This window comes from uncultured Pseudoteredinibacter sp. (assembly GCF_947500695.1).
Lineage (GTDB): Bacteria > Pseudomonadota > Gammaproteobacteria > Pseudomonadales > Cellvibrionaceae > Pseudoteredinibacter.
Genome location: NZ_CANMSS010000007.1, coordinates 173,014 through 230,684, shown reverse-complemented (window position 1 = coordinate 230,684; position 57,671 = coordinate 173,014). Strand labels below are relative to the sequence as shown.

Here is a 57,671-nt window from a genome sequence, read left to right as displayed (position 1 = left end):
TTGGGCACATAGTGATTATCCATCACATCAAAATGAACAATATCGGCACCGCTGTCCAATACGGTTTGAACCTCTTCACCAAGACGGGCGAAGTCCGCTGCGAGTATAGATGGGGCTATTTTGAAGTCTTTCATGGCTATTTTAAGAATCCAGGCTAAATCAAAGGCGCTATTGTAGCTTGCAGCCGCAGAACTGTCACAAGCCGCTATAATAAAGCCACGGCTTTTCGCCGATACAAGGTTGAATACCAACAATGATTAAATAATGGGCTCTTTTAGCATTATGACTCTTACCACAGACCTTTTTCGTAAGGCTTTACTCTGCCTGCTACTCAGCAGCCCTTTTCCGACTTGGGCCCAAGAGGACACACAAACAGAACCAGAGCCACAAGCCGAACAAAACGGTGGTGAGCAGTCCTCTCCTGCACCAGCACCACCCTCTTCCGCAATAGAACGCCCTAAACTGGATAAACAGCATATCGCCATGCAGTCCATGGCAGCCCTAGCCCAAGAAAGTGACCCAGACACTGTTTTGTGGCTAGGTGAGGGGATGGATAGCTTTTTGGCGATATACCAAGCGGCTTGGCAGCCCGTACCCAATGGCGCGGTCATCATACTGCATGCCGACGGACAACACGCCCTGTGGCCAGAAACAACTAAGGTACTGAGCGAAAACTTAGCCAAGCACGGCTGGACAAGCCTATCTATCAGCTTACCTGAAGCTCTAACAGCAAGCGTTCCGCAAAGGCAATACACAGCGATTAATAGCGCAGAGGAAGCCGATAAAACACCAACAGAGATGGCTGATACAGCAGCCTCCAATGTGGCACAAGCAACACCAGAAAACACCACAGCTAATGCTGAGGCCACAATGGCAGAAGAGAGCACGCTGACTGAAGCGGAATCCGTAAACATGAGTGTCGACCCGGAAGCCCAGGCTTTCGAGCGCATTATGCAAAGCTATGACTACCTACGTCAGCAAGGTCTGCTAAATATAGCCATCATTTGCGAAGGCAGTGCTGCGGTGCGGGCTATTAAAATGATATCCGCAATTCCGCTACCACCACCCAGTAACCCACAAGCCCGAGTCGCAAATCCAGTCGCCGCACTGGTTAGCATTAATGCAAAACACAGCCTACCGCGCGAAACTGATTTCAAACTGCCCACTGCTCTGGCTGAGTTGAATATTTCTGTACTGGATATTTATTTCGATGATAGCGAGCACAGCAAGCGAAATGCCGAAAAACGCAAAGCCGAGGCCACACGAGCCGGCCTAGCGGTTTATCGCCAGCAGCGCTTACCTTTAAATTCCAACAAATTGGCGCAGGGGGAAAACCCACTAAGCAAAAGAGTACGAGGCTTTTTAAACCGCTATGCCAGAGGACGAGCTAAAACCCTGCCTTAACATAAAACCTTGCTTCAAGAAGTTTTAAATAAACGAGATTTTTAATTTAGCTTAAATCGCGGCGCAGCTCTTCTAGGCGATCTACCGTGCCAATATCTCGCCAATCGCCATGATGCAGTTGAGCACTGAGCTTGTTTTGCGCTATCGCCAAATTAAAAACTTCACGCAATGGGAAGATCTTACGTCGCTCAGGATAATCAGCTACCAAAGTTGGCGACAGTAGCGCAATGCCTGCATAGGTATAACCCTCATCTCCAGCCTTACATTGGCGCACCTTGCCCTGCTCAAGACTAAAATCACCATGATTTTTAAAGGCCGGATTCGCAACAAAAAGTAAGCGCCCCAAATCTTCATCCAAAGGCCGGTTTAGCAACTCAATTAATGGAAAGTCACACCAAACATCGCCATTCACAAGTAGAAATGGCTCCTCACCCAATAAAGGTAAAGCGTGCGAGATGGCGCCCGCTGTTTCTAGGGGCTCGGGTTCTTCACTGTATTGAATACTGACGCCCAATTGAGATCCATCGCCAAGGGCCTGGATTATTTTATCTCCAAGGTAGGCAACATTGATAATGATCTCAGTGATTCCCGCCAGTTTTAGGCGATCGATTTGATGCTCAATTAAACTCTTACCGGCGGCTATTAATAAAGGCTTGGGGGTGTGCAGTGTCAAAGGCTGCATGCGTGTCCCCTTGCCCGCCGCTAAGATCATCGCTTTCATAGATATTCCCTGGCAGCCTATCGTTTTACTTTCTTATCTTCTCAATAAAATTTAGGCGGTTATTTAGCGAGCCGCCCGGCTCAAATGTGCGCTTTGTTCACCGGCATGACGGAAATCCACATACCAATCCTGCAACTCACACAGTGGAATAATTTTGGTCTTAAACCAATCAGTAAAAACGGCAAACTGCGGATACTTCTCGGCCACTTCAATGGTATATCTAATCACTAAAGGCAAATCATTCAAGTAAGCGTGCTTTTGGTCGCGTAGAGCAAGGCGAGCGAAAATACCCAGAACTTTGATGTGACGCTGCAAGCCCATCAAATCAAAGTCACGCTCAAACTCGGCAAAACTCAAGTTTGCGCGCAAAGATTCCGGCATTTCATCCCAATGCTGCTGCAGAGCTTGCTGCACAATCTCCTTGGGCCAATACACATAACAATCTCTCAGCAGTGAAACCAAATCGTAAGTAATGGGTCCCCACACAGCATCTTGAAAATCGATGAGCGCCAACTCTTTATTGGCGAGCATAATATTGCGACTATGAAAATCACGATGCACTAGGCGCTGAGTTTGTCCTGTCGCACTTTCCAGCAATAATTGATAACAGTTTGCCAGCATGGTGGATTCTTCAGTACTCAGTTGATAGCCAAGTAATTCAGGTAAAAACCACTGTTGTAGCAGATCCATCTCGCGCTGAAGTACAGCCTCATCATATTGGGGCAAGGCTATGGAGTTATCCGTCATCTGCATATTGATCAACAGCTGAGATGAGCGTCCATAAAGAGCTAATACATTGTCTTTGGCTAAAATGTCGAATAAATGCTCGTTACCGAAGTCTTCCAGCAAGAAAAAGCCTAAATCGAGGTTTTTAGCGTAAATAGTCGGCGTATTTACCGATATTTCCTTAAGTTTCTCTGCCACCGCGATAAATTCATGATTCTTTTCAACTTCAGGCGGCGCATAGACAGCGATTAGATCACGGCCATCCATTTTAGGCTGGCCCGCCAAGCGAAAATAGCAACGAAAGCCAGCATCACCACCTAATGGCATCAGTTCGGGCTTTTCCTCGAATTGCAACTGCTGCTGCAGCCAATCGGCTAGCTGTGGGCGGATATCGAGGTTGGAATTTGGGGTGTTATCGGATGCTGACATACTGATCAAACTGCTGGAATTTGGCTGGGACTGTACCTGCCACATAGACAAATGCCAAGCTTGATATCAATCGCTCGAAATTTTTCTTCATCTTTTCCTCTCCAGAGGGCAATAATGCCGCTCTAGCAGTAGCCAGCATACGATAAGCCAAGTAGAATCGACGGTTTGCCAAAGCTGCTGATAAGCACATTCAGCGGCACTAAAAACAACAATATAATGCCGGCGAATATCTTATTTCCGGCCGCTTGTAGACAAGATAAATTGGGTTTCGAACTGCATGGCTAAAACTCGCCAATCATTTAGCGCAAGCGATAAGCGCTTTGCCACCCCTGTCCTTGGTCATAAATCAGCCCTAGCTGTCGCCATTGCCCTAATCAGCAGCGGAGCCTCCCACTGGGCAAGTGCTCAAGAAAACAGCCCGCTATGGGATTGCCAGGCAATCGATGGGAACTGGGCCTGTGAAGCAAAGCCTAACCCAGAGGCCTACCAACGCCCCCAACGCAGCAATGTATTTTTAGGTGGCAAGAAAGGCCCCGCAGGCAGCGCCGATGCCACCTCAGTGCACAGCTACCACCCATTGGATTGGGTGAATCAAGAACAGCTATCTGAAGAGCAGCGCCAAAAGCTAAGCCCCGGCTGTTGCGGGGCTTTTGTAGAGCCGATGCGCGAAGATGAAGAAGCCCAGCTTGACCCAGATAACGCGCCATTACGCCTCTCCGCCGATTCAACCGAAGCCATGCAGGAAACCAGCGCCACCTTGGAAGGTGACGTAAAGATGATTCAAGGCTATCGCCAACTTGAAGCCGATCGGGCAATGGTTGATCGCGGTACCAGCACAGCCGAGCTAGACGGCAATATCCGTCTACGCGAACCGGGCGTCCTTATTAAAGGCGATGCCATGGATATGGATATGGACACCGGCGAAGCTACAGTCCATAACGCGCAATACGTACTTCACCAGCAGGGAATTCATGGTAGCGCGGGCCAAATCAGCCGTCTGCAAGATAAAACCCTAGAGATGACCGAGGCCAGCTATTCTCAGTGTGAGCCTGAAGACCCATCTTGGATATTGGAAGGCGCAAGGGTTCATATCGACCCTAAGACCGAAGTCGGTACTGCTAGAGATATCGTTCTGCGAGTTAAAGGCGTACCAGTTTTTTACACGCCTTATCTGCAATTTCCTGTAGGTGATAAGCGTAAGTCCGGTTTATTGTTCCCTTCGATTAGCTCTGGCGATAGTGGTGGTATTGATTTAGCCGTACCTTATTACCTCAACCTTGCGCCAAATTACGATATGACGCTAACTCCGCGCTATATCAACGATCGCGGCTTTATGCTGGAAACCGAGCTACGTCATCTCAACCAGTATTTCGAAACAGAAGCGAATTTTGCCTACCTAGCCAAAGACGAAGGCGGCAATGACAAAGACAATCAGCGCCTAGTTAACGAAGGCATTATCAGCGAAGGGCAAGCTAGCCCCTATCTGGATGAAGATCGCTGGCTGGTCGGCATTGAGCAAAAAGGTCGCGGCCAGTCTTGGTACTCTCGCATCGACTACACCCAGGTAAGCGACCGCGATTACTTACGCGATCTTGATACCGCCAGCCTTTCGCTAAACAGCGTGAGTGATCTTCGCCAGCTGGCAATGGCAGGGTATCGCCTAAAGAATTGGGACATATCCGTAAAAGCCGAAAAATTCCAAACGATTGTCAATGGTCTAGAGTCACCTTATAAGCAATTGCCGACTATCCGAGCAATTGGTAATTATCAATGGGGCGATTTCAATGCGGAATTGTTAAATGAGTACAGCCGTTTTGACCACGGAGATAAAGACCGCAATAGCAATCGAATTATCGGTGATCGCGCTCGCTTAGATTACCGCTTGAGTTGGGACCAGCAATGGGCCTGGGGCTATATTCGCCCAATGATTGGAGCACGCGCACTTTCCTATCAACTCGACGATATCAACTTGAAAGACGGTGTTAACGAAAGTCCTAATGCAGCTGCTGCAATGGCCGGTTTTGATAGCACCATCTATTTCGAGCGCCAAGGCAATCTATTCGGTAAAAATTACAAGCAGACCTTTGAGCCACGCCTGTTCTATTTTTACAGCGACCACGCCGATCAAGATGAGTTTTATAACTTGACCTTAGGCGGCGCCGATATTGATTTTGACACCTCTGACGCTACTGTTGGCTACAGTCAACTCTTTAGAACCAGTCGCTTTGTAGGTGCTGACCGCATTGATGATGCTAATCAGCTTTCACTCGGCTTAACATCACGCTTCATCAATCAACGCAGCGGTGAAGAGTGGCTGCGCGTTAGCCTAGGGCAAATCTTCTACTTTGAAGATCGCCTAGTCTCCCTAAACGGTGAATTTGGTGATCTAAATAATGCCGAAGAGCTACGTCAGCAACTAACAGCCCAGCTTTCCTCTAGTAATATTGCAGAACGCATTAACGCGAGAAGACAGCTCGACAGGCTTGAGAGGCAAATCGGCAATCAGTCTGAATATGCATTTTTACTCAGCGGCAGCCTATCGCAAACCCTACGCTACGGCCTGGATTTAACCTGGCGACAGTACGATGACCGTTTAGAGCGAGGCAATGCCTACATCCGCTATATGGATGATGAAGCTAGAGTATTTAACTTAAGCTATCGCTATGATCGCAATTTTGGTCAATTAGATAGCAACGACTTTAATAACAACGGCATCAACAATGAGCTACTCGATAATGATATTGAGCAAGCCGATATCTCTTTTATTTGGCCGGTATCCGATAGCTGGAGCCTAATTGGCCGAGGCAACTACGATGTCACCAACAGCCGGGAACTTGAGACCTTGGCAGGGTTCGAATATAACAGCTGCTGCTACCGCATCCGCCTTGTAGGGCGCCGCTGGATTGATAACTTCTTGGCCACCCAAGGTACGCTTGTGGACCAGCAGGTGCAGGAAGACAGCGGTATCTTTTTTGAGATCCAACTTAAAGGCCTAGGTGGTACAGGTAAACGCTTAAGCAGCATTTTGAAAGATGCAATCTACGGCTATCAGCAACGCGAAGAAATGTTTGGGAACTAAGAACTATGATCAGCAATAAAACCGTAAAATCATTGATAGCTGGCCTAGGCTTGAGCCTTAGCGCAGGTGCCTTTGCCCAAACTATTGCACTCGACAAAGTAGTAGCCATTGTCGACAACGATGTGGTTATGGCCTCAGAGCTACAGCAGCAAATGGCGATGATCAGCAAACGCTTAGAAGCGCAGAATACTGAATTACCACCACAAGACGTACTGCGCGACCAAGTCTTAGAACACTTGATTCGAGAGCGCTTACAACTTCAAATGGGGCAGCGCGCTGGAGTTGAAATTAGCGAACAAGAGATCAATCAAGCAACTGGCCGTATGGCGGCAAGTGGCGGCCTAAATATGGAACAGTTCCAACAGCAGCTTTGGAGCGACGGCATGAGTATGGCGCAATTTAAAGAGCGCCTGCGCCGCGAAATGTTGATCAACCGCGTACAAAAAGGCAGCGTTAATCGCCGCATTCACGTCAGCGACCAAGAAATTGATAACTTCCTGGAATCCCAGGAAGGTAAGTTCTGGGTTTCGCCCGATTATCAGCTAGGCCATATTCTTATCAGCCTAAGCGCTGGCGCTGATGAAGAAACCGTTGATGACGCTAAAGCGAAAGCCGAAAGGCTTTATCAGCAATTAAATGACGGCGCCAACTTTAAGGAACTCGCGATCGCCAATTCGAACGGACAAATGGCACTGCAAGGTGGTGACCTAGGCTGGAGAAAAACTTCACAGCTACCCAGCTTGCTGGCTGAAGCCGTACCCAATATGAAAAAAGGCGATGTGAGCGAGCCTATTCGCAGTGATGCTGGGTTTCATATCCTAAAACTCTACAACCAACGTGGCGGCGAAGAGACTATCGTTGAACAATCTAAAGTTCGTCACATTTTAGTAAAGCCTTCCACGATCTTGAGTGATAAAGAAGCTTTCGAGAAAATCACCCATATTCGTGAAGAACTCGAAGCTGGCGCAGACTTCAATGAGTTAGCAAAAAACCACTCTGAAGATATTGGTTCAATGTTAAGTGGTGGTGATCTTGGCTGGTCTACCCCTGGTCAGTTTGTCCCCGAATTTGAAGCTACAATGAACGATATTGAAGTGGGTAAGGTTTCCGAGCCGTTTCGCAGTCAGTTCGGCTGGCACATCCTTAAAGTGGACGAACGTCGCCAGCAAGACTTTACCGATACTGTGATCCGTAATCAGGCGGCCAATATTATTCGCAAACGCCGCTTTGAAGAAGAGCTGCCAAATTGGCTGCAAGAGATTCGCGATGAGGCCTATGTAGAAGTTAAACTCAGCAAAATAGCTGCTAACTAAAGTTTAAAATGACAAAGCGCATTGCCATTACTCCGGGCGAGCCTGCAGGCATCGGCCCGGATTTACTTCTACAGCTGATTCAGCAAGCGCAGCAGCAACAATTAATTGCCCTAGCCTGCCCTAAGCTTCTACAAGCTAGGGCCGCTGAGCTAAACCTTAAACTCAAACTTGAGCCCTTTGATCCCAATACCAAAGCCTCCGCTAATCAAGCAACCCAGCTATTCTATCTGCCTCACGACTGCCCAAACTCTAAGGCCGGTAAGCTAGACCCATCAAACGCCGATTACGTCCTACAATGTTTAGATAGTGCTATCGAAGGCTGTCGCAATAATGTCTTTGATGCCATGGTTACTGGGCCTGTACACAAAGGCAACATTAACGACGCAGGTATTAGCTTTAGTGGCCACACCGAGTACCTTCAAGAGAAATGTAAGGTCGACAAAGTGGTCATGATGCTGGCCACTGAAGGGCTCAAGGTCGCCCTCGCGACGACCCACCTACCACTGAAAGACGTGGCAGCATCCATCACCAAAGAAAGCCTGAGTCGAGTTATCGAGATTTTAGTGAAGGATTTGCAAACTGACTTTGGCCTAGCCAAGCCTCGCATCCTAATTTGTGGGCTTAACCCCCACGCCGGCGAGGGCGGTCATATGGGGCGAGAGGAAATAGAGCTAATAGAGCCTGTTTTAAAATCATTAGATTTGCAGGCCGAGCTAATTGGACCACTACCTGCCGACACCTTGTTCACTCCCAAATACTTAGATAATGCCGACGCTGTTCTGGCCATGTATCACGATCAGGGCCTGCCTGTGTTAAAATTTAAGGGTTTTGGACAAGCAGCTAATATCACCTTGGGCCTACCTATCATCCGCACATCAGTGGATCATGGCACCGCCATTGACTTAGCTGCCAGTGGCAAAGCGGATACCGGCAGCCTAGCTACCGCCATCCAATACGCCTGCCATATGAGCCAAGCTAGAATTTAACGCGCCAGAATATAGGCGCAAAGAGATAAGGCATAACACTGTGGACCCTTTTTCCCATAAAGCCAGAAAGCGCTTTGGTCAAAATTTTCTAAGCGACCCAGGTATTATTCAGAGAATTGTTAGCTCAATCGCGCCGCGCGAAGATGACAATATTGTCGAAATCGGTCCAGGCAAAGGGGCTATCACAGCTCTTTTATTAGAGTCGTGCCCAAAACTCAATGTAGTTGAGCTTGACCGAGATTTGATTCCCATTTTATTGGCTCAATTTGCGGTATTTAAGGATTTTAAAATCCATCAAGCTGACGCCCTAAAGTTTGATTTTGCAAGTTTAGCTGAAAATAAAGCTCTCAGAATCGTTGGCAATCTACCTTACAATATCTCAACACCACTAATCTTCCACCTACTAAGCTATCACGGCAAAGTGCAAGATATGCACTTTATGCTGCAAAAAGAAGTGGTAGAAAGAATGGCCGCTGTGCCTGGACAGAAATCCTATGGCCGCCTTGGCATTATGGTGCAGTACTACTGCCAGGTTGAAAATCTATTCTTGGTTCCGCCCGAGTGCTTTCAACCTCAACCCAAAGTAGATTCCGCGATTGTCCGCCTAAAGCCTTACCAAGAGCTGCCCCACCCTGCGAAAGACGTCAAACTACTAGAACGTGTTGTTAATGTAGCCTTTCAGCAACGCCGTAAAACCTTGCGCAACGGCTTAAAACAATTAGCCAACAGCGAGCAGCTGGACGCCTTAAAGACCGACATTTCGGTACGCGCTGAAAATCTAAGCGTCGAACAATTTGTCGCGCTTAGCGACGAGCTATTAGACCTTGGTGTTAAAATTTAAATATCGAAACCAAACATGTCAGAAATTGAAATCCAAACCAAGCCTATTTATATCGCCGAGCAATCCAAGCCGGAAGAGCCACGTTACGTATTCTCTTACACGATTCGTATTACCAACAATGGCCAGCAGGCAGCGCAACTGTTAAGCCGTCACTGGCGCATACTTGATGAAAACGAACAACTACAAGAGGTTCGTGGCATAGGCGTCGTTGGCGAACAGCCTCGGCTTGAACCCGGTGAGTCGTTTAGCTACAGCAGTGGCGTTATTATTGAAACCCCCACTGGAACTATGGAAGGCAGTTACACCATGAAGCGCGATGATGGCTCTCAGTTCGAAGCCAATATCGCCACCTTTGCCCTCCTTCCTCCAAACGCACTGCACTGAGTGAGGCAAGTATGGCCACTTATGCTGTCGGTGATATTCAAGGTTGTTTGACGCCGCTATTGAGCTTATTAGAGCAAATAGACTTTGACCCCAAGGCCGACAAGCTGTGGGTAGCTGGAGACTTAATTAATCGGGGCCCGCAATCGCTAGAAACTTTACGGTTTATTCGCAAGTTAGGCGACAGCGCTGTAGTGGTGTTAGGCAATCATGATCTAAGCTTTCTTGCTATCGTCGAAGGCTTTCAAGCTATGCGAGACGGCGATACTGTCGAAGAGATTTTAAGAGCCCCCGATTGTGACGAGCTTTGCTATTGGTTACGCCAACAAAAACTCGTTCATCACGACCCAGAGCTCGCTTACACCATGGTGCATGCCGGCATCCCCCCACAATGGTCAATAAAAAAAGCTCTACGCCGATCGGCTGAAGTTGAAGAAGTATTGCAAGACGATGATCGCTATCAAGATTTCTTGCTGCATATGTTCGGCAGCGAACCCAGACAGTGGGACAAATCCTTAAGGGGCAATGATCGCTTACGCATAATCACCAATTACTTCACTCGCATGCGCTTCTGTGATGCTGAAGGGCAGCTTGAGTTTCAAGCGAAGTCTGGCCCTGATTCTGCACCAAAGGGCTTTAAGCCTTGGTATAAAATAAAAAATCGCAAAGCCAACGCAGACCGAATTGTATTTGGGCACTGGGCTGCCTTACAAGGTTACACTGATGCCGAACAAGTGTTTGCGCTTGATACCGGCTGTGTCTGGGGCGGCAGCCTGACAGTGATGTGTCTAGAAGATCAAACACGCTATAGCTGCGCCTGCGATTAACTGGCTACAGACAGCTCTACCACTTCCCTACGCGGCTGAAAGCTCGGCCGCCCTACTGAATAGTAGCGAAAGCCTTCATCGGCCATCTCATTAGGATCAAAAAGATTACGCCCATCAATGATTAAAGCTTCTTTGAGCAAATGTTTTATTTGTTCAAAATTAGGCGACCAAAAATTTTTCCATTCAGTGCAGATAACCAAAGCATCGGCGTTTTTAAGTGCCATCTCTTTAGTGCCCGCCAATAGCAAATCATCGCGCTCACCTAGAATGCGCTGGCACTCATCCATGGCCTGGGGGTCATAGGCCTGTACACTCGCACCAACCTTAAACAAAGCATCCATTAATTCCAATGCTGGCGCCTCGCGCATATCATCGGTACGAGGCTTAAAGGCCAAGCCCCAAAGGGCAACAGTCTTGCCTTGCAGCTCACCCTTAAAATGATCGCTTAAACGCTTAAATAACCATTGCTTTTGCTCTAGATTGATAGTTTCAACTGCCGACAACAAGCTAGAACTCTGCCCATATTGTCGAGCAGTCGCTTCGAGCGCTTTTACATCTTTAGGGAAGCAAGAACCACCATAACCACAACCAGGGTAGATAAAGTGGTAACCAATACGAGGGTCCGATCCAATTCCCTGACGCACCTGCTCGATATCCGCACCAGCGCGTTCCGCTATCCCAGCCATTTCGTTCATAAAACTAATTTTAGTAGCCAGCATGGCATTGGCGGCATACTTAGTTAACTCGGCCGATCGCGTCCCCATCACCATGACTCGATCGTGATTTCGATTAAAGGCACTATATAAGCGTCGCATAGTGTCTGCGCTGGATTCTTTATGGGTACCGATGACGATGCGGTCCGGTTTCATAAAGTCCTCGATTGCCGCACCTTCTTTTAAGAACTCGGGATTGGAGACTACATCAAATTCTAAACAAATATCGCGAAAGGCTAGCTCTTCTGAAATTGCAGCATGCACCTGCTCGGCAGTACCAACAGGAACTGTGGATTTGTTAACGATGATGCTATTTTTCTGCAAATGACGACCGATATCACGCGCTACATTGATAACATGTCTAACGTCAGCGGAACCATCCTCATCAGGAGGCGTTCCCACGGCAATAAAGAGAACCTCAGCATGCTCAACCGCTGTTTTAACATCACTGCTAAAACTTAAGCTGGCATCCGCTAGACCGTTTTTAAGCAGCTCGTCTAAACCAGGCTCATAAATCGGATTGACCCCTTTAGAAAGCTCATCAATGCGCTGTCGATTGATATCCATACACAACACTTGGTGGCCCGCCTGAGACAGACAAGCACTGCTTACCAAACCCACATAGCCACTACCAAATACTGTAATTTTCATTCCACCACCCCTGGCACAAGCACACTGTTTAGCCTTAGATAGCGCCAGTGTGCGCCCGGGGTATGTCAGATTAGTTGCGCTTTATTGACAAGCAGATGGCAAAAATGCGACGGATTTTTTACAAGCGCAAGCTATTCATAGCCACTGGGGTTTTGGGACTGCCAACGCCAAGCATCGCTGACCATCCTTTCGATAGAGTATTCGGCCTGCCAATCCAGCTCGTTCTTGGCAAGGCTTGCATCGGCAAAACATGCAGCAATATCGCCTGCACGTCTTGGGGCGATATCATAAGGAATGGTTTTACTCGACGCCTGCTCAAAAGCTTTAACAATCTCTAGCACGGAGTAACCAATACCGGTGCCTAAATTAAAGGTGTAACAGTCAGCTGGTTTTTCCAAAACATATTGCAAGGCACGGACATGCCCCTTTGCTAGATCGACAACATGAATATAATCCCTGACGCCTGTACCATCGACAGTATCGTAATCATCCCCAAAAACTTGCAGGCGCTTAAGCTTACCTACAGCAACCTGTGAGACATACGGCAATAGATTGTTGGGAATGCCATTTGGATCTTCACCAATTCTACCGGAGTGGTGTGCACCAATTGGATTAAAGTACCGCAGCAAACACACCTTAAACGGGTTATTTGGCGCTTGACATAAATCTCGACTGATATCCTCAACCATTAGTTTGCTTGCACCATAGGGGTTTGTGGTGCGTGTCGCTGCGGCCTCATTAATAGGCACACTATCCGGATCGCCATAAACGGTTGCTGAAGAACTAAAAATGAAATTATGCACCGCGTGCTGAGCCATTAGCTCCAATAAGACCATAGTGCCAGCAACATTATTTTGATAATAATTGAGGGGCTGCTCGCATGACTCGCCGACAGCTTTTAAACCAGCAAAGTGAATGACGGCGGAAAATTTATGTTTAGCAAAAACATCCGACAACGCCACTGCATCTCGCACATCAACACGATAAAAAGTGAACTCCTTTGAACACAGCTCACTCACTCGTTGCAGAGCTTCTTCTTTACTATTGCTAAAGTTATCCACAATGACAGGATTAAAGCCCGCCTCATGCAGCTCAATAACAGCATGACTGCCTATATAACCCGCACCACCGGTAACCAGAATATCCATTTCCTTCCCCCAGACTTAAAAGGGGCACATTATGTCACAGATAAGATGAAGGCCAACACCCGGCCTACCATTAGAATGGGCTCAACTTGATAAAATAAAAAGGGGATTTGGGCTCAGAGTAGAGCCCAGAAAAGACAAGCACTAGTACGCCAGATACTCACTACACAACAACCATATTGGCTGCCACAGGCAAACCCATCAGCGCAGCGACTTTATCTAGCAATTCGTTATTATCAAAAGGCTTGGATAAAATATCATTGGCACCAAACTCTAGTGCTTTTTGCATTCCCGCAGCGGTTTCTGCAGATACCACCAGCACCTTGGTTTCTTTATATACCGCCTGCTCGCGCATGGTTTTCAAAACTTCATAACCATCCATACCAGGCATCTTAATATCTAGAGTCACCACGGCAGGCTGGTGCTGTGCCAACATCAGGCCAGCCGCAAAGCCATCTGCTGCCACCTCGACGTCATAACCTGCGCGTCGCAATACCCGACGCATTGCTGAAGCCATCTCAAGCTGATCTTCAACCACTAAAACTTTGTTTGACGCAGGTAACGGACGCAACTCCTCAGGAACCGGCATAGCGTTGCTTTCCAAAAAATCAACAAAGTCATCGACTTGAATGCGGTGATCACCCCTACCGGGAAGTTTATAGGCCTTTAAGCGGCCCCGCTCAATCCAGCGAATGACGGTCCTAAAATTCACCCCGCAATACTTTGCCGCTTCCCCTGTGGTGAGTACTCGGGTTTTATCCATAAAGTGCCACTCTTGTATCTTAAATCCATAAATGTTGACTTACACGCCATTATCCTAGGGAATTCTTTAAATCGCCCTGTAGGATTACCCCAATTTCAGCCTAGTCCATATTGCTAACTGTCTGAAATGACTTTTTATACTATTTTTTGTGAAATCGATACCAAAATGTACTAAATGTCAGGTTTGACAGGTAAGACATCTTAGACCGATAATAGAGTTGTTGCGAAGAGGTGCACATTGATTCCCTATCTAGCCATATCAGCCTCGCTGATAAAAGCTAAACAGGGCCCCGCACCAGACTCCTAAAGAACACCCTAAGACCCTTAGCCCCCTAGATGTAATTGGGGGCGCTTTTTTCCCCTCTCCTATACTGCATTCACAGCTTTCTCGATTTTGCCCATACTATTCTTGAGTAGTCCTCATCCTTACTCAGGCATGCTACTCTATCTAGCGAAGAAGTAAGCAATAGGACGCTGCGCCCAAAATATGAGTAATTCAATTCTCTTTGTGGACGATAACCCCGTCAATCGTCAGCTATTGCGCAGCATTTTGAGTCAAGAATACTCACGCTTATACGAAGCCAGTGAGGGCAGCCAGTGTTTGGATATTCTTCAAAGCCACACAATTGACCTTTTGTTATTAGATCTCAATATGCCAGGAATCTCCGGTTTTGAGCTGCTGACTGAAATTCCCAACTTAGATTTAGATAGCCCGCCAACCATTATTGTCGTTTCTGCCGATAAAGACCCCGCAATCATCAGCAAAGCCTTAAAGGGGGGAGCAGCCGACTATGTGACCACCCCCTATCATCGCGACGAACTTATCGCCCGGGTTAAAACGCACCTCGCCCTGCGCAGCCGCGAAATTCATCTTGAACAACTTGTCATCAGGCGAACTAAAGAGCTAACCAATGCCAGCTATCGCTTAGAGCAAGCCCAAAAGCAACTCATTCATGCCGACAAGATGGCATCGCTAGGGCAATTGGCTGCAGGTGTTGCACATGAAATTAATAATCCAGTGGGATACATACATTCCAATTTGATGACCCTAAGCGATTACCTGCAAGACTTCCAAGAGTACCTAAAGGCCAGTAAAGAGACTGGCAAAGCATGTAATGATGAAAATTTCAAAAAGCGGGCGCAAGAGGTCTATGAGAAATTTGATATCGATTACCTACGAGATGATGTAGGTCAGATTATTAACGACTCCTTAAATGGGACTAATCAAATCAAGCAAATTGTCACCGATCTCAAGGGGTATTCACATCCTGAGCAACAAGAGTGGCTGCACCATAATATTCATGATCTATTGGAAAGTAGCCTCAATATTGTCGCCAATCAGCTGAAGTATAAAGTGGAAGTTCAAAAGCGCTATCAACGTGATCTACCTAGGGTATATTGCATAGGGTCACAAATCAGCCAAATCTTAATTAACTTACTGGTCAATGCTGAACAAGCCATTGATGACCATGGGCAAATCACCATAACCACCAGCCTAAGTCGCCAGTCGCTTAACAATAATCAAGCCAGTGTCGACATTTGCATTACCGACGATGGCAGCGGCATCGAAGAGACGATTGCCAATCGCATCTTCGATCCATTTTTCACCACTAAACCCGTTGGCACCGGCACCGGCCTCGGGCTTTCAATCTGCTATAACATTGCATCGGGACACGGAGGGCTAATCACTATGCAAAGCCAGCCAGGCCGAGGCAGCCAATTTACCGTTAGCCTTCCCGTTGAACATGAGCAGAGCCAAGAGAGTAATGATTTAGGTTTCCACGACTAATTTCTATCGCTAAATACCCGCTACCAATTTCAGCCCCGACTCTGGCGTAGAGACATTAGTGAGCGCAGCACTCTCCCCAACAAGCCCTGGTAAAACGCCAAACTCAGCAAAATTACCGCCGCCCCAATCAACAAACTAGGCTGCAAGTTTTCATCAAGAATTAATGCCCCTAAAAACAAAGCTACAGCTGGTGTAATCAGGGTATTCAATGAAATGGTTGCTGCACTCATATGCTTTAACAAATAAAAGTATGCTGGGAAACCTAGCAGTGAGCCACAAACAGCCAAATACACCACCGCCCCGCCAGAACGCCAGCTAAAATCCGTAGACATACTTCCGTCAGTAATTAGCCACATCAGCAGCAAGGCTGGAAATGACAACAACAAGGCTCCCGCGGTTTGCCTCATTGGTTCAATGTTCGATGCAAAACGCTGCAAGCAAACACTACTTAGAGCAAAAATAAGTGACGACAACAATACAGCTAGAATGCCTTTGATTGCAGATGGCCCAAACATCAATTGCCCTTGAAAGATAATAAGCAGTCCCATTAGCGCCAAAAGCAAGCCCAAAATCTTTTGCCAGTCAAAAGGGTTTACTCTCAAAATCAATAAAGTCATCAAACCCGTGAGAAACGGCGTCAAGCCAAATAGAACCGAAATCAAACCACTGGAAATATACTGGGCTGCCCAATACACCAAAGGCAACGCTGGGAAAATACCCATCGCCGCCGCAGCGTATACTTTGAAATCAGAGCGATCTTGAATCAAAGATTTGCCTTGCCACCATAGAAAGCCTAGCGCCAATGGTAGAGCAATACCCATGCGCAGCATGACTGCCTCGGTAAAGCTAAAACTCTCATTACTTAATCTAATTCCCAATGGCGTGCTCCCCCATAAAAGCACAACCATCACGAACAACAATGGTATTTTCACAAAACTCTCCCCTTGCGGGCCTAAATCTGAGAGGCACAAAAAAGGCCGCTCTATTGGCGGCCCTTTTAATTCAATATAATCAAATATGGATTAAATGGATCGCCTTAATTTGCCACGCGCGGCACATGGCTTGGCCCACTGATAGACAGCAGAGCAAGGCAGCTTTCGCGAAATATGCATGGCAAGAACAGTGTTCATTTAAGTATCCATAAAACAAAAGCGGCTCCGTACATTTAGGAGCCCGCCAATAAACATTGTCACCCAGATTCTAAGCCCTCTCAGGAACATTCGAGCTAAGTCTGGCCGACAATTACTAAATCCTATACAGTGTCGAACAAGATTCGATCAAGGTCAAGCACGAAGTTTATGGAATGTTATTTAGTTGGCGGCGCAGTACGCGATGAGCTTATGGGTTACCCCTTTGTAGAAAGGGACTGGGTTCTTGTTGGCGCCAATCAAAACGACCTAGATAGAATGCTCAAAGATGGCTATCAGCAAGTCGGAAAAGATTTCCCGGTTTTTTTGCACCCTCAAAGTAAAGAAGAATATGCTCTTGCCCGAACCGAGCGCAAAACTGGCCATGGTTACGCTGGCTTTAGCGTCAATACCGAAAATGTCACGCTCGAAGAAGACCTCAGCCGGCGGGACCTTACGATCAATGCCATCGCCAAATCCCTTGAGGGTGACATTGTCGACCCTTATGGTGGCCAAGAAGATATCCGCAATAAAAGACTACGACATGTTTCAGATGCTTTTGCAGAAGATCCCCTGCGCATACTAAGACTAGCGCGCTTTTTGGCTCGCTATCAGCATTTAGGGTTTCGCGTAGCGCCAGAAACCATGAGCCTCATGCAGTCAATGGTCGACGCTGGCGAAGTTGAACATTTAGTGGCCGAGCGGGTATGGAAGGAAACCGAAAAAGCACTCGCAGAAAAAACTCCCGCCAGTTATTTCCAATGTTTACGAGAGTGCGGCGCATTAAAGGTCATTATGCCTGAGCTGGATGCACTCTTTGGCGTCCCCCAGCGAGCAGAGTTTCACCCTGAAATAGATACAGGGATTCACAGCCTCATGGTGTTGGAGCAAGCATGTCTGCTAAGTTCTGAGTCTAGAGTGCGCCTGGCCGCTTTGCTACACGATCTTGGTAAAGCAAAAACACCTAGTGATATATTACCTCGCCACCATGGTCACGAGCAGCGAAGCTTGCCCATAATCCGACAATTCTGCGGGCGCTTACGTATCCCTAAAGCTCATTTACGATGCGCACTTCACCTAGCGGAGTTTCACACTCATGCACATCGTGCTTACGAACTTCGCGGCAAAACGATCGCCAAACTATTTAAACAGTTGGACGCTTACCGTAACCCGCAAGCATTGGAAGATTTTCTATTAGGCAGCGAAGCAGATAGTAGAGGCAGAACCGGATTCGAAATGAAACCCTACCCCCAAAAAGCGCATTTGGAGCAGGCCTACCAGGTCGCTTGCCGAATTAATGCCAAAGATATTATTGCCCAAGGCTACAGCGGTAGCGAAATAGGCCTACAATTGGAGCAGCAACGCATTAAGGCGTTAGATCAACTCCAGAAATCGACAGGACAAAAACCTTGAGAGCTCCAGTAGTATTAATCAGCGGCGGCGCCAAACGCATCGGGGCCGCACTATGCCGGCACTTTCATCAAGGCGGCTATCGAATCGTATTGCACTACCGCCATTCCCAGCAAGCTGCGCAAGAATTAGCACAAGAGTTAAATCAAAAACGCGCCGACTCCTGCCATTGCATTCAAGCGAATCTCAACGAGCTGTCAGAATTAAAGCAGCTAGCCCAACAAGCCATCGAGAAATGGCAAGGCATTGATCTATTGATCAATAACGCCAGTAGCTTTTACTCCACCCCTATTGAAGATTGCAACGAAGAGAGCTGGAATGATCTAGTGGGCAGTAATATGAAAGCTCCATTGTTTTTGAGCCAAGCTCTCGCTGAGTCACTCGCACAAAACAAAGGTGCCATTATCAACTTCGCTGATATTCACGCCGACAAGCCGATGCGAGGGCACATCATCTATAACATGGCAAAAGCCGCTAACGTGATGCTAACTAAAACTCTAGCACTAGAGCTAGCTCCCGATATTCGTGTTAACGGTATCGCACCAGGCGCGATTCTTTGGCCAGATGGAGAAGCGGAAAACAACGAGATTTTGACAAAAGTACCCATGCAAAAGCTAGGAAATGAGCAGGCAATCTGCCAAAGCGTATGGTATCTAGCAGAACAAGCCCCTTATACCACCGGGCAAATACTGGCCATTGATGGTGGCCGCAGCCTAAATATGTAAAGTAGTTGCGAAATAAGTACCCATAATCAGCCTAAGAGCTAGAGCTAAAGCAGTATTCAGGTTATTATTTGCGCGCCTAAATGGCGCTACAGCGAGACCTTCAAGAACAAGAAGCTGGATACCAATATGCGCACACTGCTCTACTTTTTTCTGGGCCTACTTGCCCTTGCCATCGCCTCTTACTCGGCAATTTATTTTCTCAGCCCTGCAACCTTAGTTGAAGCGGGCATCAGCCATGAACGAAAACAAGCTGGGCTAGAACTCAAACAAATAGATATCGCCAAGCATGATATTCATTACTTAAGCGGCGGCCCTAACAACGCTCCGGTCTTGTTAATGCTACATGGTTATGCGGCCAACAAAGACAACTGGGTTCGCTTTGCTGCTCAATTCAGTGATCGTTACCGTATCGTAGCGCCTGACTTACCTGGCTTTGGTGACAGCAGCCGAATGCAAGATCAAAGCTATGATATTGCTAGCCAAGTCGAGCGCTTGCAAGCCTTTGTCGAAGCTTTAAAATTGCCCCGCTTTCATATCCTCGGCAATTCCATGGGCGGCATGTTAGCGGCAAGCTACAGCCTAGAGCATCCTGACAAGGTCTTGAGTTTAGGCTTACTCAACAGCGCGGGTGTTAAAGAGCCAAAGCCAAGCCCACGCAGTCTAGCTTGGGCAGAGGGTCGCAACATTCTGCTGCTTGAAAACACAGAAGATTTGGATCGACTATTTGAGCTGGCTTTCAATCACCCACCCGCCATGCCACAAATCGCCAAAGACTACCTCACAGAAAAAGCCCTGCAGCAACGAGCATTCAATGAAAAAATCGCCAAGGATTTAATGACAAATCCAACTGAATTGGACGATAAGCTGGAACAGATTTCCATTCCTAGCCTAATTATTTGGGGGGACAGCGATCGCATTATTGATATGTCTTCAGCAAGTATTTTCAGCCAGGGATTAAAACAGTCAACCACCATCATTATGGAAGACACCGGCCATTTACCCATGCTAGAGCGCCCCAAGCAGACGGCTAAACATTACCAGCAGTTTTTACAAACGATTGCCGGAAAGTAACAACTAAGATCGAATAGGAAGCTCAAGAAGCCTTGGAGATTGACTTTCCTCGCCACTGGAAATCGATAGTCCAGAGCTTTTGAGCTTTGTCATAAGCGCGCCACAACTCGGCATAAGTCAACTTTAATACTGGGTGAACATCATCAGCTGCTATTTCGGCTAGCGGCAAAAGCACAAAGGCGTTCTGAGTGATCTCATCGCGTGGTAGCTCGATCCCCTCACAAACCCCCGCCAACTGATCGTAGAGTAATATATCGACATCCAGAGTTCGGCCACTAAACTTGGGGACATCACGGCGGCGACCATGCTCATCTTCAATTTTTTTCAAACTGTTGTTCAGCGGACCGAGCGCCAAATCAGTATCGATTTCTACCACCATATTGTAAAAAGGCTCACCAGTGAAGCCTATAGCCTCGCTCTCATAGACCGAGGAAACATTAAGCACTTGAAAGTGATTATCCAACGCATCCAAGCAGGAACGAATATGAAACTCCCTATCTTCATTACTCCCCAAACTCAAAAATACTTGCGCCATTAGACATCTCCGCGCTGGCCGCGCTCTATCAACAAACCGACATTTTTAGCCGCAACAACTGCACCTGGCTTACTTAAACGCAAGCGCAACCAAGCGATAGAAAACTCTTTGCGTAGCACTGCCGCTATTTCCTCAGCAAGCGATTCAATCAATTCATATTGGCTGTTCGCAACAAGTTCAGCCACGCGATCAGAAACGGCCTTATAATCCAAAGTATGCTCTAGCCGATCTGACTTAGCGGCTGCTTTTATATCCCAGGCCATTTCCAAATCGATCAGTAGGCGCTGCTTAATTCGGCGCTCCCAATCGAAAACACCAATAGTGGCATCAACAGCTAGACCTTCAATAAATACTGTATCCATGCCCGTCACACCGCCTCACTGATATCTTCTAAGCTCTCCAAGTCCCAACGTGGCTGCACTTTTACAGCAAGCTCCTGCTCTTGCCCGGCCATTAGTCGCTGGCAACCCGCGTAAGCGATCATAGCCCCGTTATCAGTACAAAACTCGTGTCGAGCGTAAAAGACACCCGCATTTATTTTCGCAAGTTTTGTTTCTAACTCGCTTCGCAAGCGCTTATTCGCAGAAACACCACCTGCAATGACCAAGGTCTTCAAACCCTCTTGCTCTAACGCACGGCGGCACTTAATGACTAAGGTCGCAACCACGGCATCTTCAAAAGCATGGGCGATATCGGCGCAGGTCTGATCATCGGGCAGGCCGTTTTCCAACTTGTGCTCAGCGACAGTATTTAAGGTGAAGGTTTTTAATCCGCTAAAACTAAAATCCAAACCTGGCCTATCAGTCATGGGGCGAGGAAATTTGAAACGCCTAGGCTCGCCTTGTTCGGCTAACTTAGCGATTTGAGGGCCACCGGGGTAATCCAAATCTAACATTTTAGCGGCCTTATCGAAGGCCTCACCAGCGGCATCGTCCAGCGACTCCCCCAGCATACGATATTGACCAATACCATCCACCCTAACCAACTGGGTATGGCCACCAGACACCAGTAAGGCCACAAATGGAAATTCCGGAGGCTTATCTTCCAGCATCGGAGCCAGCAAATGCCCTTCCATATGATGCACACCAAGCGCCTTACACCCCCAGGCATACGCCAGCGCTCGCCCAGCACAAGCACCAACCATTAATGCCCCAATCAGACCTGGACCAGATGTATAGGCAATGGCATCAATATCAGCGCTTTGGGTATTAGCGGCTTCAAAAACTTCGTCAATTAAAGGCAAAAGCTTTCTAACGTGATCGCGAGAGGCTAGTTCTGGCACTACACCACCGTATTCTGAGTGCACCGCCACCTGAGAATAGAGGCAATGAGCCAATAGCCCTTGCTCACTGTCGTAGACAGCGACGCCGGTCTCATCACAGGAGGTTTCGATACCTAAAACTCGCATGTTTAAAGCCTTTCGAGGGGTCAGATAAAAGCTCGGCATAATAACAGCTTACACCATGCTTACCAGCAAATTAGGGGGTTCTGGCCCGCGGCAGCCCTATATATTGATCAAAATCCATAGCATCAGGCCAACATATCCCACAAAAGCTTGCGTGCACTGCCAAGACTGTATAGAATTTGCGCCCCTTGGAACGGTGTGATTCCTATGTATGGGTCGCTCAAGCGTTGTATAGCTCGCTAAGGCGTATATCCAACTCGAGAACACACCACATTAAACAGATACACGAATAAAGGTACAATCAACAATGCCTGCTGTTAAGCTGAAAGAAAACGAACCATTTGATATCGCTCTGCGTCGCTTCAAGCGCTCTTGTGAAAAAGCCGGTGTACTAGCCGAAGTACGTCGTCGTGAATTTTACGAGAAGCCAACCAGCGTTCGTAAGCGTAAGGCTGCTGCCGCTGTTAAGCGCCACGCCAAAAAGGTTCAGCGCGAATCTCGCAAGTTTCAGCGTTTGTACTAATTTTTAGCCTCCCAACCCTAAACTCCAAGTTTTAGGGCTAAGGTTAAAAATAGTACCACTAACCTGCTCCCAGGTTAGCGCAGACCAGCTCAAGTCCGCTTGAGCGAGTGTATCTAAGCCCAGCCTCGAGCTGGGCTTGCGCGTTTGGCCCTATGCAAACTGAAAAGTTTACTAAGGTCCTTATATTCAAGACCACACACCAAAACCAGCTAAGGAACTGCCATGTCTGAGTTGAAAAAAACTATCGCGTCCGCCGTAAAGGACGCCATGCGAGCCAAAAACAAACCTCGCCTAGGCGTGCTTCGCATGGTTCAAGCCGAGTTTAAACGCATCGAAGTTGATGAGCGCATCGAGATTGACGATGCTCGCGTTTTAGTTGTACTAGACAAGATGCTCAAGCAACGCAAAGACTCGGCCCAACAGTTTCGCGATGCTGATCGCATTGACCTAGCCGAGCAGGAAGAATCCGAAAGCACCATTATTCAGGAGTTTCTGCCAGCAGCTTTGAGCGAAGAAGAAGTGGCCGCCATTATTGACGAAGCGATCGCCAGCAGCGGCGCCGAGTCCGCCCGCGACATGGGCAAAGTCATGGCTTTAGTGAAACCACAGGTTCAGGGCCGCGGCGACATGGGTATCGTTAGCCAGTTAGTGAAAGCCAAACTTGCCTAATTGTGCCCAACACGGCCGCTCGCTAAACTAAGCCTATGAGCGGCCGCATACCCCAGAGTTTTCTCGATGATCTTCTCGACCGTATCGACATTGTCGATGTGGTGGATCACCGTGTAAAACTAAAAAAGACCGGCAAGAATTACAGCGCCTGCTGCCCCTTTCATGAAGAAAAGACTCCTAGCTTTACCGTAAGCCCGGACAAACAGTTTTACTACTGCTTTGGCTGCGGCGCCTCTGGTAATGCCATGGGCTTTATCATGGAGTATGAGCATCTAGATTTTCCGGCAGCGGTAGAAGAGCTGGCCAAACTGGCCGGTGTAGAAGTACCAAGAGAAAAGCAAAATATCTCACCGGCGCAGCAAGAGAAAGAGAAGCAGCGCCAAGAAATCCTCAAACTGCTTGAGCAAGCTGACGAGTTTTATCAGCTACAGCTGCGCCAACACAGCCATAAAACCCAAGCCGTTAACTACTTAAAATCTCGCGGATTAAGTGGGGCCATCTGTAAAAGTTTTGGCATTGGCTTTGCGCCACCCGGCTGGGACAATCTTAAACAGCAGCTTGCCGACAACAATCACAACAGCAAGCGTCTTGAAGAAGGCGGCATGCTTATCCACAATAAGGGTAAGAACAGCCACTATGACCGCTTTCGCGACCGCATTATGTTTCCAATACGTGATCGCCGCGGCCGTGTTATTGGCTTTGGCGGCCGCGTACTGGGGGATGAAAAACCCAAATATTTAAATTCCCCTGAAACTCCTGTATTCCACAAAGGTGAGGAGCTCTACGGTCTTTGGGAAGCCCGCCAAGCCAACTCACAAATTCAAAAGCTGCTAGTCGTCGAAGGCTATATGGACGTGGTAGCTCTGGCGCAATTTGATATTAATTATGCTGTCGCTACCCTTGGCACCGCCTGCGGTGAAGCCCACCTAAACCTGGCTTTCAAACACACGCAAGAAATTATCTTTTGCTTTGATGGCGACGATGCCGGTCGCAATGCAGCCAAACGTGCGCTCAGCAATTCACTGCCAGTCATGAATGATGGCCGGCAGATTAAATTTCTATTTTTGGAAGATGGCCAAGATCCAGACACTTATGTTCGCCAGTTTGGCAAAGATAAATTTTTGCAGCGCATTGAGGAAACCGCCAGCCCTTTAGAAGATTTTCTATTTGATAGCCTATGTGAAGATATCGATGCAAATACTATGGGTGGCAAGGCCCTGCTCAGCAAGCGCGCCGCCCCCATGCTCAACCTGCTACCAAAAGGCGTCTACCGCGAGCTCATGTTTAAGCATCTTGCTCGCCGTACCGAGCTGAGTCTAGACACTCTTCTTGAGCTGATCGACCAACCTCTGCCCGAGTTTAAAACAGAGTCGAAACCGGCAGAACATCAAGCCGCCCCCTCCAGAGAGAGCACAAGCGCTGATGAACAAACCCCCGCAGCAGCAAGTAGCAGCGAAGCTGACCCCTGGCAAGGCTATGAGTCAATGGCTATTCAGCACAATGAAGAGCCAAACGGAGACCACCTACCAGCTGAATATCAAGGCAGCACGGAATACCAAAGGGGTGCGGACAGCCCTAGCGAAAGCAGCTACAGGCCCACATCAAGCGAGCAGCACGACAATAAATTAAGCCCCCAGCGCCTGCTTATAGGCCTACTAATGAACCGCCCAGAGTTAGCTAAGGAGCTGACCGACATTGAGCTATTCGGCCAATTTAAGGACAGTGACAGCCAGCTTCTGCTGAGGCTAGCTCGCTGCCTGCACAGCCGACCTCACTTCAATGTCAACCAGCTCTCGGGGCACTGGCTGGCAAGCTACGGCCAACAGGAATGGCAAAAACTCAAAAGCATCGCCGAACAAAGCACTTCAGTACTGGCCGCCGCCATGCGAGAAGGAAACTTTGACGACAACGCCGAACTCAAAGCCTGCGAAGAGAAACTACAACGCCAACAGCAAAAAAAGTCCCACCGCAGCAAGCTACAGGAGCTGAAAAGCAAGGCGTTTAATGAGCTGAACGATGAGGAAAAAGCCCTTTTTAGGCAACTCATTCAGCAAAGCCATTAGCGGCTCTCAGGCACAACCTTACAGAGGCTATAGCATCTAAGTAAATAAAAGCAGTGCGCAGGCTTGATTTTCTAGAATAAGCCCTTATTTATGCGCTATAATCTCTTGTTTATCTCGCCAGCATAACTTATAGGTCACGAATGAGCGATAACGCCCAACAGCAACAGTCCCGCATTAAGGAACTCATTGCCCGCGGTAAGGAGCAAGGCTACCTTACTTACGCCGAGGTCAATGATCACCTTCCTCAGGACATTTCTGACCCAGATCAGGTTGAAGATATCATCCAGATGATCAATGACATGGGCATCAAGGTGTACGAAACTGCACCTGATGCCGATGAAATCTTGATGACAGATGGTGACTCTTCTGCCGATGAAATCGCCGCCGCTGAAGCTGCGGCCGCCTTGGCTGCGGTTGAAACCGAAGCCGGTCGTACCACCGACCCAGTGCGCATGTATATGCGCGAAATGGGTACCGTAGAGCTACTAACCCGTGAAGGCGAGATTTCTATCGCCAAGCGCATTGAAGAAGGTGTTCGTGAGCTCATGCAAGCCATGTCTTACTGGCCCGGCTCTGTTGAAAACCTTATCAATGAATACAAGTTGATCGACAAAGAAGAGCGTCGCCTTCCTGATGTTATTTCTGGCTGGTTAGACCCTGCTGACGACGTCCCTTCTGCTCTTGCTCAAGCTCAAGCGGCCGAAGCCATGGCTGAAAGCTCTGACGACGATGACGACGACGAAGACGACAACAACAACGGTATCGACCCAGAAGAAGCCAAAGAACGCTTTGGCAAGCTGGAAGCACAGCTAAAGAAAACCGTTAAGGCTCTTGAGAAGCACGGCGCAGGCAGTAAGCAGGCCGCAAAAGAGCAGGCTGCATTGGGGGAAATCTTCAAGTTCTTCAAGTTGCCACCACGTCAATTCGACCCTCTGTACAACGACATTCGTGACACTTTGAATCAGGTGCGTCAGCAAGAGCGCCTAATCATGGATCGCGTGGTTCGCAAGGCGAGAATGCCACGCAAAACCTTCATCAAAGAATTTCCAGGTAATGAAATTAATGATGACTGGATTACCGAGGTTATCAAGAAGAAACGCGATTATTCAGAAGCTCTAAAGCGCTATCTCCCTGATATTCAGCGTGCGCAACGCAAATTGGCCCAAATTGAAGAAAACAGCAATTTGGCACTGGCTGACATTAAAGAGATTAACCGTCGCATGTCGATCGGCGAAGCTCGTGCCCGTCGCGCCAAGAAAGAGATGGTTGAGGCTAACTTACGTTTGGTTATCTCTATTGCCAAAAAGTATACCAACCGCGGCCTGCAATTCTTGGATCTTATCCAAGAAGGTAATATTGGCCTAATGAAGGCGGTTGATAAGTTTGAATACCGTCGTGGTTACAAGTTCTCTACCTATGCAACTTGGTGGATCCGTCAGGCCATTACCCGCTCTATTGCGGATCAGGCTCGTACTATTCGTATCCCAGTGCACATGATTGAGACGATCAACAAGCTAAACCGTGTATCTCGTCAAATGCTTCAGGAAATGGGGCGCGAGCCTACTCCAGAAGAGCTGGGCGAACGTATGGACATGCCAGAGGACAAGATCCGCAAGGTATTGAAGATCGCTAAAGAACCTATCTCCATGGAAACCCCAATCGGTGACGATGAAGATTCACATCTTGGTGACTTTATTGAAGACCACACCATTACCTCTCCGGTGGAGTCGGCTACAGGCGAAGGCCTAACCGAAGCAACTCGCGATGTATTGGGCGGCCTTACTGCACGTGAATCAAAAGTACTGCGCATGCGCTTTGGTATCGACATGAACACCGACCACACCCTTGAGGAAGTGGGCAAGCAGTTCGACGTAACCCGTGAGCGTATCCGTCAGATCGAAGCTAAGGCATTGCGCAAGCTGCGTCACCCTTCACGCTCAGATCATTTACGTAGCTTTTTGGATGAGTAACTTCATCTAGAAACACTTATAAAGGCGGCTTTTTAGTCGCCTTTTTTAATTCTGCCCTCTGCTACAGTCATTCCCTGCACGCCATTCAGTCAACATTGCGAACAAAGTCCGAATTCCGATCCGCATTTCCCATGAGTGGTTTTCCAGCCTTACGCTTAATGCCATAATCCCTCGGTCGCAACGCAATTCGAATCATCGAAACCTATGCGTATAACAATTATCCTAAGCACAGGACCAACAACATGAGCGAGACCTCATCACCCGCTGCCGGCGAATCTACCCGCCTGAGCCGGATGCTCGACAAAGTCGAAATCATTGGTAATAAACTGCCAGACCCCGCTGTTATCTTTTTAATCAGCTTACTTATCGTGTGGGGGCTTTCAGCCATTATGTCGAATTTTCAATTCGACGCCCTCGATCCACGTACCGGCGAAGCCATCGTGGTTAATAATCTGCTCACCGGAGACTCCCTTGCCGACTTCCTATCGCGCATGGTAAAAATCTTCACCGGCTTCGCCCCCTTAGGCGTAGTATTGGTAGCAATGTTAGGCGTTGCGGTTGCTGAGCACTCTGGCTTTATCAATGCCGGCATTAAGCGCATGCTCGATGCCACCCCTAAGAGCCTACTCACCCCTTCCGTCATTCTGGTCGCCATTGTTAGCCACACAGCAACCGATGCGGGCTATGTATTGGTAATCCCATTAGCTGGGGTAATCTATACCGCCATGGGCAGACATCCGCTTGCCGGTATCGCTGCAGCCTTTGCCGGCGTCAGCGGCGGCTTCAGCGCCAACTTCGTGCCTTCAGCCATTGACCCTCTACTCCAGAGTTTCACCCAGACTGCCGCTCAGATTGCGGACCCAGAAATTCTAATTAACCCACTGAACAACTACTTTTTCACCTCAGCTTCCAGCATATTGGTGGTTCTAGTGGGCTGGTATTTAACCGACAAGGTTATCGAGCCACGCTTAGCGAATACAGCAGTTGATGGCGATACCGAAGACCTGCCGAAGTTCGGCGAGCTGAGTGAGAAAGAAAGCTCGGCATTACGCTGGGCTACCATCACCATGATTATTGGCCTTGGTATCTTGATCGCCGTCGCACTACCGTCGACATCGCCTTTGCGCGCAGCAAACGGCGAACTAGCCTCATTCAGCGCTCCAATTATGCGCTCGATTGTGCCACTGATTTTTCTTTTGTTTGTGATCCCAGGTGTAGTTTACGGTTATATAGCCGGCACATTTAGAAGCAGCAAAGATGTGATTGGCGCCATGAGCAAAGGCATGGAAGGCATGTCTTACTATATTGTGATGGCTTTTTTCTGCTCGCTATTTATTGATGCCTTTGGCAAATCAAACCTAGGCGCACTACTGGCCGTAAACGGCGCCGAAGTGTTAAAAACCTTGGCTCTGCCTAGCATGGTCACCATGGCGGGCATTGTTTTCCTGACAGCCTTTGTTAACCTGTTTGTGGGCTCAGCATCGGCCAAGTGGGCTCTTATAGGCCCAATCCTAGTCCCAATGCTAATGCAAATTGGTATATCCCCAGATCTAACTCAGGCAGCCTACCGAGTGGGCGACTCGTCAAGTAATATCATCACCCCGCTAATGCCCTACTTCCCATTAGTTGTTGTGTACTGCCAACGCTATGTGAAGAGCACCGGCATCGGCACCCTGCTATCACTGATGCTGCCATACTCAATTGCGCTACTGCTTACCTGGACCGCTTTCCTACTAATCTACTGGGGCCTTGGCATCCCACTAGGCTTGCAGGCTAGCTATATTTACCCGGCAGGCTAAGCTATTGAAAGCATGAGAAAAAAACCGCTAGAGATCTAGCGTAATTGAGGCGAGGCGATTATAATCCCTCGCCTAATTTGATGACTTTCATCTCTTAGGGCCCTTAGCTCAGCTGGTTAGAGCACTCGACTCATAATCAATAGGGCTGGATCGAAAAAGTTGTAAAAAGTGAAAATGGGCCTTTAGCTCAGTTGGTTAGAGCACCCGACTCATAATCGGTAGGTCCCCAGTTCAAGTCTGGGAAGGCCCACCATTTTCACCATATAAATCAACATCTTACAAAAATCCAAACCTCCAAGACAGTTCTCCCAGGGTTCACAATTGCGTAACCCCACCCTCCAAACTATTCGCCTCCTATCTCAAGCTCACAACTGGTCAGAAAACTAGGTTTTGTCGGGGTTACACTAGGGTTACATCTCGCTCCAACCACACTGCCAGACCCAGGCTGTAGAAATCTAGGCTTTATCGGACAAAGGTCAATCTCAAGGAGATATCCAACCTGACGGTTCTTAAGTAGCCCCCTCTACCTGTTATATACTCATTCAGTTAATAACAGATAATTGATAACGCCCAAAGCAGCACGCTATAAGCACTATCTAGATTTGCTTATTCAGGGTATTACGTGGCACAGAATTCTTTCATAGTCTTTAAGAAGTTGAGCTCTACATTCTTCCTGAAACCGGTCGAAGCTTGGATCAGGCTTCTCTACTTCATAGATGCAGTATCGCTTGTGCCACTCACTAAAAGCCTCAAAGAATACGGTTTTATCTGTGGATGAAAATTGATTGGCAGCAATATCAATATCCTTGTCTCCTGACCTGAGCCATATATGCCTTTGCTTGTGCTTAAACCGATTTTTTCCCCTTAGCATTTCTACATTTAACAGACCATGTTCTTCGATTAGATACTTGGCCAACAAATATGAGGAGAACTCACAACATTCATTTGGAAACTGATCAAGATATGAGAAGCTATATCCCTCTTCTTTAATCTTGAGCATTCCTCTTCTAAAAGCTTTTATCCCTTGATTTATATCCATGATTGTAGCAATTGATCTTTAACACCTTACTTTGCTGCGATCGAAACAGAGGAAGGCGGCGTGCGGTGATAATAGAAACTTGTTAAGTGTCACCACAACCTGAATAATCAACCAAACCTTTACATTTACGATAACCACACTGACACACCAAACCAAAAAATCAGACCACCAACGAATCAATAGAGAATATACTAGAAGATGTATTTGAACTCTTAGCTAGCTATTTCTAATCCTAGGAATGCCCCCATATGACCCGTAAAGATAATCTTTTCGTATATCCTTGTCATATCTAGGATTAAAGTCTCTTTGAAGCGACTTAAGCTTAGAAGAACCGTCCCCTTTATCTATAAACCATATTTCATCTCTTCTTAGTAAATCTACATCTAGTAATACAGAGTTGTGTGTAGAGATGACTATTTGCGCCATGTGACCTTTTCTATGGCGTAAGAAGATATCTAGCAATCTTCTAGTCAGCAAGGGATGCAAGCTTCTATCAAGCTCATCTATAAATGCAATTACGACCTCTTCTGATCTCAATAGCTCGAAAAACAATGGAGCAAGCTCAATCAGCCTTCTCGTGCCATCCGATTCTTCTTCTAGATCGAATGTAACCTTCTCTCCGTTATCTATACTTTCGTGCTGCGTAAAAATCTTAAGCAGCTTTAATTCACCATCTTTTTTCAAAACAACAGATCGGTTACCTTTGACAACATCTGCAACAAACACTGCCACACCGTTGTCTAGCTCATCGTTTAGATCTTCAAACAATCTAGGTGGAAAATCTAAAGCGGCCTCAGCACCTACCAATTGAGATTCGATTCCTACAACTGATGGGTCAAACTCAGATAATACTTCGGTCAAAAACTCCTTAAATTCCTCATCATTACCTAGTCTAAACTCAACTCCATGACCAATACTTTGTGGTGTAAAGACCCTAATACACTTGCTAAACCAGTCGTAAACAGGTTTAAAGAAGTCTAAATTCCTTTCTATACTTTCAGTTACAAATAGCTGATTCTTCCTAGTTCCTTCACTAACGAAAACCAGTTTTTGCTTATCTTCTTTACTCAGCTTCCCCAAAAACCCACCAAACTCAAACCTGTTCTCATCGCTATCAAATGACCTTGTGAAAAGCAGTTTAGTCTTTGTCTTAGTAAGCTCACTAAGTGATTCGGATATTACGGCTTCATTGGTAATTGAGAATTCATAAGAAAACATCTTGTTCTCCATTTGAATTTCAAAATAGAAGCTAGAAGGGCGGTCTTTACAATCTTGATCTAATTTAAATGCATTAGCCCCAATCGCCCTTTGGGGCCTGACTCCCTTAGTTATGAATCTCTCAGCGAAAGAAAACGCCTTAATAAAGTTACTCTTACCAGAAGCATTGGCTCCATATATTACAGCCGCCCTAAGAAGATCGCGCTCTTTCACTGAATGCGATTTGTACAGATGTAGGTCACGGTGGGCTTTTTCCCGTGTTGGAACCATCGAAAATTCAACCGGTTCACGAAAAGAGCTGAAATTGCCTACACGAAATCTAATTAGCATGTTTTTTAACCAATTAAGGAGAATCTCCCTCCAAGCACACATCCTTTCAGCCTATTTTGGCATATTTTAAGTGATTAATGAGAAAAAATCTCTTGAAGAGGTTGTCTAAGACATAATTGGTGGTATTATAAACACCGGATTAAGGAGAAAAAATCTCTTAAAGGAATCCCTAACGGCATAAATAAGATAAAAAGCCTCCAGGTATAGAGAAATTAAGGTGATAAGTACCACGTAGAGGCTTGGAAAATGAGTAGTCTAGTTAAAATATCGTTCTTTCATGGGATCCGCGGAAATATTCCTCGATGTAAAGTAGTATTGATCGATCATCTCTCCCCTTTCGCGTTCAGTAAACACAGCTTGCTTAGGAATCACTCAGTCATTTTTGAGTGGTTACATACCCAGCCTAATTGTTCATTCAGGTTGATTACTTAAGGCACCTAACTTTATGAACCCATTCGCAATTGTGGCCCTAGGAGCACTAGGGATTGCAGCAGTGCACAAACTCTTGAGTAGAAGCGAGCAAAACAATATGGCTGATTTACAGAAACAATTCGACGCCTTTCATGATGACATCAAGCTTTCAAACGAAAATGAGCTATTGAGACAAAAGCGGGAGATCCTAAAGCAGAACCTTGAAGCAGCTCTAAAAAATAACGATGACGCTCCAAGTGTTGATAAATACTTCCTTCAAGGCTCGTATGCCACTTATACGGGCATTAACCCAGCAAATGGTGACTACGATATTGATGTAGGTGTTTTGTTTGACTGCACTAAGGATGACATTGGTGCAATGAAGCTTAAGAAGCTTGTGAAAGAAGCTCTTGAGCATTCCAGCAGGTCTCCGGTGATCAAAAACCCCTGTATCACTACTCAGTATATAAAAAATGGGGACCCTGATTACCATGTTGATATGCCTATCTATGTAAAGCGTGATGATTCAGTTGGATATGATCTGGCATGGGGTAAGAGCTCTTCCTCAGAGGATTGGGTTCAGTCTGATCCCGAGGGATTAAACGATGAGATCAACGGGAAATACTCAAATGATAGTGAGCGTTATCAATTTCGGCGTATTGTGAAATATCTTAAAGCCTGGAAGAGTAAAAAATTTAGTAGTTATACCGTACCTAGCATCGGACTATGCTTGGCGGCAATGGATCATTTTTCATCTGAAATAGACACTTATGAAGATACACCCAATGATCTGATAGCTCTACGTAAGACGATCTCGAATATCATTACGTCATTTAAACCAGTTGGTATCAATGACAATGGAGAATCGCAATATAGATTAAAAGTTATCTTACCAGTGATGCCAGCTAACGATGTATTTGAAAAGCTTACCGACCGTCAAATGACAGAGCTGAAGGAAAAACTTGAATCTTTAAAAGAAGCGTTAGTCTACGCAGAAAAAGAGGAAAGAGTTGACAAAGGGTGCAAAGAGATCAAGAAACACCTTCCCGACTTTCCAGTACCACTAGCTTCAGAGACAGCAAAGGCTACCGCAATTAGCATTAATAATACCGGGTCTTCTTCTTAATGGGTTTGAGTGTTGCCGATGTAGAGGCGGCTTTGCGCGCGCTTCCCTTCATCAATAGTTTTGAAGAATTCAAACCGAATAAATTACTAGCCTTACCAAGGAGCTCTCTCCCAACCTACAAGATCTCTGCGTCCTACGAGGAGAATACTTGGGATTTAGCTATTAGTGTTCCTGATGGGTTTCCCTATGATCTCCCTAGAATCTCCTTACTAGTGAATCCACCATTTGCTCCTTTTGGGCATCTGAATTGGAGGGGCAGTATTTGCTATAAAGACACTCAAGGATTAGCCGCAGACATAAGGGATCCAGTAAATGTCTTGAAAGGATGTATTGTAGAAGCACTTGAAACATTAAAAGAGCACTCAGAAGACTCCTCTAAAAAAGACCTACACCAGGATTTTGAAGACTATTGGGAAAGCCTTCCTTCAGACTACGCGCCAACTCTATGCTTCTTTGAATTGGGTAGTGAGTTTAAAACTCTTACCGCATTTGAAGATACTAAAAATTCTAGAAAAACACGCACCCCAAACATCTTGGCTATTGTAGATGAAAAGCTAAATGAGGAGACTTTATACGCTCCGATAAATAGGATCAAGGGATCAAAGCAGAGGAAAATACCATATATACCTCTAGCAGATAAAGTAGAGCCACCACCATTGCTGTCTTTATGGACTGCGGAAGATATCCTCGAGATCATAAAAAAGCATGCTGAAGCTAGCGTACTTGAGAGGTACCTTGATTGGATAGAAAGTGAAAAATGGTCAAACTTTTTTAGCATTATCTTTTCACACCCTAAGCCGAGTGGTGAATTCGCCTTATGGGGAGTGCGTTTTCACCGCAAAGAGAAAGCTCAGCATCCAGCTAAGTCTTCAAGTGCAGACTGGTGTGTTGTGCCGCTACATCTACGAAATCAATCGCCTACGTATTTGAAAGCACGAGGCGGAGCAAACACCGATTTATCAGACAAAAAAGTTCTTCTATTTGGATGCGGGTCAGTGGGTTCGTACATTGCTATGAACTTGGCTAAATCGGGTGTAGGTGAGATACATCTCGTAGATACTGACATATTGACACCTGAAAATATCCATCGCCATGCACTAGGTGCAAGCTTTATTGACCCTGCTCAACATGCCCTTAAGGTGGATGCATTGAAATGGGAAATCGAGTTAAACATACCAGGGGTCAAGGTTGTACCTGTAAAGGCGAATATCCGCCAGTTCATTGAGGAAATCGATCTAGACAATTACGACACTGTTATATCCTCAACAGGTGACTTTAGTTCAGAGTTGGCACTGAATATCCATCATCATGAATCCGATATTCGCACTCCGGTAATTTACGCATGGCAGGACGGATTTGGTATCGGCGGGCATGTTATGCAAGTTGCCCGCCCAGAAAAAAAAGGTTGCTTAGAATGTCTTTACACAAGGTCATCGGGGTTTAAGCCCCATCCGCGAACTAGTTTTATAGCGCAAGGGCAAACAATAAGTAAGCATGTCGGTGGATGCGGCGGTGTATTTACTCCCTATTCAAATGTAGACGCTTTACAAACATCAATTTTAGCAACACGTGCTGTACTAGGAGTTCTCAATGGGCAGCGATCAAACACTATATACAGCTGGAGAGGGACGTCTGAAGAGCTGGAAGCGAATGGCCACCAAGCATCAAATTGGTATAAGAAAGCAGAAGATAAACAATTACAAGATGAGCATCGTTATATTGCCAACAACTGCAAAGCCTGTGGATCAGACCATTCGGTTCAGTAAGTCTGATGGGGGCCGGTTAATAATAGATGACCAAGTAGTTAAATTGCTTTTAGGATATAGGCAGCTAAAGCGCACATCACTTGAGGGAGGCGGGCTACTCCTCGGTAGACACCTGCTTGCTTCCACACATATTGCTGTTGATGATATTTCGAGGCCAATGCGAGGAGACAGGAGAAAGCGCACAGCGTTCTATCGGGGCAACGGACATGAAAAGTATGCTCATAGAAAGTGGCGTGAATCAAGCTCCACCTGCGCTTATGTTGGAAATTGGCACTCTCATCCAGAGCCCTACCCGACACCCTCAAAAACGGACATAAAGGACTGGCTTAATGTACTAGAAAATGACACCTATGAAGGTAACAAACTCTATTTCATAATTCTAGGAACTAAAGAGATAGCCTGCTGGGAAGGTGATGCAAGTAGCGGCAAACTAATCAAGCTGGAAAAGTACAATCAGAAATGAAAGACACCATTAAATTTTTAAAATCATTCTCCTGGAAGATATTAACTTGGCTTACAAGACCAGTTAATTTAGTCATGAAAGCAGGTATTTTTTTATGCTTGACAGGTTTTGGCGGTGCTAACCTGGCCTCTTTTGACGTAATACATAGAGCTGCGGATGGCTCGACAACCTCAGTATCTATAGAAGCCAACAATAACAGTTTTTTCATCGAATGGATTTTAACAGGTGTAGGTATTATTGGTCTGCTGATGGTTGTTGGGGAATCCATTTACATAATTAAAAAGAGAAGAAAGGTACTGAATCTAGTTATTGAGCATACTGCGTTAAGAGAAAAGCTCGGAAGCCCTTTGATAAATGCTGTATCCCGGATACCTGGTGGTAGTGATACTTTACCAATTGATTTGTATCCATATTATTCGAATAATGTTGTGAACAATCCCGATGGAGCTACATCGCTTACAATGCATTCGCTTATAGACACGCTAAAGTCAAAAATACAGCAAGCGGGTAGCAGAGAAATTACAATTCATTATGGAGGTACCCCTCCCGTCCCCCTTGGTTTCTTAGCGGGCTATCTTCTCGGAAGTACTTATAAATTAGTTACATGGGACTATGATAGAGACGGGAGCTCTTGGTATCAACTGGGTGGATATGGCGATAGCAATAAACCGATTATTGACCTTAAGGATTATCAAACCAATTCTGAGGTAGCTTTAATCATGGAAATAAGTCATCCAGTTAGTATTGAGGACGTTCGAAAAGTTGCCCCTACATTTCCTTGTATTCGCGTAACAATGCCTAGTATTAGATACGATAACATGAGGTCGCTGGAAAAATTACAAGCTTTCCAATCAGAGTTTCGTGAATTACTAAAGCGTCTAAACAGTGATGGAGTAGAAAAAGTACACATCTTTTGTGCTGCTCAAGCTTCATTTAACTTCTCTATGGGACGACAAGTAAGTCGCAATCACCCTAAGTGTATCATCTACGAGTACAACAGAAATGAAATAATAAAGTATCCATGGGGAGTCATGATCAATAGTCTAGGATCAGATGGAAAAATAGTGCATGTGAATGGTACTTCTAAAGCGATATATTCCTGAATTGAAACAATTGGTGGGTAGTACAGATAATAGAAAAGGCCAAATTGATCAACTATCTTCCAGCTTGGTATTATCTCACTTGGTTAGTGTTACTACCAGTCGGATTTTGGGCCTAAAACACTAGCTCACGCAAACATACACAATGTAATTATATTATTGACTTGTAACTTTTTTTGGAAAATCGACATATCAGTGAGTAATTATGCAAACCTCCCCTAGCCTAAATTGTAGCTCTCCGCTTCATGTTTGGCTAGATATTCCCAAGGTTGATTTACAAATTAGATGAAACCAAACTGCGGGCTTGGCTGTGTCTTCAATTCAGAAACGGGAGAGTGTGATTAATGTTTATACATGGAGAGCCTTCGCTGTTTTGGGACCATTACATCAATTGGGCTTGGATACTCGCCTGAGCTGCAAGAATAGGATTGAGCGCCCGATCGAAGCCTTTGCATCGCCAGGGCATCTTCACTATAGAAATCTAAGCTTTATCGAACACTCACCAATCGCGCAGTAATATATGTGATCTAACTGCTCTTTAGCAGTCTCCGCCATCTGCTATATCGTTTTTCGGCCAGTAGCAGGCATACCGAAGTACATACTAAAAGGTTGAGCATACCCAACTGCTGTCATTCGACAAAATTAAAGTTCGTGATTTCTACCCCCTTCCTTCGTAGCCGGTACATACAATGTAACATTTCAACTCTTTAAGTACATATCCTTAATATAATCAGCTATACCTGGTGATTGAAGATAAACGCCAATTTCACCCAGCCAATTAGGGTCATTAGCATCTTTAGAAAGCCAGTTTAAGCTAGTGATTACGACGTTATCAGAATCCCAACATAGTACTTTCGCGTGCGCCCCCTTTTTTCTAATAATATTTACGGTATTTTTATATTTCTCCTCTAGAGCAGGAAGGGTTTCTTTTTCCTTGGCGACTCCAGAACGACGATTGTAACTTACTGTAATATTAACTGGTTTGCGTTGGGCCACGCTATCAGTGGGAACCAATATCTGTGTTTCTGCTGCTCCACCGAGTCGATCACTTGCAACAAATATATAGTCTTTTGCGGTATCACGAGCTTGCATTACATATTCCTCGTGTCCAGATGAAGAAACAAGTTCAGCAAAAGAATCTCCCTCGCGGATATCAGGTGTGGAGCGTAGTCGATGTTCCAATGCAACAATTTGTTCGCGCAGCAATTCCTCTCTATTTTTAGGGCGTCGAATTAGCCTTTCAATCACACTTAGACAATCTGCCACTATATGTGGATTACAAATTTTTACCGATATTTCAAGCGGCTCGAATCCAGAGTACAACCAGTTACATGATCCTATGATGGCAAAATACCCCTCACTACCATCATCAGCCATGATCAATTTTGCGTGTGAATTTGTAGGTGCAGAGTGCAGTTTTACGCTTTGACTAAGCCCATTTTCATTGAGTATTTCACGGCATTTCCTAAGCTTTTTACCTGCACCATTATCATCTTTAGGCATAGCCCATAGTAAACTTACTTGTACTCCTCGATTAGCAGCCACCTTGAAAAGCTCTACTTTCTCCCCAAATTTTTCGATATCAACAAAGGTCGAATGAATAATTATCCTTCTTCTGGATTCTTCAAATACTCTTTCAAGGAGTGATTTATGAGAGGGGCCTCCTATAACGACATCCTCTTGGTTAATCGTCAATCTCCTTGATTTCCATTCTTGCCTTCTTGGTTTCCGTAATTCAATATCCTTTTTTTCTGACGATTTTAGCTTCGCGCGTTGTTTAACGTTATCGACTATTAATTGCTCAAGGGAGGTTGCTATGCTGCTCGGTAACCCTTCTATCTGGCTGTCTGTTACGATTAGCTTTACAAAGGAATTACGATTTATCCACGACTTCTGTGAATTGTGCCTTAAAAACTTCTCATCTGGATTTGTTAAAATCGTTTCGGTAACTTCGAAGATTCCTGGTAATTCTTGATCAGTGTAGTTAGGAGTCAGGATATGAGGGGGATTTTCGCCCATACTAGCGACTAAACGGTTAGCCCTGGATTCTGATAGCAGAGTAATCTTTCCAATTGGAAATACAGAGAAGCTCAATTTGTCTATTATATAGTGTATATTTCTCTGAACTTCATTTACCATTGAGGGCAAACTTTCTCTATCAACTACAGCCAGCCCTCTCTGAGAAGCACGAAAGGAAATTCTTTCTGTAGTTTCTTGAATCTCAACCCACCCTGCGTGCATGAGTCTTGAAATCGTCTCGGAGATGAGAGTTTTTGGCAAGCCAGAATAACTTTGATACTCCGTTATTGTAAAATCTCCAGTTGTGAGACCATAGAGAATTAAGTGCTCTATATCGCTCCATTGAATTCCTTTTTCAATGATTGAATGTAGTAATCCACGATAAACGGGCAGAAGAACTATATGAGAACTCGTCATTTCCTACCCCTCCCCAACCCCAGCCGAGCATATGGAATTATCGAAACAGCGGTCGAATCTAATTGACAAGAGTTGCTTTTGGCTTCTAAAAATTCAAGCCAATGTTTTAGAAAAAATAGATCGTCGCCTTTTTCAATATGCTTTCCTGGAGTAAAGCGTAGTTGAAGAAATTTGAGGCTTGTTACAACGATTATTTTTGATTTTGCTCTACTAAGAAGAACATTCATTCGCCGTGGATCTCCGAGTATTCCTAAGCCTCTTTTCCAGGAACGAGTATTGTTTCTAACAAGTGAAACTATAACGATATCAGACTCTTTGCCTTGGAATGAATCTATCGTATGAACGCATTCATTGCAGTTCTCAAAATACTTTAAGTGAGAAAGTTCGTTACTCATCCGTCCATATATATCTTGACGCAACCTAAACACCTGCTCATTATAGGGCGAAAGAATGGCTATGCTAGGCGGTTTTTTTGCGCTTTTAGATGCTCGCAAATTTTTGAGTATCTCAATAACTGCGTTTACTTCATAGGGATTATGGTGTGCGGGAGCTCTCTCTCCAGCCCATTGCATTTTGTGCTCATTCATGTACGGCAGGTCAACGATGACAATTGGGGCTTTAAACAATCCTGAACGCATCTTAAAAAAGAATGTACTGGGAAGGCTCTCCCTGTCATAACATTTTTTTGCTGTTCCAATGGAGGAGTCATAAAATATTTTGGAAACCATATCGGCAATGTCAGGGTGCATTCTATGTTGCTCCTCCAACCTTCCAGCAACTGGAAGAGATCCGCGTTTAGCGAAGGTTTCTTGATATAGCGAAGAAAAAAGAGTCAACATTCGGCTAACAACATTAACAAAAGTATCCGAAGAAGCCTGATCGTTAAGCATGTCTAGAAGGACATCAGTGTTTACATCATTGAATGAATTGCTTAGAAGCTTTTGTGCTGATTCAAGCGCATTTTGTAGGTTCAAAGGGCTTTCTAATAGTCTTTGTACTCTATCTTCCCCAAAAGAAGGCAGTTGATTAGGATCACCTATAAGCAATCTTCTATGAGACAACATCATGGGGGCAAGAAGCTCTGAACCTGTTGCCCTTCCAGCTTCTTCGACAATACTCCAGTCAAAAAATGAAGAAGAATTAACGAGCTCAGACATATCCCTAGAATTTGCTGTTGAAAAAACAATATTTGCTGATCTAAATATAAGTGATTCAAGAGCTTTGTCTGGAATTGAGGAGCCCATATTTTTATTATTAAATTTTTCCTCTAGGGCGTGTACTTTTTCTTTCAAAGCGTCAGGGGCGCCAATGAATAGTTTACTGTTTATGAGATTATCAACAATGGTCTTCGCCTGAGAGCGTATTTGTATTCTTTCGTCTGCATTTGTATCGCGATCACTTTTAGACCGAACCATCAGGGGACGCATGCTTTCGTCAACAGACTCAAATTCAGAGATTATTCTTCCCATTAAGTTATTAACGGCATCGTGACCTTGAGCGCTTACAATAATTCGACTAGATGGATGTCTCTGAAAACATAGTTTGATAAGCTCAGTCACTAGAAATGTTTTACCGACACCAGGTGGCCCCTGTAAAAAATAAATAGGTAGTACTCTAAGAATCTCAGATACGGCTCGTTCTTTCGATTCATCCAGAGAGGTTAAGCTCGATATTGGTAGCTCATCATAGCTATTTTTAGCGGCAATCAACGGAGATGATAACGCTTTCACTAGCCCTTGATATTTATCTAGCTTTTGTATTAGATCACGGCGGCGCTTCATCAAATCAGTTCCACGCAAGCTATTCGTAGTTCTTAGGTATATTTTTTCGTCTAACGTAAATTGAGCTCCGCAAGCAAACCTAAATCCTGGGTTCTCACTATCAGGACTGATTGTCTCAATATATATCAGCTCGTGAGGCTCATTTTTGACAGACAATCGCCCATCTCGCGTAGCCGCCCAACCTTCATTTTTTTCCAAAGGGATTTCCACAACCTCCAAAAGACGCTCAACCGGCGGTTTGATCCCCAGCGCATCAGATAGTTTCTCTCGACTCGATTCTTCGGTGTGTCTTAGGGTGTACTCATATTTTCCGTCGTTACGATCCCGGGACTCACTTACTGTTACAGACCAAATTTCAGTGGCCTGCTGTAAACCTTCAATTATGTGAAGTAACGAAAAGGCATCTCGATAAAGCTTGGTCACATCTTGAGCTTCAAATGAATCATCACCATCAATCATTAGTTCCCAATTGTCAGCCTGAGATTTTAGTCCAAGAGTATTTTTATTTAGGTCTCGAGGAGTAATAATTCGCAGGCTTCTCTGAGGGACTGTCTTTCTTTTCAAGATGGATTTGTCTGAAAGACTCTTATTTAAAACTCCTGCTAGAACTGGAAACTTCCACCCATGCTCAGAATGCTCCTCTAAAAAGTATGTATTTGTGTTACCAGCTAATGCAAATCTATAGGGTTTTTGTTGTATTGGTTTTAGCTCCAACAGCTCTGCGTCTAATAAATCCTCGTTGAGGAAATCCAATAAAGAATCTCTGTTAGTTATATCGAAATATGTAAGACCTTCGTTAACTATCGATTCTGATAGCTGCGATGCTATCTTATTGTGAATATATGTCAGATTAAGAGATAGCACTTCACGTTCAGACAATGAGGAATATTCACTAATAATCTGATCGATATTTTTGATTATAAAATCACCGTCTAATGGCTCCGTTATTGATGGAAATAGGAGACCTCTTAGCAGTTGCTTCTCAGATTCATTTAGCTTTTTTCCGATGGATCCGTTATCCATGTTTGGAGTCTGAGAAAATTTTGAAGGATCTATCCCGATACTTCTTAATGCTAATTTTCCGAATGAAATCCAATCTTGTTCAAAAGAGTGGTATTTGGTTTCATCATTTTTATTCCCTTTGGATTGTAGAGTAGGGTCATATGAGTTCAAACGTATATTCCACTCAAACCCACCAAGTTGGTAGTCTGGGGAATTTCCATGCTCCGTATAAATAGACCCTTCGTCTAGATTACGATGAATGAGTCCTCTTGAATGTAGAATATCAAGCCCTTTGGCTACTCGGGACAAGTTGCACCATGCAAGCTTTCGGACTTTATGACCGAGGGTAAGTGTTTTTCGTTTAAGTTGATTGCTCTTATGCCAAGCTAACGGTAGTTTTCCATCAGATTCAAGTACAAGATAAAAGCCCTCAGCATCAGATCCAGCCTCGTGCATAGTTAGGAGGTAATCTGAAGCACCTGGATACTCAGAGAGTTGCTGGATTTGCCTTATTTCGTTTTGCCAAAGGGATAGTAAGTCTTCATCATTGACCCGATCATTGCGCGGCCAAATTTTCAAAAGTACGCAGTCGCCGGTTTCCCTGTTGTATCCTTCATGAATGTCAGGCTCGCCATTGTTTCCATTGACCACTGACCGCTCAATATCATACCTACCTAAGAATGAATCCATTTCTGTTGGCTTCTCCATTGCTGAACCCCGAAGGCAGTATACATTGGTTAGTATCCGCTTGGGTCGTTAACTGTCAGGTTACATAGTGCTCCAACTTGCTTCGGGAGTAATTCAAGTTTAAGCCTGTACATCTAAGTAACTTATATCTATGATTCATTGGCTCCTAGCGAACAAACCTTACAATCTCGTAGGTCATAATGGTAGTATTTTCCCGATAAGAAAGCCTTGCTCTACAAATACGGAACGTGAAACCAATCTAACTTTCCCTCGCCCCGTTATCGACTCCCTATCATTGTCTCGAAATTTATCCATAGGCAACAAATAAGTGTGGAATAATCCGTCACTCCTTTCAAAGGCTCCAATGACATAGTCTAAAGTATTGACCATACTTACGGTAACTACGACGCTACTGGTGTTCTCTTTTGCACTTTTTATAACGGCACTGGAGCCATTGTAGATACAGGTATTACTCGTTTTGTTTAACAACTGAGCACCAATTTGCTTTGCGATATATCGAGCATTTTTTATACCCCACTCCGCCGCTTTAGCCCCTGATTCTTGATCTTGCATTAATAACACCAACAGACAATTAAATACTCAGTTTCCGAAGGCAAAGTGTAGCTTTAGTCATTAACCTTGAGCAACCAACCTTCGAAGAGCTATTGCTTATAGCAAACGAACAAATTGGGTGTGTCTGCTTCATTCTTTAAAATCATATTACCCTGGGACATCATCAACCTACTCGCATCATCCTCTAGATCATCCAAATTTCCACCTTGAAACAGGTGCTCACACCAATATCCATCTGTAGCCAGTACTAGACCTTGAGTTGAGTCTAGGCAAGAACTAACTTTCTCAGGGGCGGAGAATCTTTTTGCGTTCAGGGATCTAGTTAATAACTGATTTTGAACTGATGCGTTTCCCTCTGTTTTATGACTGTTTTGTCCGTTTATAAACGTTTGGTTTACTAAACGATGGGGGGTATTTAGCCAGTTAATTTCGCATTGGTCTTGATAAGTACCCACTCGGCAATCCCCCGTGAACCACCAGTCGAATTGATACGAGTCCCTATTGAGAATGAGCAGCCCGTAACTGGCGATATCGTGAAGGTAGTGTTTTCTAAGCTGGCTTTGAGCTGACCGTAAAATATCGATTAAAACGTTCTCGTCCGTGTACGCTACGTGTGAAACGATGTCACATAGGCAACTGTCCGCCCAATGTTGAGCTAAACGTTTTCCTTTATCATTGATTCCAATCAGTAATCGACCATCAAATTCCCGTTCAGCGGCATCCACTATAATAGCGATCAGGTATTGTTCAACATACGCAATAGCGACCGCATCGCTGTTTAGTTTGCGCTTTGATCCTTGTTTACTCGTCCATGTGATGTTCATTTTAGATACCAGACCTGAGGTATGTTTACGGCTCTGTGCTGAATGCGGCCAACTGTTCTAAACGTTCAAATAGGATCCCTTCACGATCAGTATTGTTATTGGCCTGGCTGTTAACGGCGTATTCAAAGTTCTGATCGTTTAACAACTCGGCCAGCTCCCCAGCTATGTAGGCCTGAACAGTTGAATCAGATAACTGGATTTCTTGAATGAGCTCTTTGCGGCCATCTACAAGGTTTAGGATGTCTTCGATATCGCGACTCTGGAGGGCATCTCCATTCCCCCTCCCCTTATAGGCCTCAAGCTTGGTTGCGACAAAATACACTGGGGTAACGAGCTTGATGGTTATGCTAGGCGTCAATTGGTGATCAGATGCTGACTCCATGGCTTTCTGATACCAGCGGTTGGTGAAACCGAGGGAATCATCATCGGGCATAAAATCCACCCGCAGATCCCCCAGTTTCATGGCGCAAATAGGCTCTTCTTCATCCGAGTTCGGCATTTGCACCTTAAAGCCACGCTCTTTGAGCTTGTCTTGTAAGGCGGCGTAAGCCACATAGCCCATGGTATGGACAATCAGATCCACGTCATCTGTCGAACGCACCTGCTCCTTGGTAACATCGTCGGTCAGAAGCAGGCCCGTGGTACACCCACCAACGAAGGTCATTTGCTCACGCAATTCAGGTCCAAGAGCTTCCGCAACCGCTTCTAACATTCCCTGTAACACATCTATTGTTGCCATAACCTCCTACTCCTATAGGCGCTGCTCAAGCATCTCTGCAGCCAGATTGGCCTCCCTTGGTTGCCCTACTCTAATCGCATCAACCAATGCGAGTAAAGCATACATCTCTGGATCTCTTTTTGACGCATAGATCGCAGATTTGAACAGCGGCTCAATGGCCTGCCCTTTGGAATCCCCATTGGCATCAGGCCACACCATAATGAAGTCTCCAGCACTGATCAGCTTGTCTTCCAGAATTGGTGCCGCAAAGGTGGTTGGTATTCCACGGGTGATTTCACCTGGTTTAGCAGGAAACACATACTTCAGGCCATAGATGATGAAGTCCGACAAGGCTCGCCGGTTGGCCACAGGCACCCCTGATTTCCTGTCCTTCTTGGCCAAACCCACATCAAAACAGCGGTTCAGTGACAGGTTTATCTGGGTCTTGCTGATCCCAGTCTCTTGCTCCAAGCCTCGAGCGGTATATAGGGAGTCATCCCCCTGCTCAGCCTTTTGCGAGACTCTATTCTGCAGAGCTACGAGCTTTAGCAATAGCCCTATGTCATGGCTTTTCATATGTTTCTCCCAAGAAACAGGCTTGTCCCCAGTCCCGGGACTAGGGACAATTATTGCAGAGCAAAGACTTGAAAGCAACTATAGGAACAGTCGGCGGGAAGCACATCGAGCAGATCGATAATAGAATTAGCCGCATTGACCAGCTGATTTTTAGTTTAGTGTTATCTCGTTTGGTTAGTGTTTATGCCAGTCTAGAGCTTAGGGCAATAGAGTGATGAAAATCAGATTTCATCCAAGGGCATGGGACACAACTCCCATTTGGCAATTTGCCATAAACCGTAGCGTGTCTTGTTAGGGCTAAGGTTTAATGAGGGTTTGAATGTCGATGGTTCTCCTTTCTTTTAGTGGTTGCCTTGTTGTCACGGTGGTGACACTCAGCTGGGAAGGCCCTGTTTGGGGCGGTTTTGCTATTGAGGGTGCAATAGCCACACGTGAATGGATTGCTTGGAAGTATCTTAAATTGAGAATGAAATCGTTCCCCTCGTAATCCTTGCGTCACTTCAGGAAAATAGGGTCTAGGCCTTATGGTGATTGGGGTTGCCTACCGCGTCACTACATTATTGTAGTGACGCGGTGAAAGTAGATTTCTTATCAAAGCCGGTGGCTTTATAGATGAAAAATAGATGCTACTGATCTTCTGTCTTGTAGAACTCAAACAACCTTGAAGGATGAAGGCCTAGAGCGTCGGCAAATCGAGAGATGCTTATCAGGCTTACATTACGCTCGCCTCGCTCAACAATACTGACATAGTGCTCGACCGACCCCGGCCGCTAACGCAGAGCATTCTTGGGTAAAGCCTGCTACTTCTCTTAGCTCTACTACGTGTGCCCAAACTCTGGGCACGGGTATGATTTTCTCTCTTTTGACATATGTCTCCCAGTGGGAACATACTCGCCTAATGTGACTTATTAACCAACGACAGCACTCCTGTAGCGTCTATTGACTGCTCGAAAACTTCCCTTATCACCGTAATCGCAATCTGCACTTCTAGCAGCACAAGATCTTCCAAGCCATTTGTAGAATCTTGACACTGAAACTTCTAAGTTTCTGAAAAACTATCTGTCACCAAAAGTACTACAGTTGTCGGCCATAAACCTGAACCGCTGACCTTTTTTCCTTCAGGTCCCGCTTCCATTCTTTAAAAAGACTATTGGCCCTTCATTTCTAGCAAACCCATTCTCAGCACTCAAATCTCGCCACCTTGTAACGACCTGTATTCTTCTGACCAAACTCTATAGCCATGCTTATTTCTCAAGATAGAATACTAGGAAACCTGACCTCTTACCCCCTATTACCACCTGTAAATCGTCATAGAGTGCAGATTGAGAAAATTATGAATATCGATAACTTTAACATTAAACTCTAATATCATCTTTTCAATCTTAATTTCGAATTCGACCGATTATTCAACAACACCTTTGGCAAAAAGCATTCTAGGCCCCCTACCTATTTTGTGTTAGGTGCCTACTCTATGGAAAATACTCCCGCAAGGAGACATCGATGGAAACACTACTTGGTAGTAATTGAACTTTTGAGGAAAAGCTTAATCCAAATATAAACTGACAGGCACCAATTTACGTTGGGTAGCCCTGGGATCAACTCTGATCCCGCAACCATTCTATCCAAACTTTTCCTTGTAGGTCTAACAGAGTAACTGAAAGTGAATTGTTAACTACACTTTATTAGACTCGATCTTTAATATTCCGAGCTTCGCGTCAAGGGCCCTAAAAACAATATACCCGACAAACGAATTGAGTTACGCATCACTCCAATTTAACTATGCATCACTTCTTACTTGAGCTCCAATACTCATGAATTTTTAATTACGTGATGTGTATCCTTCCGCCCATCGGAAACCCACCCTTCGCAAACCTTGCCTTCGTAATCGAACTCAATCTTCGTATACCTATATGAGCGTATACTAGTTTCCCAGCTCGACATATACTTCACCTTTTGATTTTTAGGCAAGTAAACACCAGAGTAGCAATACTCAATGGTGTTACTAAAGAAGGAGCCCAAACCAAATAATCCCGAAAAATAGGGCTTACAAGAAGATACATTTTTTTCGGAATTCAAATATGAATCAGCAGCAATTGAACCCGCTCGACATTGTAGCGTGGAGGATTTGTCCTGCGCCAATGCTTGAGAAACCAAAGGTATACTAATGTGGTTCGCTAGGCCTTTATTAACCTCTTTTTTTTGCTCGCCTTCAGTCTTCCCATCTGAAACAATAGAGTATGGAGTAACTGCATTCAATACTGCGAAAATCGAGAGCCCTAACGTCAAAGAGGCAGCCCTGTCCTTTGGTTGCTTCACCCAACAAAGAAACGCACTAGAAATCAAAACAAGAAGAAGACCTAAGAGCCCTTTACCTATGGAAATATTGGAAAATATGTATAGCTCCAATACAGTACCCAGCTTCAATGTCGTCGCTGCATTCAAGTTACACATCAAGTCTACCAAAACCAGCAGGAATGCTCCCCCTACTGTAGCGATATAATGCTCTTGTTTCATAAATACTCCTGTACATGATCTAATTTAGCCATCAGCTTCCGATAAGGAATACTATAATCGTAGTTAGAAAGGTCTAAAATCTATTGTCTCTTGAACACCCTTTTAACCTTTCCTACCAAGTCTGCCCCTGAAGCTAAAGCTTCTGTAATGCCGCTAACTATTCCGGTAGTCGGCCGCTTAGCAGGCCCCGGATTCAACAAATCTCCGCTTGTACCCATTGCCTTGCTGTATTCACGCAACCCCATGTAAGCAATAATTATAGACGTCGCCCAACCCACACTATTCATGTACATAGTACTCATAGCGGTCGAGGCGCTAGTAAGAGTTTGAACAGACTGCGCTGCAGATTGCGCAGCGCCACCAACTCCCGACCCACCGAAAACGTAGTCAAATGTTTTAAAAATTTCGATTGAATTTTCAAATCTGAACAACCCTTTCAACAACCATCTATTAACTAACTCCTGAGAGAGATCTATCAAGATAAGATACCAAGGAAAAAAAACATAGTGCACCATCATCCTTACAGCCCAAGGCCTCGTAGTTTGCCGAACTAGTGCAATTTCGCTCGCTGCTTCGGCTGTCAATTTGCTTGTTATACTCCCGTCAATCAGTCCTTGCTCTATATTCAGCCGATCACTTTGAGCTTTATATAAATCGATACTTTGCTGCATCTGAGTAGCCCACAATACCTGTTGGCTCTGGCTAAGTTGACCTACTTCTCGCTGCAATTCTTCTGGAGTAGAAGACCTAGAAGGCTTATCAGTAACCGCTTCAAACACCTTTTTACCGGCATCGAACAATTCTGTGAACTGAGAAATCGCAGAGAAGATTGTGGGGAGCATTGCTAGTATGTTAAGCATAACCCTATTTCCTTAAGTTTTTAATAAACCAATGTCTGTCAAAGACTGGCGAGATTCATCAGGGGAGAGTTCGCTAAGGGGATTATTACCTAATCGAAGTTGCGCGTGCGGATATTCGCGAAAGTTAGTCCAATCCCCTGCCCAAAACATACCTGATTGACGAACACACTCCCCGTATGCCTCCCACTGCTCTTTGGCATCGAAATAATTCCATGCTGGCTTCCCGCCTATTAGCGGCACAGCATCCCAGGCTTCCGCATAGTTATGCCAGGATTCACCTGGAGCTGCATTAGTTACGTGTGGGCCACTACAAGGCCCAACCTCTTCGAGAACCTGGGCCAGGTAGCCATGCCCACTATCACGTAAATCAAGTATCTTGCTTCTGATCGTCGCCCAAGATCGAGACTGACGGTAAAGCCTAGCCTGCTCCTCTAACGAGCGAAGCGTGCAATAGATTAGCAAGTCTATACCTACTTCACTCATGACCCTTTGTACCAATTTAGCTTTATCTAGCACATCTTTTGAAAGATCTTCTACATCTCTTGATGCCATCCCCTCAACTCCTTATCAAGAAAATCCTATATCTTGGAAATTAACTGTGCACAAAGATGATTTACACGCACCCGGATAATTGCGAATGGAGACATCGTAATGAACTAAAAATTCTCAACGACATAACTAGCCAGCAAGCATGTACAGAAACACGCCTAACAGCGTATAGAGGCAATAAATGCAACAAATTTCAAAAGTAGTAATATTTAGATATTTTCATGGCTCTCTGATTCCTTCCAGAATAAATTTGTGAACGGTGGCGCACTTTGGAGTACACCTGATTTATCATAATCGCAAAAAGACGAGCTAAACGACAAAACACCTCCGTTGCCTAGGCTAGGCTAGGCACGGCAAATGACTGCACAAAGAATATATACAAACCAATGAGACAATGTAAAGGAAAACCCTTCATGAATTAAATCTTACCGCAGGGACGCCAACACTACGCATTTCCCCTCACTCCTTTCAAAGATACAAACATTTAACAAAATACTCTTAGTTAAACTCGAATAAATATGGGTGTGAACACAATCACTCCTATTGAATCTCCTTACGAAATCTCCAGTTGAGAGAGATCCCCCCCTTACTACTTAAAAAATCTTCTTCCTTCTATTTTAAACCAAGCACTACTAAAAATAGCCAAGGTATCGTCTTAAAAAGTCTCACACACTCTTAGTATCAACTTTTTAAAAAACGACGCACTAAGAAAGTGAACTCAACAATCCAAAACCTCTAACTAGATTTTTCTGCATAAATTTAATTCAGACCTAAGCAAATTAAATTTTTTAAATTAGAACCATCGTTGGAATAAATTCATGAAAATTCAAAAAAATGTCGCGCGCATCATCATTGAGAATAATTCTTATTGAAAGAATTTGTTGTTTGATGCAGCATTTACTTGGCCATAAGTAATTGGCCAGTCATTTTTTAAAAAAGGAACTTAAAGTATGAATACTCTAGAAGCTAAGAAACCTCTTGTTTTGGATATGCATGATAAACACAGCGAAGAATTACGAGAGCTTCTTCCAGAAGAGATATCCTTCCCAAGTGGTGGTGGAACCTGCGGTACAACTATAGTTTACAGCGATGGAACCGTTGAAACACAATCTGGAGACGAAGATGGTGAAGGCGACGATACCACAATAGGTGGAGGCGGCCTTCCTTTTAATGGCGGAATTTAAAACTTTGTTCGGCGGCCTCCGCCGAACTTCTATTTAACTATATGAGAACCTAAGAAATAGATAAATTTTATTTACCACATTAACTTGGATGGAAAGTAGTTGTGAAATTTGAAGGAATAATTGTATTTGGATCTGATAGGGACCATCATATCAACAAAGTAGTTGAGAATATTGTCCCACTGGGTATCAATGTGGTCGTTGTCGATCCTTTCGAAGCGAAAGGGAATTACTCGTTAGAAATCGACACTAATGGAAAAGTAAAGTTTTCACTTGACGGCATGGAGGTAGGTGAGAACTTTATTATTTGGACCCGTCTAAAAGTAGTTCCCGAAACTCCATTATGCTATGAGGTCGAGGAAAGAGCACTAAATGTTTGCCACCAAGAGTGGATAGCTTTTTACACTACCATTTCAGCTATTTTTCCAAACAGAACCCTTAACGATCGCAATGCTGTTTACATGTCCAGACACAAAGGCTACCAACAATGTATTGCAGCTTCGTGCGGTCTTAAATCCCCTGCATCTCTGCTAACGACAAGTAAGTTCAGCATATTGGATATGCTTGATAGACACGGGAAAACCATAGTAAAAAGCAATGCAAGCGGTTATGGCATCCCTCCCTCTCCTGAATCCGACGATAAAACTTCTCGCATATCCAATGGGCGACACATGTCTACAATGCGATTAGATAGAGAGACTGTCGCTAACACCGATGACAAAGCAATAAATTCATGTCCAATTTTTGTACAAGAAGAAATTCGCAAAGACTATGAATTGCGAATCACCATAGTCGGAAGCGAAATATTTGCGCACAAAATTGACTCCCAAAAAGAAGAGTACACAAAGCTTGACTGGCGTCTAGGGTCATTCCACCTTGAAATTGAGCCTGTCGACCTACCTAGGGAAGTCAGAGAGAATTTATTTAAGTACATGAGAAAAAGTGGAATGTTTAGTGGGGCAATCGACATGATTGTCGACGAAAGTGGCGCATACTGGTTTCTTGAATGCAATCCGGAAGGCCAGTGGGCGTGGCTTGATATAGAGAGGGAATGGGTTATTGCTAAAGCATTTTCTAGACAGTTGATTTCTAGATACCAAGAGACACAACCTATTGTTAGGGCCAACTTTTTAAAGTCTGTTTCTTACAGCTCTTAAGCCATTATTGCAAGCATAGAGCCTTATAGTGATACATGCCTAATATGCAAATGGCCTATAGACCAATTGCCCAAGTAAAAATAATCGGTTTACTAATTATACTCTATGCCTTCAATATTCCGCACCAAAGCAATCAACAGCCAAAAACCGAAGTTTGAAGGCGAAATCCTATTCGATAGCCCGTCTACCAAACTAGCGTTCAATACAGTGCTATTGGTGTTTTGCTTGCTTTTAACCTTGTCACTATTCTTGGATTTTACTGTAAAAGTAATTGCCGAAGGTGAAGTTACCTATAACGTCCCACTAGTACATATTTATCGCCCTGAAAAGGGCTACATATCAAAATACAAAATTCAAGAAGGTACAAGAGTATCTGAAAAAGATGTTCTATTTACCATTGACCAGCAAAGAGAAATAATTACGGGCTCTAATCAGCTCATTTCTCCTATATCCTACATAGAGAAGGAGATAGAAATTAGTCATAACACTTTGGAGGTTATTGAGTCGAAACTGAAAACGCTAAAACGTAGGACTACAAGTCTTAGAGAAGAAAGGAAAAACAAATTAAGCGACCTGAAATTTGAACTTGATCAAGAACGAAAATCATTAGATATAGACATACGGAGGTTGGCGTCATATAAAGGAGAATCAGGCATGAGTGTCGTGACAAGCATTGAAAGAGAACGGCTGTACAAAAACTCACTAAAATCAAAGGTTAGGATTAGCAATATAGAGAATGAAATTAAGACAACAATGCTCGATATTACAGAAAGGGAATTAAACACTGAAATACAAATTATAGATTCAAAAAAGCAAAAGAATGATTTAGAGAAAGAAATTGTAAGCCTGGAACGTGACCTCTTACTTCAAAAAAGAAACTATTCATATGAAGTACTATCCCCTTTATCTGGTGAAGTAATTTTGGTGCATGCCAGGAATTCAAGTTATCAACCTGAAAGGGAGCCAGTAATAACGATAGCTCCTGACAAAGCCGAATTGGTTTGCGTCTTGCAAGTACCCGCAGACAACGCCCATCAAGTCTCAAAAGGGATGGATGTCTCCATAAAATTTCATGGCATATCACATCAAAAGTACGGGGTGCTAAATGGCAAAGTAGCTGAAATTTCGAAAGGATCCATACGAACAAGTAGCAAAGATGGAGGGAAACTTTCGATGTACAGTGTTCTAGTTCACTTACCAAACAATGAACAAACATCTCAGTATAGAGGTAAGATGTTGGAAGGTATGAAATTATCAGGTGTCATAACTGTAGAAAACAATAAGGTATTCGCTTTTCTTCAAAATTTTTTATCAATATAGCAGACAACTAAGAAAAATATAAAAATGAAGCTATTAGCATTTCCATATAAAAAGTCACCCAAAGTAATATACCAATCAGAATCAGCAGAGTGCGGGCTTGCCTGTATAGCCATGATTATGGACAGGCATGGTAACGAATCTGGATTACTTAACCTTAGAAAAAAGTATAAACTTTCATCCAGCGGCGCCAGCATAAGGGACTTAATTTCCATTGCTAGTTCCGAGGGCTTTACATGTAGAGCTTTAAAACTCTCCTTAGCAAAGGTACGAGATTTAAAACTACCATGCATCATCCATTGGAACTTCAATCATTTTGTAGTATTGGAAAGTGTAAATAAAAACACTGTACAAATTACAGATCCGTCAGAAGGGAAACGAGAAGTAAGTCTACATGAGTTGAGCGACAGCTTTACAGGAGTAGCACTGGAATTAGTACCCTCAGATGACTTCACCACCTCTGAAAGCGTTAATGAACAATTGAAAATCAAAGATTTATTTTCAAACGCTTCAGGCCTGTATTCCAATATAGCGAGAATTGCAACTCTCTCACTAATCGTGCAGATTTTTCTTCTTGCATCCCCCCTTTACCTTAGGTATGTGGTCGATGATGCCTTGGCGGCCAACGATGAAAATCTCTTATTGATACTAACGCTGTCATTTTCCGTCATAGCACTAGCTGAGGTATTAGCAAGGTTTGTAAGATCAATTACAATCATAGATTTTTCAGCGCAATCATCATATTACATTATGGAGAGGCTGTTTAGGCATATTTTAAGGCTGCCAGCCGACTTTTTTTCTTCTAGAAATTATGGCGACATTCAAACCAGAATCAATTCAATTGTTCCCGTACAAAGCTTCATTGCACACAGTCTTCCCAATCTTCTGATAGATATATTTGTTTTATGCAGCACTTTTATAGTCATGCTTGTTTTCTCACCAATCCTATCACTTGCAGTATTTTCATTTTCAGTTGTACAGTCTTTTATTTCTGTTCGTCTTGCCAAAAAAGCTCAATATGTTGAAAATCTAGAGATAAGAAATCAAGCAAAACTGCAGACGAACACGTTAGAAACATTACAGTCCATCAATATTATCAAAAATTATTCTAAAGAGGACGTCAGGCTCTCGTGGTGGAGCTCAATACTTTCTACTGCTGTCAATAAGTCTTCAGAAAAGAACTACTTATTATCAATCAACGAGAACTCTTTATTAATCCTTAACAGCCTTCAAACGATGGCGGTAGTATACTTGGGCGCTGAGCTTGTTATATCGGGGGAATTTACCCTGGGACTGTTACTTGCTTACTTAGCTTACCGAACGATCTTTTCTAATCGCTTAAACTCCTTTCTTAGTGGGTGTTTTTCATATAGGCTGCTAGATACACATTTAAGTCGACTCCACGATATAACTAGCGCTAAACGTGAGGTAGTAGATTCAGGAACAGCCTGCAAAGCAGAGCTACCGAAAGAGGGTTTTGACATTGAGCTCGTCAATGTTGGTTACCAATACGCATATGGCCAACCTAACGTTTTAGAAAACGTTAATCTAAAAATAAATTTTGGTGAGACTATTGCCTTTGTTGGACAATCAGGTTCAGGTAAGACTACCATTTTGAAAATACTTTGCGGATTAATACGCCCTACAGAAGGCAAGGTTCTTTTGAATGGTATTGACTCCGAAGCTTTTGGTTTGAGCAATTTTAGAAGAGGAATTGGTGCAGTATTTCAAGATGACCGTCTTTTTTCAGGGTCTATATCTGAAAACATATCATTCTTCGACGAAAACCCAGACGAAAAGGATATAGAACGCGCAGCTAGGCTAGCGGCAATTCATGACGATATTACAAAAAAAACAATGGGGTACAACACCATTGTAGGAGGACTAGGCTCCAACCTTTCAGCGGGACAACAGCAGCGTATATATTTAGCAAGAGCGCTATACAACAAACCATCTTTCCTTTTTCTAGACGAAAGCACCTCTAATTTAGACAGTGCTAACGAAGAGATAATTGTCAATTCGCTCAAAACACTAGGCATTACTAGGGTTATAGCAGCACATAGAGAAAGTCAGGTCAATACAGCCGATAGAATTTTTGAGGTAAAGTCTGGTGAGGTCAACGAGATACGATGAAATTTAGGTTCTTTTCGATCTTAACGCTTGTCTTTTTGTCATACCTATCTTTGTCATGTGTTCATAAAACAGTCTCAATACATTCAAACACCCCTATAGAAAGAAAAGTGCTATCCGCACTGCGTTCATCAGGCCACAAAATAATTTTTCAGCCAGCATACCACGAGGACCTCCCTTCAAGTCATGTGGTCATTCTACCAAGGTGCTGCCTAACCAAATCATCACAACATGATACCGTTCAGACTCTAAAAAAAGCACTACCCAATATGGTTGTATTTCAATCTGAGTTCCAAAACTATTCATTTGACAACAACATAGTAGGCATACTTTTTTCTGCTTCGCAGAAAACGGAATCGAGCAGTGACCCTCACAACATTGAGATATCAAAAGGTTTTTCAAGCCAAGGGTGCGAATCGAACTTCACGATTGATCTCTATTCAGACGGTCACTTCATCCTTGATGACCTTTCGAAAGAACTTGACAATAATTCGGCAGTAAATGGAGACTGGGCTTTACTCAACAGGAATACAATTGAATTATATTTCGACAAAGAAAGATATTCATTTTATTATACAACCAAGCCATTACCTCCAGGCGCCAGGTTTAAATACTACTCCTTACTAACCCCACTGATAGGGAACAAAGTAAAATGGTCGTGCGATTATTATTCGGAATTCAATTAGTATTATTTTCATTGAACACGACGGCATTCACATGTTTGGACTCAGCTGTAAGTGCTGCATATTCTTCAGAACAGCCTTACTTGCTTGGCAATTGCCCAGCAAGTAAGGACGTCAGGGAAATAATGTCTCGGTATGTGGAAACGATTAGGGGCAAGTATACTCTCACACAGATTGGGCACCTAAAATCTTGCAAGGCAGCTCAGCTTGACTGGATCCAGAAATCGAGAGCAGACTCACAGAAGTGGCTTAAGGATCATATTGAATTTCAATCTTCAGGATATAGACATGACCAGTTCATATTGAATGTAGGCTTGGATGCCATGTTGAGCGGACTAGTAGTAGAAAACGAAATAATGAAGAAAGAGAAAGAGTTAAAATGTACAAGTTTAGGGTTGATTTTATACGCCATTAGGTCGTCCAACATTAGTTATGTTCTATCCAATGACCTAACAAGATTCGATCGATTAAGCAATGAGCCAAAATCGCTGCGATGGGCTGTATGGCTTACAGCTTTGCACTCGGACTTCGATCTCCCATTTAGAAAAAAAATGATGCCAGTTTATGAACAACTTTCTGGAAAGAACTTATTTTCCGAAAAGCTATACAAGGTTTTGGCCAATAGATGATTTAGTTAGTTGTTCGGTCTACTATGAATAGGTGACCGACATCCATCTTCGACTAATAGTCTGTAGAAGTTCAGACCAGATCTGACACATCATCTTGATAAAGAGAGAGTTACCCGTTTTGATAAAGGTGTCGAAGCTTTAATCAAAACAAAGAGGTAACTCTCATGATCCATACTAACAACCCCATCATTAAACACAAAGCCGGTTTGCTGAATTTAGCGGAAGAGCTGGGTAACGTATCCAAAGCCTGTAAGGTAATGGGTGTATCCAGAGATACATTTTATCGCTACCAAGAGCTTGTTGAAGACGGCGGTATCGATAATCTGATTAACAAGAGCCGTAGAGCACCCAACCCCAAGAATAGAGTTGATGAGGCGACGGAGCAGGCTGTGGTGTCCTATGCCATAGAACAGCCAGCCCACGGCCAACACCGTACCAGCAATGAATTGCGTAAGGCCGGTGTTTTTGTCTCAGGCAGTGGTGTTCGCTCGATCTGGGTGCGCCATAACCTGGAGAACTTCAAAAAACGCCTAAAAGCCCTGGAAGAGAAAGTCGCCAATGAAGGCATTATCCTCAGTGATGCTCAGGTCGCAGCGCTTGAGAAAAAGAAACATGATGACGAGGCCTGCGGTGAAATTGAGACCGCGCACCCCGGCTATCTGGGTTCTCAGGATACTTTCTATGTAGGTAATCTCAAGGGTGTCGGTCGTATTTACCAGCAAACCTTTGTCGATACGTACAGTAAGGTTGCGTTCTGTAAGCTCTATACAACCAAGACGCCGATCACAGCGGCAGACGCTCTGAACGACAAGGTTTTGCCGTTCTTCGAACAGCAAGAACTACCAATGCTTCGGATTCTAACGGATCGCGGGACTGAGTATTGTGGGCGTGTAGATCAGCATGACTACCAGCTCTATCTTGCGATTAATGACATCGATCACACCAAGACAAAGGCTATGTCGCCACAAACGAACGGCATCTGCGAGCGTTTCCACAAAACCATCCTCAATGAGTTTTACCAGATTACTTTCCGCAAGAAGCTCTATGCATCGCTGGAAGAATTGCAAAAAGATCTGGACGATTGGATGGAATACTATAACAATGAACGAACTCATCAAGGCAAGATGTGCTGCGGCAGAACGCCAATGGAAACTTTACTTGATGGGAAATCGATTTGGGCTGGAAAGAATTTAGCTCAGATCTAAACTGACAGACGCCGGTTTAAAATGGGTAACTGTCAGATCAAGTCTGAGCTACTACAAATAGTCGTATAACTTTAACCGCTATATACAACGCCTCAATTTTATCCAACTTTCAAATTCGTCCTCAGGAAAAAGCCGTCTTCTACCAACTTTAATTGAGGGTGGCATAGGATCCCCTTTAGATATTCTGTTTCTGATCGTTCCTGCCGTAACATGCAATTTCTTGCTAACTTGCTCAACTGTAAGGTAATTAGTAGCCATATATCCTCCACTTTCCCAAGATAGATTAACCTAAATCTTAGATTTCTCGACTAGTTACTTACCAGTGTACTTAG

At 44.7% G+C, this 57,671-nt stretch carries 48 protein-coding genes and 1 tRNA gene (1 of these 49 running past the window's edge); 26 read left to right on the top strand and 23 right to left on the bottom strand.

Annotated features, from left to right (window positions below; genetic code table 11):
* Nucleotides 1-134 carry the 5' portion of a ribulose-phosphate 3-epimerase gene (rpe, locus tag Q1A08_RS14140; RefSeq protein WP_299774012.1) on the bottom strand. Its footprint begins 547 nt before the window's first position, so the window shows 134 of its 681 coding nt (coding positions 1-134); its start codon is at nt 132-134; its stop codon lies off the left edge, out of view.
* A gap of 130 nt (nt 135-264) precedes the next feature.
* Here rpe and Q1A08_RS14135 point away from each other — a divergent pair, with 130 nt between their 5' ends.
* Nucleotides 265-1,404, top strand: a complete 1,140-nt coding sequence (locus Q1A08_RS14135) for a DUF3530 family protein (protein ID WP_299774010.1) — start codon at nt 265-267, stop codon at nt 1,402-1,404.
* A gap of 46 nt (nt 1,405-1,450) precedes the next feature.
* On the opposite strand, the gene murU is transcribed toward Q1A08_RS14135, so the two are convergent.
* From murU to Q1A08_RS14120, 3 genes are all read right to left on the bottom strand, one after another.
* Nucleotides 1,451-2,125, bottom strand: coding sequence for an N-acetylmuramate alpha-1-phosphate uridylyltransferase MurU (gene murU / locus Q1A08_RS14130; protein WP_299774008.1), 675 nt, complete (start codon nt 2,123-2,125; stop codon nt 1,451-1,453).
* 63 nt (nt 2,126-2,188) lie between these two features.
* Entirely contained in the window at nt 2,189-3,280 is a 1,092-nt protein-coding gene (locus Q1A08_RS14125; protein ID WP_299774006.1) for a phosphotransferase, read from the bottom strand.
* The gene (locus Q1A08_RS14120) at nt 3,264-3,470 is read right to left on the bottom strand and encodes a hypothetical protein (protein WP_299774004.1); all 207 of its coding nucleotides are present in this window, start codon (nt 3,468-3,470) and stop codon (nt 3,264-3,266) included. Before Q1A08_RS14120 ends, Q1A08_RS14125 begins: the two co-directional genes overlap by 17 nt.
* An 87-nt stretch (nt 3,471-3,557) precedes the next feature.
* Here Q1A08_RS14120 and Q1A08_RS14115 point away from each other — a divergent pair, with 87 nt between their 5' ends.
* Genes Q1A08_RS14115 through Q1A08_RS14090 form a run of 6 tightly spaced genes read left to right on the top strand, consistent with a single transcriptional unit; the run spans nt 3,558 to nt 10,707 of the window.
* Nucleotides 3,558-6,359: an LPS-assembly protein LptD gene (locus tag Q1A08_RS14115; protein ID WP_299774002.1), complete on the top strand. Its 2,802-nt coding sequence runs from the start codon at nt 3,558-3,560 to the stop codon at nt 6,357-6,359.
* Nucleotides 6,360-6,364: 5 nt separating this feature from the next.
* Nucleotides 6,365-7,672 (top strand): peptidylprolyl isomerase, encoded by a 1,308-nt coding sequence (locus tag Q1A08_RS14110; protein WP_299774000.1) that lies wholly within the window; start codon nt 6,365-6,367, stop codon nt 7,670-7,672.
* Nucleotides 7,673-7,680: 8 nt separating this feature from the next.
* Nucleotides 7,681-8,658, top strand: coding sequence for a 4-hydroxythreonine-4-phosphate dehydrogenase PdxA (gene pdxA / locus Q1A08_RS14105; protein WP_299773998.1), 978 nt, complete (start codon nt 7,681-7,683; stop codon nt 8,656-8,658).
* Nucleotides 8,659-8,698: 40 nt separating this feature from the next.
* Nucleotides 8,699-9,499: a 16S rRNA (adenine(1518)-N(6)/adenine(1519)-N(6))-dimethyltransferase RsmA gene (rsmA, locus tag Q1A08_RS14100; protein WP_299773996.1), complete on the top strand. Its 801-nt coding sequence runs from the start codon at nt 8,699-8,701 to the stop codon at nt 9,497-9,499.
* A 15-nt stretch (nt 9,500-9,514) separates the two neighbouring features.
* Nucleotides 9,515-9,883, top strand: a complete 369-nt coding sequence (apaG, locus tag Q1A08_RS14095) for a Co2+/Mg2+ efflux protein ApaG (protein ID WP_299773995.1) — start codon at nt 9,515-9,517, stop codon at nt 9,881-9,883.
* 11 nt (nt 9,884-9,894) lie between these two features.
* Nucleotides 9,895-10,707, top strand: a complete 813-nt coding sequence (locus tag Q1A08_RS14090) for a symmetrical bis(5'-nucleosyl)-tetraphosphatase (RefSeq protein ID WP_299773993.1) — start codon at nt 9,895-9,897, stop codon at nt 10,705-10,707.
* Here Q1A08_RS14090 and Q1A08_RS14085 read toward each other — a convergent pair.
* The 3 genes from Q1A08_RS14085 to Q1A08_RS14075 all read right to left on the bottom strand — a co-directional run bounded on the left by Q1A08_RS14085 (nt 10,704) and on the right by Q1A08_RS14075 (nt 13,979).
* A complete protein-coding gene (locus Q1A08_RS14085; protein ID WP_299773991.1) occupies nt 10,704-12,071 on the bottom strand; it encodes a UDP-glucose/GDP-mannose dehydrogenase family protein in 1,368 nt (455 codons plus the stop codon). The two genes, Q1A08_RS14090 and Q1A08_RS14085, sit on opposite strands and share 4 nt — an antisense overlap.
* A 131-nt stretch (nt 12,072-12,202) precedes the next feature.
* A complete protein-coding gene (gene galE / locus Q1A08_RS14080; RefSeq protein ID WP_299773989.1) occupies nt 12,203-13,219 on the bottom strand; it encodes a UDP-glucose 4-epimerase GalE in 1,017 nt (338 codons plus the stop codon).
* Nucleotides 13,220-13,379: 160 nt separating this feature from the next.
* Nucleotides 13,380-13,979, bottom strand: a complete 600-nt coding sequence (locus Q1A08_RS14075; RefSeq protein WP_299773987.1) for a response regulator — start codon at nt 13,977-13,979, stop codon at nt 13,380-13,382.
* Nucleotides 13,980-14,465: 486 nt separating this feature from the next.
* Between Q1A08_RS14075 and Q1A08_RS14070 the strand changes: the two genes are divergently transcribed.
* On the top strand, nt 14,466-15,767 hold the full coding sequence (locus Q1A08_RS14070; RefSeq protein WP_299773985.1) for a response regulator: 1,302 nt from the start codon (nt 14,466-14,468) through the stop codon (nt 15,765-15,767).
* 29 nt (nt 15,768-15,796) lie between these two features.
* On the opposite strand, the gene Q1A08_RS14065 is transcribed toward Q1A08_RS14070, so the two are convergent.
* The gene (locus Q1A08_RS14065) at nt 15,797-16,699 is read right to left on the bottom strand and encodes a DMT family transporter (RefSeq protein ID WP_299773983.1); all 903 of its coding nucleotides are present in this window, start codon (nt 16,697-16,699) and stop codon (nt 15,797-15,799) included.
* A gap of 366 nt (nt 16,700-17,065) precedes the next feature.
* Between Q1A08_RS14065 and Q1A08_RS14060 the strand changes: the two genes are divergently transcribed.
* The 3 genes from Q1A08_RS14060 to Q1A08_RS14050 all read left to right on the top strand — a co-directional run bounded on the left by Q1A08_RS14060 (nt 17,066) and on the right by Q1A08_RS14050 (nt 20,100).
* Nucleotides 17,066-18,307 (top strand): multifunctional CCA addition/repair protein, encoded by a 1,242-nt coding sequence (locus Q1A08_RS14060; RefSeq protein WP_299773981.1) that lies wholly within the window; start codon nt 17,066-17,068, stop codon nt 18,305-18,307.
* Complete coding sequence (locus tag Q1A08_RS14055) at nt 18,304-19,029, top strand: pteridine reductase (protein WP_299773979.1); 726 nt, start codon at nt 18,304-18,306, stop codon at nt 19,027-19,029. The genes Q1A08_RS14060 and Q1A08_RS14055 overlap by 4 nt, the downstream gene beginning before the upstream one ends.
* 126 nt (nt 19,030-19,155) lie before the next feature.
* Nucleotides 19,156-20,100: an alpha/beta fold hydrolase gene (locus tag Q1A08_RS14050; protein ID WP_299773977.1), complete on the top strand. Its 945-nt coding sequence runs from the start codon at nt 19,156-19,158 to the stop codon at nt 20,098-20,100.
* A 22-nt stretch (nt 20,101-20,122) separates the two neighbouring features.
* Here Q1A08_RS14050 and folK read toward each other — a convergent pair whose 3' ends face one another.
* From folK to tsaD, 3 genes are read right to left on the bottom strand one after another with little or no spacing between them, the layout of a single operon-like run.
* Nucleotides 20,123-20,635 (bottom strand): 2-amino-4-hydroxy-6-hydroxymethyldihydropteridine diphosphokinase, encoded by a 513-nt coding sequence (gene folK / locus Q1A08_RS14045; protein ID WP_299773975.1) that lies wholly within the window; start codon nt 20,633-20,635, stop codon nt 20,123-20,125.
* Entirely contained in the window at nt 20,635-20,997 is a 363-nt protein-coding gene (folB, locus tag Q1A08_RS14040) for a dihydroneopterin aldolase (protein ID WP_299773973.1), read from the bottom strand. Before folB ends, folK begins: the two co-directional genes overlap by 1 nt.
* A gap of 5 nt (nt 20,998-21,002) precedes the next feature.
* Complete coding sequence (gene tsaD / locus Q1A08_RS14035) at nt 21,003-22,043, bottom strand: tRNA (adenosine(37)-N6)-threonylcarbamoyltransferase complex transferase subunit TsaD (protein ID WP_299773971.1); 1,041 nt, start codon at nt 22,041-22,043, stop codon at nt 21,003-21,005.
* 304 nt (nt 22,044-22,347) lie between these two features.
* On the opposite strand from tsaD, the gene rpsU reads away from it, so the two are divergent.
* From rpsU to Q1A08_RS14005, 6 genes are all read left to right on the top strand, one after another.
* On the top strand, nt 22,348-22,563 hold the full coding sequence (rpsU, locus tag Q1A08_RS14030; protein WP_166849292.1) for a 30S ribosomal protein S21: 216 nt from the start codon (nt 22,348-22,350) through the stop codon (nt 22,561-22,563).
* A gap of 222 nt (nt 22,564-22,785) precedes the next feature.
* Nucleotides 22,786-23,232, top strand: coding sequence for a GatB/YqeY domain-containing protein (locus tag Q1A08_RS14025; RefSeq protein ID WP_299773967.1), 447 nt, complete (start codon nt 22,786-22,788; stop codon nt 23,230-23,232).
* 35 nt (nt 23,233-23,267) lie between these two features.
* Entirely contained in the window at nt 23,268-25,295 is a 2,028-nt protein-coding gene (dnaG, locus tag Q1A08_RS14020; RefSeq protein ID WP_299773966.1) for a DNA primase, read from the top strand.
* Nucleotides 25,296-25,435: 140 nt separating this feature from the next.
* The gene (rpoD, locus tag Q1A08_RS14015) at nt 25,436-27,265 is read left to right on the top strand and encodes an RNA polymerase sigma factor RpoD (RefSeq protein WP_299773964.1); all 1,830 of its coding nucleotides are present in this window, start codon (nt 25,436-25,438) and stop codon (nt 27,263-27,265) included.
* Nucleotides 27,266-27,507: 242 nt separating this feature from the next.
* Nucleotides 27,508-29,064, top strand: a complete 1,557-nt coding sequence (locus Q1A08_RS14010) for an AbgT family transporter (protein ID WP_299773962.1) — start codon at nt 27,508-27,510, stop codon at nt 29,062-29,064.
* A gap of 176 nt (nt 29,065-29,240) precedes the next feature.
* Nucleotides 29,241-29,317: transfer RNA gene (locus tag Q1A08_RS14005), tRNA-Ile, on the top strand.
* Between the two features lie 357 nt (nt 29,318-29,674).
* Here Q1A08_RS14005 and Q1A08_RS14000 read toward each other — a convergent pair.
* Both Q1A08_RS14000 and Q1A08_RS13995 read right to left on the bottom strand, forming a co-directional pair.
* Entirely contained in the window at nt 29,675-30,103 is a 429-nt protein-coding gene (locus tag Q1A08_RS14000) for a hypothetical protein (RefSeq protein ID WP_299773960.1), read from the bottom strand.
* Nucleotides 30,104-30,319: 216 nt separating this feature from the next.
* Complete coding sequence (locus Q1A08_RS13995) at nt 30,320-31,651, bottom strand: AAA family ATPase (protein ID WP_299773958.1); 1,332 nt, start codon at nt 31,649-31,651, stop codon at nt 30,320-30,322.
* A gap of 445 nt (nt 31,652-32,096) precedes the next feature.
* Here Q1A08_RS13995 and Q1A08_RS13990 point away from each other — a divergent pair, with 445 nt between their 5' ends.
* From Q1A08_RS13990 to Q1A08_RS13975, 4 genes are read left to right on the top strand one after another with little or no spacing between them, the layout of a single operon-like run.
* Entirely contained in the window at nt 32,097-33,188 is a 1,092-nt protein-coding gene (locus tag Q1A08_RS13990; RefSeq protein WP_299773956.1) for a nucleotidyltransferase, read from the top strand.
* On the top strand, nt 33,188-34,954 hold the full coding sequence (locus tag Q1A08_RS13985) for a ThiF family adenylyltransferase (RefSeq protein WP_299773954.1): 1,767 nt from the start codon (nt 33,188-33,190) through the stop codon (nt 34,952-34,954). Before Q1A08_RS13990 ends, Q1A08_RS13985 begins: the two co-directional genes overlap by 1 nt.
* The gene (locus Q1A08_RS13980) at nt 34,929-35,417 is read left to right on the top strand and encodes a Mov34/MPN/PAD-1 family protein (RefSeq protein ID WP_299773952.1); all 489 of its coding nucleotides are present in this window, start codon (nt 34,929-34,931) and stop codon (nt 35,415-35,417) included. Before Q1A08_RS13985 ends, Q1A08_RS13980 begins: the two co-directional genes overlap by 26 nt.
* Nucleotides 35,414-36,520: an SAVED domain-containing protein gene (locus tag Q1A08_RS13975; protein ID WP_299773950.1), complete on the top strand. Its 1,107-nt coding sequence runs from the start codon at nt 35,414-35,416 to the stop codon at nt 36,518-36,520. Before Q1A08_RS13980 ends, Q1A08_RS13975 begins: the two co-directional genes overlap by 4 nt.
* A 696-nt stretch (nt 36,521-37,216) precedes the next feature.
* On the opposite strand, the gene Q1A08_RS13970 is transcribed toward Q1A08_RS13975, so the two are convergent.
* The 9 genes from Q1A08_RS13970 to Q1A08_RS13930 form a co-directional block, all read right to left on the bottom strand.
* Nucleotides 37,217-38,953, bottom strand: coding sequence for a phospholipase D-like domain-containing protein (locus tag Q1A08_RS13970; RefSeq protein ID WP_299773948.1), 1,737 nt, complete (start codon nt 38,951-38,953; stop codon nt 37,217-37,219).
* On the bottom strand, nt 38,950-42,444 hold the full coding sequence (locus Q1A08_RS13965; protein WP_299773946.1) for an AAA domain-containing protein: 3,495 nt from the start codon (nt 42,442-42,444) through the stop codon (nt 38,950-38,952). The genes Q1A08_RS13970 and Q1A08_RS13965 overlap by 4 nt, the downstream gene beginning before the upstream one ends.
* Nucleotides 42,445-42,618: 174 nt before the next feature.
* Nucleotides 42,619-42,996: a hypothetical protein gene (locus tag Q1A08_RS13960; protein WP_299773944.1), complete on the bottom strand. Its 378-nt coding sequence runs from the start codon at nt 42,994-42,996 to the stop codon at nt 42,619-42,621.
* Nucleotides 42,997-43,085: 89 nt separating this feature from the next.
* On the bottom strand, nt 43,086-43,820 hold the full coding sequence (locus Q1A08_RS13955) for a hypothetical protein (protein ID WP_299773942.1): 735 nt from the start codon (nt 43,818-43,820) through the stop codon (nt 43,086-43,088).
* Nucleotides 43,821-43,845: 25 nt separating this feature from the next.
* Nucleotides 43,846-44,559, bottom strand: a complete 714-nt coding sequence (locus tag Q1A08_RS13950) for a hypothetical protein (RefSeq protein ID WP_299773940.1) — start codon at nt 44,557-44,559, stop codon at nt 43,846-43,848.
* Between the two features lie 12 nt (nt 44,560-44,571).
* Nucleotides 44,572-45,114, bottom strand: a complete 543-nt coding sequence (locus tag Q1A08_RS13945; protein WP_299773938.1) for a hypothetical protein — start codon at nt 45,112-45,114, stop codon at nt 44,572-44,574.
* 1,809 nt (nt 45,115-46,923) lie between these two features.
* Nucleotides 46,924-47,628, bottom strand: coding sequence for a hypothetical protein (locus Q1A08_RS13940; protein ID WP_299773936.1), 705 nt, complete (start codon nt 47,626-47,628; stop codon nt 46,924-46,926).
* Between the two features lie 80 nt (nt 47,629-47,708).
* Nucleotides 47,709-48,488 carry a hypothetical protein gene (locus tag Q1A08_RS13935; RefSeq protein ID WP_299773934.1) on the bottom strand — a complete coding sequence of 260 codons (780 nt, stop codon included), beginning with the start codon at nt 48,486-48,488 and terminating at the stop codon, nt 47,709-47,711.
* Nucleotides 48,489-48,500: 12 nt separating this feature from the next.
* Nucleotides 48,501-49,040, bottom strand: a complete 540-nt coding sequence (locus tag Q1A08_RS13930; protein WP_299773932.1) for a M15 family metallopeptidase — start codon at nt 49,038-49,040, stop codon at nt 48,501-48,503.
* Between the two features lie 947 nt (nt 49,041-49,987).
* Here Q1A08_RS13930 and Q1A08_RS13925 point away from each other — a divergent pair.
* The 5 genes from Q1A08_RS13925 to Q1A08_RS13905 all read left to right on the top strand — a co-directional run bounded on the left by Q1A08_RS13925 (nt 49,988) and on the right by Q1A08_RS13905 (nt 57,339).
* Nucleotides 49,988-50,221: a hypothetical protein gene (locus Q1A08_RS13925; protein WP_299773930.1), complete on the top strand. Its 234-nt coding sequence runs from the start codon at nt 49,988-49,990 to the stop codon at nt 50,219-50,221.
* Nucleotides 50,222-50,322: 101 nt separating this feature from the next.
* Entirely contained in the window at nt 50,323-51,375 is a 1,053-nt protein-coding gene (locus tag Q1A08_RS13920) for a hypothetical protein (RefSeq protein WP_299773928.1), read from the top strand.
* Nucleotides 51,376-51,480: 105 nt separating this feature from the next.
* The gene (locus Q1A08_RS13915; RefSeq protein WP_299773926.1) at nt 51,481-52,695 is read left to right on the top strand and encodes an HlyD family efflux transporter periplasmic adaptor subunit; all 1,215 of its coding nucleotides are present in this window, start codon (nt 51,481-51,483) and stop codon (nt 52,693-52,695) included.
* Between the two features lie 24 nt (nt 52,696-52,719).
* A complete protein-coding gene (locus tag Q1A08_RS13910) occupies nt 52,720-54,825 on the top strand; it encodes a peptidase domain-containing ABC transporter (RefSeq protein WP_299773924.1) in 2,106 nt (701 codons plus the stop codon).
* 1,473 nt (nt 54,826-56,298) lie between these two features.
* Nucleotides 56,299-57,339 carry an IS481 family transposase gene (locus Q1A08_RS13905; protein WP_299773922.1) on the top strand — a complete coding sequence of 347 codons (1,041 nt, stop codon included), beginning with the start codon at nt 56,299-56,301 and terminating at the stop codon, nt 57,337-57,339.
* 78 nt (nt 57,340-57,417) lie between these two features.
* Here the strand turns inward: Q1A08_RS13905 and Q1A08_RS21510 are convergent, their stop codons facing one another.
* Nucleotides 57,418-57,597: a helix-turn-helix domain-containing protein gene (locus Q1A08_RS21510; RefSeq protein WP_363323536.1), complete on the bottom strand. Its 180-nt coding sequence runs from the start codon at nt 57,595-57,597 to the stop codon at nt 57,418-57,420.
* Nucleotides 57,598-57,671 lie beyond the last annotated feature (74 nt).

Excerpts from the sequence above, each read along its gene's own strand:
- Q1A08_RS14135 (WP_299774010.1), top strand. The coding sequence starts at position 265 with ATGGGCTCTTTTAGCATTATGACTCTTACCACAGACCTTTTTCGTAAG.
- murU (WP_299774008.1), bottom strand. The coding sequence starts at position 2,125 with ATGAAAGCGATGATCTTAGCGGCGGGCAAGGGGACACGCATGCAGCCT.
- Q1A08_RS14125 (WP_299774006.1), bottom strand. The coding sequence starts at position 3,280 with ATGTCAGCATCCGATAACACCCCAAATTCCAACCTCGATATCCGCCCA.
- Q1A08_RS14120 (WP_299774004.1), bottom strand. The coding sequence starts at position 3,470 with ATGTGCTTATCAGCAGCTTTGGCAAACCGTCGATTCTACTTGGCTTAT.
- Q1A08_RS14115 (WP_299774002.1), top strand. The coding sequence starts at position 3,558 with ATGGCTAAAACTCGCCAATCATTTAGCGCAAGCGATAAGCGCTTTGCC.
- Q1A08_RS14110 (WP_299774000.1), top strand. The coding sequence starts at position 6,365 with ATGATCAGCAATAAAACCGTAAAATCATTGATAGCTGGCCTAGGCTTG.
- pdxA (WP_299773998.1), top strand. The coding sequence starts at position 7,681 with ATGACAAAGCGCATTGCCATTACTCCGGGCGAGCCTGCAGGCATCGGC.
- apaG (WP_299773995.1), top strand. The coding sequence starts at position 9,515 with ATGTCAGAAATTGAAATCCAAACCAAGCCTATTTATATCGCCGAGCAA.
- Q1A08_RS14090 (WP_299773993.1), top strand. The coding sequence starts at position 9,895 with ATGGCCACTTATGCTGTCGGTGATATTCAAGGTTGTTTGACGCCGCTA.
- Q1A08_RS14085 (WP_299773991.1), bottom strand. The coding sequence starts at position 12,071 with ATGAAAATTACAGTATTTGGTAGTGGCTATGTGGGTTTGGTAAGCAGT.
- galE (WP_299773989.1), bottom strand. The coding sequence starts at position 13,219 with ATGGATATTCTGGTTACCGGTGGTGCGGGTTATATAGGCAGTCATGCT.
- Q1A08_RS14075 (WP_299773987.1), bottom strand. The coding sequence starts at position 13,979 with ATGGATAAAACCCGAGTACTCACCACAGGGGAAGCGGCAAAGTATTGC.
- Q1A08_RS14070 (WP_299773985.1), top strand. The coding sequence starts at position 14,466 with ATGAGTAATTCAATTCTCTTTGTGGACGATAACCCCGTCAATCGTCAG.
- Q1A08_RS14060 (WP_299773981.1), top strand. The coding sequence starts at position 17,066 with ATGGAATGTTATTTAGTTGGCGGCGCAGTACGCGATGAGCTTATGGGT.
- Q1A08_RS14050 (WP_299773977.1), top strand. The coding sequence starts at position 19,156 with ATGCGCACACTGCTCTACTTTTTTCTGGGCCTACTTGCCCTTGCCATC.
- folK (WP_299773975.1), bottom strand. The coding sequence starts at position 20,635 with ATGGCGCAAGTATTTTTGAGTTTGGGGAGTAATGAAGATAGGGAGTTT.
- folB (WP_299773973.1), bottom strand. The coding sequence starts at position 20,997 with ATGGATACAGTATTTATTGAAGGTCTAGCTGTTGATGCCACTATTGGT.
- tsaD (WP_299773971.1), bottom strand. The coding sequence starts at position 22,043 with ATGCGAGTTTTAGGTATCGAAACCTCCTGTGATGAGACCGGCGTCGCT.
- rpsU (WP_166849292.1), top strand. The coding sequence starts at position 22,348 with ATGCCTGCTGTTAAGCTGAAAGAAAACGAACCATTTGATATCGCTCTG.
- Q1A08_RS14025 (WP_299773967.1), top strand. The coding sequence starts at position 22,786 with ATGTCTGAGTTGAAAAAAACTATCGCGTCCGCCGTAAAGGACGCCATG.
- dnaG (WP_299773966.1), top strand. The coding sequence starts at position 23,268 with ATGAGCGGCCGCATACCCCAGAGTTTTCTCGATGATCTTCTCGACCGT.
- rpoD (WP_299773964.1), top strand. The coding sequence starts at position 25,436 with ATGAGCGATAACGCCCAACAGCAACAGTCCCGCATTAAGGAACTCATT.
- Q1A08_RS14010 (WP_299773962.1), top strand. The coding sequence starts at position 27,508 with ATGAGCGAGACCTCATCACCCGCTGCCGGCGAATCTACCCGCCTGAGC.
- Q1A08_RS14000 (WP_299773960.1), bottom strand. The coding sequence starts at position 30,103 with ATGGATATAAATCAAGGGATAAAAGCTTTTAGAAGAGGAATGCTCAAG.
- Q1A08_RS13995 (WP_299773958.1), bottom strand. The coding sequence starts at position 31,651 with ATGCTAATTAGATTTCGTGTAGGCAATTTCAGCTCTTTTCGTGAACCG.
- Q1A08_RS13990 (WP_299773956.1), top strand. The coding sequence starts at position 32,097 with ATGAACCCATTCGCAATTGTGGCCCTAGGAGCACTAGGGATTGCAGCA.
- Q1A08_RS13985 (WP_299773954.1), top strand. The coding sequence starts at position 33,188 with ATGGGTTTGAGTGTTGCCGATGTAGAGGCGGCTTTGCGCGCGCTTCCC.
- Q1A08_RS13975 (WP_299773950.1), top strand. The coding sequence starts at position 35,414 with ATGAAAGACACCATTAAATTTTTAAAATCATTCTCCTGGAAGATATTA.
- Q1A08_RS13970 (WP_299773948.1), bottom strand. The coding sequence starts at position 38,953 with ATGACGAGTTCTCATATAGTTCTTCTGCCCGTTTATCGTGGATTACTA.
- Q1A08_RS13965 (WP_299773946.1), bottom strand. The coding sequence starts at position 42,444 with ATGGAGAAGCCAACAGAAATGGATTCATTCTTAGGTAGGTATGATATT.
- Q1A08_RS13960 (WP_299773944.1), bottom strand. The coding sequence starts at position 42,996 with ATGCAAGATCAAGAATCAGGGGCTAAAGCGGCGGAGTGGGGTATAAAA.
- Q1A08_RS13955 (WP_299773942.1), bottom strand. The coding sequence starts at position 43,820 with ATGAACATCACATGGACGAGTAAACAAGGATCAAAGCGCAAACTAAAC.
- Q1A08_RS13950 (WP_299773940.1), bottom strand. The coding sequence starts at position 44,559 with ATGGCAACAATAGATGTGTTACAGGGAATGTTAGAAGCGGTTGCGGAA.
- Q1A08_RS13945 (WP_299773938.1), bottom strand. The coding sequence starts at position 45,114 with ATGAAAAGCCATGACATAGGGCTATTGCTAAAGCTCGTAGCTCTGCAG.
- Q1A08_RS13940 (WP_299773936.1), bottom strand. The coding sequence starts at position 47,628 with ATGAAACAAGAGCATTATATCGCTACAGTAGGGGGAGCATTCCTGCTG.
- Q1A08_RS13935 (WP_299773934.1), bottom strand. The coding sequence starts at position 48,488 with ATGCTTAACATACTAGCAATGCTCCCCACAATCTTCTCTGCGATTTCT.
- Q1A08_RS13930 (WP_299773932.1), bottom strand. The coding sequence starts at position 49,040 with ATGGCATCAAGAGATGTAGAAGATCTTTCAAAAGATGTGCTAGATAAA.
- Q1A08_RS13925 (WP_299773930.1), top strand. The coding sequence starts at position 49,988 with ATGAATACTCTAGAAGCTAAGAAACCTCTTGTTTTGGATATGCATGAT.
- Q1A08_RS13915 (WP_299773926.1), top strand. The coding sequence starts at position 51,481 with ATGCCTTCAATATTCCGCACCAAAGCAATCAACAGCCAAAAACCGAAG.
- Q1A08_RS13910 (WP_299773924.1), top strand. The coding sequence starts at position 52,720 with ATGAAGCTATTAGCATTTCCATATAAAAAGTCACCCAAAGTAATATAC.
- Q1A08_RS13905 (WP_299773922.1), top strand. The coding sequence starts at position 56,299 with ATGATCCATACTAACAACCCCATCATTAAACACAAAGCCGGTTTGCTG.
- Q1A08_RS21510 (WP_363323536.1), bottom strand. The coding sequence starts at position 57,597 with ATGGCTACTAATTACCTTACAGTTGAGCAAGTTAGCAAGAAATTGCAT.